61 protein-coding genes and 2 tRNA genes (2 of these 63 cut by a window edge) are annotated in these 54,559 nt (G+C 69.2%); 43 read left to right on the top strand and 20 right to left on the bottom strand.

Features of this window, described 5'->3' with window-relative positions; genetic code table 11:
• The 4 genes from ACLF6J_RS07165 to ACLF6J_RS07150 all read left to right on the top strand — a co-directional run.
• Nucleotides 1-1,163: the 3' portion of a M23 family metallopeptidase gene (locus tag ACLF6J_RS07165; protein ID WP_134353079.1), read on the top strand. It extends 121 nt beyond the left edge of the window; only the last 1,163 of its 1,284 coding nucleotides appear in the window; the start codon falls outside the window, past its left edge; its stop codon occupies nt 1,161-1,163.
• 68 nt (nt 1,164-1,231) lie between these two features.
• Nucleotides 1,232-1,303, top strand: a tRNA-Thr gene (locus ACLF6J_RS07160).
• 34 nt (nt 1,304-1,337) lie between these two features.
• Nucleotides 1,338-1,411: transfer RNA gene (locus ACLF6J_RS07155), tRNA-Met, on the top strand.
• Between the two features lie 150 nt (nt 1,412-1,561).
• Entirely contained in the window at nt 1,562-1,897 is a 336-nt protein-coding gene (locus ACLF6J_RS07150) for an L-rhamnose mutarotase (RefSeq protein WP_131491807.1), read from the top strand.
• A gap of 20 nt (nt 1,898-1,917) precedes the next feature.
• Here the strand turns inward: ACLF6J_RS07150 and ACLF6J_RS07145 are convergent, their stop codons facing one another.
• Entirely contained in the window at nt 1,918-2,226 is a 309-nt protein-coding gene (locus tag ACLF6J_RS07145; protein ID WP_047520811.1) for a hypothetical protein, read from the bottom strand.
• A 189-nt stretch (nt 2,227-2,415) separates the two neighbouring features.
• On the opposite strand from ACLF6J_RS07145, the gene ACLF6J_RS07140 reads away from it, so the two are divergent.
• The 9 genes from ACLF6J_RS07140 to ACLF6J_RS07100 all read left to right on the top strand — a co-directional run bounded on the left by ACLF6J_RS07140 (nt 2,416) and on the right by ACLF6J_RS07100 (nt 6,479).
• Nucleotides 2,416-2,859 (top strand): Asp23/Gls24 family envelope stress response protein, encoded by a 444-nt coding sequence (locus tag ACLF6J_RS07140; protein ID WP_047520882.1) that lies wholly within the window; start codon nt 2,416-2,418, stop codon nt 2,857-2,859.
• Complete coding sequence (locus ACLF6J_RS07135) at nt 2,856-3,047, top strand: DUF2273 domain-containing protein (RefSeq protein ID WP_047520813.1); 192 nt, start codon at nt 2,856-2,858, stop codon at nt 3,045-3,047. The genes ACLF6J_RS07140 and ACLF6J_RS07135 overlap by 4 nt, the downstream gene beginning before the upstream one ends.
• The gene (locus tag ACLF6J_RS07130) at nt 3,044-3,385 is read left to right on the top strand and encodes a hypothetical protein (protein ID WP_134353080.1); all 342 of its coding nucleotides are present in this window, start codon (nt 3,044-3,046) and stop codon (nt 3,383-3,385) included. Before ACLF6J_RS07135 ends, ACLF6J_RS07130 begins: the two co-directional genes overlap by 4 nt.
• The gene (locus ACLF6J_RS07125) at nt 3,382-3,948 is read left to right on the top strand and encodes a hypothetical protein (protein WP_131491810.1); all 567 of its coding nucleotides are present in this window, start codon (nt 3,382-3,384) and stop codon (nt 3,946-3,948) included. The genes ACLF6J_RS07130 and ACLF6J_RS07125 overlap by 4 nt, the downstream gene beginning before the upstream one ends.
• Nucleotides 3,945-4,562 carry a hypothetical protein gene (locus tag ACLF6J_RS07120; RefSeq protein WP_134353081.1) on the top strand — a complete coding sequence of 206 codons (618 nt, stop codon included), beginning with the start codon at nt 3,945-3,947 and terminating at the stop codon, nt 4,560-4,562. The genes ACLF6J_RS07125 and ACLF6J_RS07120 overlap by 4 nt, the downstream gene beginning before the upstream one ends.
• 89 nt (nt 4,563-4,651) lie before the next feature.
• Nucleotides 4,652-4,825 (top strand): CsbD family protein, encoded by a 174-nt coding sequence (locus ACLF6J_RS07115; RefSeq protein WP_047520821.1) that lies wholly within the window; start codon nt 4,652-4,654, stop codon nt 4,823-4,825.
• Nucleotides 4,826-4,948: 123 nt separating this feature from the next.
• Nucleotides 4,949-5,515 carry an RNA polymerase sigma factor gene (locus ACLF6J_RS07110; protein WP_047520823.1) on the top strand — a complete coding sequence of 189 codons (567 nt, stop codon included), beginning with the start codon at nt 4,949-4,951 and terminating at the stop codon, nt 5,513-5,515.
• Nucleotides 5,512-6,132 (top strand): Asp23/Gls24 family envelope stress response protein, encoded by a 621-nt coding sequence (locus tag ACLF6J_RS07105; protein ID WP_134353082.1) that lies wholly within the window; start codon nt 5,512-5,514, stop codon nt 6,130-6,132. The genes ACLF6J_RS07110 and ACLF6J_RS07105 overlap by 4 nt, the downstream gene beginning before the upstream one ends.
• Complete coding sequence (locus ACLF6J_RS07100) at nt 6,114-6,479, top strand: hypothetical protein (RefSeq protein ID WP_421076844.1); 366 nt, start codon at nt 6,114-6,116, stop codon at nt 6,477-6,479. The genes ACLF6J_RS07105 and ACLF6J_RS07100 overlap by 19 nt, the downstream gene beginning before the upstream one ends.
• A gap of 61 nt (nt 6,480-6,540) precedes the next feature.
• Here ACLF6J_RS07100 and ACLF6J_RS07095 read toward each other — a convergent pair whose 3' ends face one another.
• Nucleotides 6,541-7,386: an SDR family oxidoreductase gene (locus ACLF6J_RS07095; RefSeq protein WP_134353083.1), complete on the bottom strand. Its 846-nt coding sequence runs from the start codon at nt 7,384-7,386 to the stop codon at nt 6,541-6,543.
• 93 nt (nt 7,387-7,479) lie between these two features.
• On the opposite strand from ACLF6J_RS07095, the gene ACLF6J_RS07090 reads away from it, so the two are divergent.
• The 9 genes from ACLF6J_RS07090 to glmM all read left to right on the top strand — a co-directional run bounded on the left by ACLF6J_RS07090 (nt 7,480) and on the right by glmM (nt 14,991).
• Nucleotides 7,480-7,845, top strand: coding sequence for a winged helix-turn-helix transcriptional regulator (locus ACLF6J_RS07090; RefSeq protein ID WP_131491815.1), 366 nt, complete (start codon nt 7,480-7,482; stop codon nt 7,843-7,845).
• Nucleotides 7,846-7,944: 99 nt separating this feature from the next.
• Nucleotides 7,945-9,486 (top strand): APC family permease, encoded by a 1,542-nt coding sequence (locus tag ACLF6J_RS07085; protein WP_134353084.1) that lies wholly within the window; start codon nt 7,945-7,947, stop codon nt 9,484-9,486.
• A 2-nt stretch (nt 9,487-9,488) separates the two neighbouring features.
• Nucleotides 9,489-9,956 carry a ribonuclease E activity regulator RraA gene (gene rraA / locus ACLF6J_RS07080; protein ID WP_134353085.1) on the top strand — a complete coding sequence of 156 codons (468 nt, stop codon included), beginning with the start codon at nt 9,489-9,491 and terminating at the stop codon, nt 9,954-9,956.
• A gap of 43 nt (nt 9,957-9,999) precedes the next feature.
• Nucleotides 10,000-10,848 carry a tRNA pseudouridine(38-40) synthase TruA gene (gene truA / locus ACLF6J_RS07075; RefSeq protein WP_134353086.1) on the top strand — a complete coding sequence of 283 codons (849 nt, stop codon included), beginning with the start codon at nt 10,000-10,002 and terminating at the stop codon, nt 10,846-10,848.
• A gap of 1 nt (nt 10,849) precedes the next feature.
• A complete protein-coding gene (locus ACLF6J_RS07070; RefSeq protein ID WP_134353087.1) occupies nt 10,850-11,773 on the top strand; it encodes a hypothetical protein in 924 nt (307 codons plus the stop codon).
• Between the two features lie 12 nt (nt 11,774-11,785).
• On the top strand, nt 11,786-12,454 hold the full coding sequence (locus ACLF6J_RS07065) for an endonuclease/exonuclease/phosphatase family protein (protein WP_047520836.1): 669 nt from the start codon (nt 11,786-11,788) through the stop codon (nt 12,452-12,454).
• Nucleotides 12,455-12,658: 204 nt separating this feature from the next.
• Nucleotides 12,659-13,105, top strand: a complete 447-nt coding sequence (gene rplM, locus ACLF6J_RS07060) for a 50S ribosomal protein L13 (RefSeq protein WP_047520838.1) — start codon at nt 12,659-12,661, stop codon at nt 13,103-13,105.
• Nucleotides 13,106-13,132: 27 nt separating this feature from the next.
• Nucleotides 13,133-13,618, top strand: coding sequence for a 30S ribosomal protein S9 (gene rpsI, locus ACLF6J_RS07055; RefSeq protein WP_017828210.1), 486 nt, complete (start codon nt 13,133-13,135; stop codon nt 13,616-13,618).
• Between the two features lie 14 nt (nt 13,619-13,632).
• Complete coding sequence (gene glmM / locus ACLF6J_RS07050; protein ID WP_047520846.1) at nt 13,633-14,991, top strand: phosphoglucosamine mutase; 1,359 nt, start codon at nt 13,633-13,635, stop codon at nt 14,989-14,991.
• Nucleotides 14,992-15,069: 78 nt separating this feature from the next.
• Here glmM and ACLF6J_RS07045 read toward each other — a convergent pair whose 3' ends face one another.
• Together ACLF6J_RS07045 and ACLF6J_RS07040 are read right to left on the bottom strand one after the other, a co-directional pair.
• On the bottom strand, nt 15,070-16,521 hold the full coding sequence (locus ACLF6J_RS07045) for a hypothetical protein (protein ID WP_134353088.1): 1,452 nt from the start codon (nt 16,519-16,521) through the stop codon (nt 15,070-15,072).
• Nucleotides 16,518-17,303 (bottom strand): glycosyltransferase family 2 protein, encoded by a 786-nt coding sequence (locus ACLF6J_RS07040; RefSeq protein ID WP_134353089.1) that lies wholly within the window; start codon nt 17,301-17,303, stop codon nt 16,518-16,520. Before ACLF6J_RS07040 ends, ACLF6J_RS07045 begins: the two co-directional genes overlap by 4 nt.
• A 54-nt stretch (nt 17,304-17,357) precedes the next feature.
• Between ACLF6J_RS07040 and ACLF6J_RS07035 the strand changes: the two genes are divergently transcribed.
• The 6 genes from ACLF6J_RS07035 (at nt 17,358) to ACLF6J_RS07010 (ending at nt 23,286) form a co-directional block, all read left to right on the top strand.
• Nucleotides 17,358-17,801, top strand: a complete 444-nt coding sequence (locus ACLF6J_RS07035) for a GtrA family protein (RefSeq protein WP_052193329.1) — start codon at nt 17,358-17,360, stop codon at nt 17,799-17,801.
• A gap of 141 nt (nt 17,802-17,942) precedes the next feature.
• Nucleotides 17,943-19,772, top strand: coding sequence for a polysaccharide biosynthesis protein (locus tag ACLF6J_RS07030; RefSeq protein ID WP_134353090.1), 1,830 nt, complete (start codon nt 17,943-17,945; stop codon nt 19,770-19,772).
• Nucleotides 19,769-20,899 carry a DegT/DnrJ/EryC1/StrS family aminotransferase gene (locus ACLF6J_RS07025; protein ID WP_134353091.1) on the top strand — a complete coding sequence of 377 codons (1,131 nt, stop codon included), beginning with the start codon at nt 19,769-19,771 and terminating at the stop codon, nt 20,897-20,899. The genes ACLF6J_RS07030 and ACLF6J_RS07025 overlap by 4 nt, the downstream gene beginning before the upstream one ends.
• Nucleotides 20,896-21,516 (top strand): sugar transferase, encoded by a 621-nt coding sequence (locus ACLF6J_RS07020; RefSeq protein ID WP_081996918.1) that lies wholly within the window; start codon nt 20,896-20,898, stop codon nt 21,514-21,516. Before ACLF6J_RS07025 ends, ACLF6J_RS07020 begins: the two co-directional genes overlap by 4 nt.
• Entirely contained in the window at nt 21,509-22,153 is a 645-nt protein-coding gene (locus ACLF6J_RS07015) for a NeuD/PglB/VioB family sugar acetyltransferase (protein ID WP_166804700.1), read from the top strand. The genes ACLF6J_RS07020 and ACLF6J_RS07015 overlap by 8 nt, the downstream gene beginning before the upstream one ends.
• On the top strand, nt 22,150-23,286 hold the full coding sequence (locus tag ACLF6J_RS07010) for a glycosyltransferase family 4 protein (protein ID WP_166804701.1): 1,137 nt from the start codon (nt 22,150-22,152) through the stop codon (nt 23,284-23,286). The genes ACLF6J_RS07015 and ACLF6J_RS07010 overlap by 4 nt, the downstream gene beginning before the upstream one ends.
• On the opposite strand, the gene ACLF6J_RS07005 is transcribed toward ACLF6J_RS07010, so the two are convergent.
• Nucleotides 23,268-24,392 carry a hypothetical protein gene (locus tag ACLF6J_RS07005; protein WP_134353094.1) on the bottom strand — a complete coding sequence of 375 codons (1,125 nt, stop codon included), beginning with the start codon at nt 24,390-24,392 and terminating at the stop codon, nt 23,268-23,270. The genes ACLF6J_RS07010 and ACLF6J_RS07005 overlap by 19 nt on opposite strands.
• 55 nt (nt 24,393-24,447) lie before the next feature.
• Here ACLF6J_RS07005 and ACLF6J_RS07000 point away from each other — a divergent pair, with 55 nt between their 5' ends.
• A complete protein-coding gene (locus tag ACLF6J_RS07000; protein WP_166804702.1) occupies nt 24,448-25,707 on the top strand; it encodes a lipopolysaccharide biosynthesis protein in 1,260 nt (419 codons plus the stop codon).
• Here the strand turns inward: ACLF6J_RS07000 and ACLF6J_RS06995 are convergent.
• Both ACLF6J_RS06995 and ACLF6J_RS06990 read right to left on the bottom strand, forming a co-directional pair.
• A complete protein-coding gene (locus tag ACLF6J_RS06995; RefSeq protein ID WP_134353096.1) occupies nt 25,655-26,923 on the bottom strand; it encodes a glycosyltransferase in 1,269 nt (422 codons plus the stop codon). The genes ACLF6J_RS07000 and ACLF6J_RS06995 overlap by 53 nt on opposite strands.
• Entirely contained in the window at nt 26,920-28,296 is a 1,377-nt protein-coding gene (locus tag ACLF6J_RS06990) for an O-antigen ligase family protein (protein WP_134353097.1), read from the bottom strand. Before ACLF6J_RS06990 ends, ACLF6J_RS06995 begins: the two co-directional genes overlap by 4 nt.
• Before the next feature lie 131 nt (nt 28,297-28,427).
• On the opposite strand from ACLF6J_RS06990, the gene ACLF6J_RS06985 reads away from it, so the two are divergent.
• From ACLF6J_RS06985 to ACLF6J_RS06970, 4 genes are read left to right on the top strand one after another with little or no spacing between them, the layout of a single operon-like run.
• The gene (locus ACLF6J_RS06985) at nt 28,428-29,234 is read left to right on the top strand and encodes a glycosyltransferase (RefSeq protein ID WP_134353098.1); all 807 of its coding nucleotides are present in this window, start codon (nt 28,428-28,430) and stop codon (nt 29,232-29,234) included.
• Nucleotides 29,235-29,264: 30 nt separating this feature from the next.
• Nucleotides 29,265-31,058, top strand: a complete 1,794-nt coding sequence (locus ACLF6J_RS06980; protein ID WP_134353099.1) for a DUF4012 domain-containing protein — start codon at nt 29,265-29,267, stop codon at nt 31,056-31,058.
• A 47-nt stretch (nt 31,059-31,105) separates the two neighbouring features.
• Entirely contained in the window at nt 31,106-31,405 is a 300-nt protein-coding gene (locus ACLF6J_RS06975) for a PqqD family protein (protein ID WP_244093672.1), read from the top strand.
• A 25-nt stretch (nt 31,406-31,430) separates the two neighbouring features.
• Entirely contained in the window at nt 31,431-32,366 is a 936-nt protein-coding gene (locus ACLF6J_RS06970) for a nucleotidyltransferase family protein (protein WP_134353101.1), read from the top strand.
• Here ACLF6J_RS06970 and lepB read toward each other — a convergent pair.
• Nucleotides 32,363-33,046, bottom strand: a complete 684-nt coding sequence (gene lepB, locus ACLF6J_RS06965; protein ID WP_134353102.1) for a signal peptidase I — start codon at nt 33,044-33,046, stop codon at nt 32,363-32,365. The two genes, ACLF6J_RS06970 and lepB, sit on opposite strands and share 4 nt — an antisense overlap.
• Before the next feature lie 47 nt (nt 33,047-33,093).
• On the opposite strand from lepB, the gene ACLF6J_RS06960 reads away from it, so the two are divergent.
• On the top strand, nt 33,094-34,176 hold the full coding sequence (locus ACLF6J_RS06960; RefSeq protein ID WP_134353103.1) for a heparan-alpha-glucosaminide N-acetyltransferase domain-containing protein: 1,083 nt from the start codon (nt 33,094-33,096) through the stop codon (nt 34,174-34,176).
• Between the two features lie 68 nt (nt 34,177-34,244).
• On the opposite strand, the gene ACLF6J_RS06955 is transcribed toward ACLF6J_RS06960, so the two are convergent.
• Together ACLF6J_RS06955 and ACLF6J_RS06950 are read right to left on the bottom strand one after the other, a co-directional pair.
• Complete coding sequence (locus ACLF6J_RS06955) at nt 34,245-34,793, bottom strand: hypothetical protein (protein WP_134353104.1); 549 nt, start codon at nt 34,791-34,793, stop codon at nt 34,245-34,247.
• Between the two features lie 196 nt (nt 34,794-34,989).
• The gene (locus ACLF6J_RS06950; protein WP_134353105.1) at nt 34,990-35,886 is read right to left on the bottom strand and encodes a helix-turn-helix domain-containing protein; all 897 of its coding nucleotides are present in this window, start codon (nt 35,884-35,886) and stop codon (nt 34,990-34,992) included.
• A gap of 373 nt (nt 35,887-36,259) precedes the next feature.
• On the opposite strand from ACLF6J_RS06950, the gene ACLF6J_RS06945 reads away from it, so the two are divergent.
• On the top strand, nt 36,260-37,360 hold the full coding sequence (locus tag ACLF6J_RS06945; RefSeq protein ID WP_134353106.1) for a hypothetical protein: 1,101 nt from the start codon (nt 36,260-36,262) through the stop codon (nt 37,358-37,360).
• Between the two features lie 24 nt (nt 37,361-37,384).
• Here the strand turns inward: ACLF6J_RS06945 and ACLF6J_RS06940 are convergent, their stop codons facing one another.
• The 4 genes from ACLF6J_RS06940 to ACLF6J_RS06925 form a co-directional block, all read right to left on the bottom strand.
• The gene (locus ACLF6J_RS06940; protein WP_134353107.1) at nt 37,385-38,845 is read right to left on the bottom strand and encodes a polysaccharide biosynthesis tyrosine autokinase; all 1,461 of its coding nucleotides are present in this window, start codon (nt 38,843-38,845) and stop codon (nt 37,385-37,387) included.
• Nucleotides 38,846-38,937: 92 nt separating this feature from the next.
• On the bottom strand, nt 38,938-39,669 hold the full coding sequence (locus tag ACLF6J_RS06935) for a low molecular weight phosphatase family protein (RefSeq protein WP_244093599.1): 732 nt from the start codon (nt 39,667-39,669) through the stop codon (nt 38,938-38,940).
• The gene (locus ACLF6J_RS06930) at nt 39,666-40,139 is read right to left on the bottom strand and encodes a VanZ family protein (RefSeq protein WP_134353108.1); all 474 of its coding nucleotides are present in this window, start codon (nt 40,137-40,139) and stop codon (nt 39,666-39,668) included. The genes ACLF6J_RS06935 and ACLF6J_RS06930 overlap by 4 nt, the downstream gene beginning before the upstream one ends.
• Before the next feature lie 4 nt (nt 40,140-40,143).
• Entirely contained in the window at nt 40,144-41,118 is a 975-nt protein-coding gene (locus ACLF6J_RS06925) for a Ppx/GppA phosphatase family protein (RefSeq protein WP_134353109.1), read from the bottom strand.
• Nucleotides 41,119-41,146: 28 nt separating this feature from the next.
• Here ACLF6J_RS06925 and coaA point away from each other — a divergent pair, with 28 nt between their 5' ends.
• The 8 genes from coaA to ACLF6J_RS06885 all read left to right on the top strand — a co-directional run bounded on the left by coaA (nt 41,147) and on the right by ACLF6J_RS06885 (nt 49,815).
• On the top strand, nt 41,147-42,100 hold the full coding sequence (gene coaA, locus ACLF6J_RS06920; protein ID WP_134353110.1) for a type I pantothenate kinase: 954 nt from the start codon (nt 41,147-41,149) through the stop codon (nt 42,098-42,100).
• A 63-nt stretch (nt 42,101-42,163) separates the two neighbouring features.
• Complete coding sequence (gene glmS, locus ACLF6J_RS06915) at nt 42,164-44,011, top strand: glutamine--fructose-6-phosphate transaminase (isomerizing) (RefSeq protein WP_047524759.1); 1,848 nt, start codon at nt 42,164-42,166, stop codon at nt 44,009-44,011.
• A gap of 94 nt (nt 44,012-44,105) precedes the next feature.
• Complete coding sequence (locus ACLF6J_RS06910) at nt 44,106-44,465, top strand: holo-ACP synthase (RefSeq protein ID WP_047524761.1); 360 nt, start codon at nt 44,106-44,108, stop codon at nt 44,463-44,465.
• Nucleotides 44,462-45,568 (top strand): alanine racemase, encoded by a 1,107-nt coding sequence (gene alr, locus ACLF6J_RS06905; RefSeq protein ID WP_134353111.1) that lies wholly within the window; start codon nt 44,462-44,464, stop codon nt 45,566-45,568. The genes ACLF6J_RS06910 and alr overlap by 4 nt, the downstream gene beginning before the upstream one ends.
• A complete protein-coding gene (tsaE, locus tag ACLF6J_RS06900) occupies nt 45,565-46,062 on the top strand; it encodes a tRNA (adenosine(37)-N6)-threonylcarbamoyltransferase complex ATPase subunit type 1 TsaE (protein ID WP_244093600.1) in 498 nt (165 codons plus the stop codon). The genes alr and tsaE overlap by 4 nt, the downstream gene beginning before the upstream one ends.
• Nucleotides 46,059-46,859 carry a response regulator transcription factor gene (locus tag ACLF6J_RS06895; protein WP_134353112.1) on the top strand — a complete coding sequence of 267 codons (801 nt, stop codon included), beginning with the start codon at nt 46,059-46,061 and terminating at the stop codon, nt 46,857-46,859. Before tsaE ends, ACLF6J_RS06895 begins: the two co-directional genes overlap by 4 nt.
• Before the next feature lie 206 nt (nt 46,860-47,065).
• The gene (locus ACLF6J_RS06890) at nt 47,066-48,664 is read left to right on the top strand and encodes a sensor histidine kinase (RefSeq protein WP_134353113.1); all 1,599 of its coding nucleotides are present in this window, start codon (nt 47,066-47,068) and stop codon (nt 48,662-48,664) included.
• Nucleotides 48,661-49,815, top strand: coding sequence for a hypothetical protein (locus ACLF6J_RS06885; RefSeq protein WP_134353114.1), 1,155 nt, complete (start codon nt 48,661-48,663; stop codon nt 49,813-49,815). The genes ACLF6J_RS06890 and ACLF6J_RS06885 overlap by 4 nt, the downstream gene beginning before the upstream one ends.
• Here the strand turns inward: ACLF6J_RS06885 and csrA are convergent.
• The 6 genes in view from csrA to fliP are tightly spaced (at most 4 nt apart) and all read right to left on the bottom strand, a layout consistent with a single transcriptional unit that may run on beyond the window.
• Nucleotides 49,812-50,063 carry a carbon storage regulator CsrA gene (csrA, locus tag ACLF6J_RS06880; protein WP_047524777.1) on the bottom strand — a complete coding sequence of 84 codons (252 nt, stop codon included), beginning with the start codon at nt 50,061-50,063 and terminating at the stop codon, nt 49,812-49,814. The genes ACLF6J_RS06885 and csrA overlap by 4 nt on opposite strands.
• A 4-nt stretch (nt 50,064-50,067) precedes the next feature.
• Nucleotides 50,068-52,134: a flagellar biosynthesis protein FlhA gene (locus tag ACLF6J_RS06875; RefSeq protein WP_134353115.1), complete on the bottom strand. Its 2,067-nt coding sequence runs from the start codon at nt 52,132-52,134 to the stop codon at nt 50,068-50,070.
• Nucleotides 52,131-53,222, bottom strand: a complete 1,092-nt coding sequence (locus tag ACLF6J_RS06870; protein WP_134353116.1) for an EscU/YscU/HrcU family type III secretion system export apparatus switch protein — start codon at nt 53,220-53,222, stop codon at nt 52,131-52,133. Before ACLF6J_RS06870 ends, ACLF6J_RS06875 begins: the two co-directional genes overlap by 4 nt.
• The gene (locus tag ACLF6J_RS06865) at nt 53,219-53,980 is read right to left on the bottom strand and encodes a flagellar biosynthetic protein FliR (RefSeq protein ID WP_134353117.1); all 762 of its coding nucleotides are present in this window, start codon (nt 53,978-53,980) and stop codon (nt 53,219-53,221) included. The genes ACLF6J_RS06870 and ACLF6J_RS06865 overlap by 4 nt, the downstream gene beginning before the upstream one ends.
• 4 nt (nt 53,981-53,984) lie before the next feature.
• Nucleotides 53,985-54,257, bottom strand: a complete 273-nt coding sequence (gene fliQ, locus ACLF6J_RS06860) for a flagellar biosynthesis protein FliQ (protein WP_047524786.1) — start codon at nt 54,255-54,257, stop codon at nt 53,985-53,987.
• Nucleotides 54,254-54,559, bottom strand: the 3' end of a protein-coding gene (fliP, locus tag ACLF6J_RS06855) for a flagellar type III secretion system pore protein FliP (protein ID WP_134353118.1). 510 nt of this gene lie beyond the right edge of the window; 306 of the gene's 816 nt are visible here — the last part of the coding sequence; the start codon falls outside the window, past its right edge — the gene reads right to left on this strand; the stop codon is at nt 54,254-54,256. The genes fliQ and fliP overlap by 4 nt, the downstream gene beginning before the upstream one ends.

Raw genomic sequence — 54,559 nt, 5'->3', positions numbered from 1 at the left:
CTGCCGTTGCCCTCGCCGCCGTCGCTCCTCTCTCTCGTCGCGCTGCTCGCCAGCGCCAGGCAGCCGGCGCGGACGCCGCCGAGGTTCCGGCCGAGCCGTTCATCGCCACGACTCCCGCGCCGATCATCGCCGACGTCCCGGCATCACCGGTCGTCATCGACACCGCAGCCGACTCCGTCGATGCCGCAGACCCTGACACGGTCGCGCCTTCCGTCGAATCGCCGTCACCGGCGGAACCCGTCGCGGCAGCTGCGCCCGAAGATGATGTCGACGAGTTCGAGCGCGCATCCCGCGCCTTCCGCACGGGCTCGGTTCCTGTTGTTCCGGCGTCCGTCCGGACGTCGGCCACGCACACGCCCGCGTCCGCGCCCGCGGAGGCGGTCGAGTCCTCCGAGTCCGCGCACGTCGCGCCGCGCCGTCCACGCAGCATCCGCAAGCTTGTGACCGTGGGGGCGACCGTCGGTGTGATGAGTCTCGCCGGACTCCTCGCCGTGTCCATGACGCTTCCCGCTGAGGCTGTGGCGGCGGTGCAGGGCCGCACTGCGATGTCAGCGACCTCGCTGGTCTCGTCCGCAGGTTCCGACGCGAAGGATTCTGCCGCCGCAGAGATCCAGGCATTCGTCGCACCGGGCGCAGTCGAGAACGAGTCTCTCGCTCGTTCGGATGACTTCAGCACGGTTTCGCTGGTCGAGGTCGCCGCCGAGCAGGGCATCAACTACTCGGGTGAGATCTTCACGAACGACCCCGATGCCGCCATCCAGTGGCCGTTCCTCGTCGGGGTCGGCATGAGCTACGGATACGGCATGCGCAGCGGGCGTCTGCACGAGGGCATCGACTTCGTCCCCGGTGACGGTGCGCCCATCCAGGCGATCGCCGACGGCACCGTCCGCATCGCGACGGAGCAGGGCGGCGCCTTCGGTGTCACGGTCTACATCGACCACGTCATCGACGGCCAGGTCATCACCAGCCACTATTCGCACATGCAGTACGGGTCTCTGCAGGTCAAGGCGGGCGACACCGTGAAGGTCGGCGACATCGTCGGTAAGACCGGCAACACCGGCCGCTCGTACGGTGCCCATCTGCACTTCGAACTCATCGTCAACGGATCGACCATCGATCCGATGCCGTGGCTCAAGGCGAACGCTGGTCGAACCTCGTATTGACCCGCCTCGATTTCATGGGGACGCCACAGTGATGGTATTCTCGTACGGTTGCCCCGCGAGGGCAGCACGCCCCGATAGCTCAGTGGCAGAGCACTTCCATGGTAAGGAAGGGGTCGTCAGTTCAATCCTGACTCGGGGCTCGCAGCATTCTTCTCACACGGATGGATGCCGTGCGGCAGGGTAGCTCAGTTGGTGAGAGCGCACGACTCATAATCGTGAGGTCGCGGGTTCAAGCCCCGCTCCTGCTACAGATTCAAACCCCCGGATTTCCGGGGGTTTTGTCGTATCCGGCCGCCGAGCAGTCCGGGCCGACGAGAAACACAGACATCCGACCTTTCCCTTGACAGGGTCTCGGCGCGCCGACATCATGTCCTGTGGACGTCGTCACGAGGAGAAGCATGCGCATCGCCCTGCATTCAGTGATCGCCGAGGGGGCGATCGAGGATTATCGGTCCCATCACGCCCGGATCCCGGATTCTCTGCGCGACCTGTTCGACGTCGCGGGCATCCACGACTGGACCATCTGGCGCTCGGGGCGCAACCTCTTCCACCTCGTCGAGTGCGACGACTTCGAGGCGACGATGCGCATCGTCGAGGCCTCCCCGGCGAACGATTCCTGGCAGGCCGACATCGGGCGCTTCGTCGAGGGGTTCCACGGTCCGGACGGTGAAGAGGGGTTCACGCCCATCGAACAGGTCTGGGCACTCGCGGCGCAGCGCGCCACCGGCAGCTGAGCACACCGGGCGGTCGCGTGTCAGCGGAAGGGGTTCCGACCGGGATCCGATCGCCGTGGCGGCGGGTGATGCGGGATCTGGATCGGACGCGTCGCACGTGAGGCGTCCTGGAACCGTCGCACCGCGTGCAGGACCTCTTCCGCGGACGAGTAGCGCAACGCGAGCGGGAGGTCGCGCCGCCAGAGCACCTCGACCTCGGTCGGGGCATCTTCGAAGATCGTGCAGACGACGCGGCGGTGGTCGTCCGTCGGGTAGTGCAGATCGTGGATCGCCCAGTCGGTCGCCGTGACCTGCACCAGGCTGAACCTTCGGTCCGGATCGTGCTCCATCATTCTCCTAGCTGTCCCCACGGTGAAGCTTGCGCGATCGGCGCCCGGAGGGGGAGCCCCTTGACAGATGCCCGAGACCTCTTCGGATCATTTTGTGACGTTTCTCGGTCGGCATCCGTCTTAGAGGTGTCGCTGACCTGCGGCCCGCACTCCTCAACGGAGGCGGAGACATGGATGAAGGAGCTCAAGATGGCGAACGTGACTGGTGGCGCCCAGCCCAAGGCTCAGGTCGTCGCACCGCAGTCGGGGACTGCTGCGGGCAAGACGACGATCGAGGACGCGGTGGTGGCGAAGATCGCCGGCATCGCCGCACGCGAAGTGGCGGGCGTGTATGCACTCGGCGGGGGAGCCGCCCGAATGGTCGGTGCGATCCGTGACGCCCTCAACACGACCGATCTCTCTCAGGGGATCAGCGTCGAGGTCGGCGAGACGCAGGTCGCGGTCGACGTGACGATCGTCGCGGAGTACCCGGTCTCGCTCCAGAAGGTCGCGGACGAGGTTCGCGCGGCCATCCACCGCGCGATGGTGGAGCTGGTCGGCATGGAGGTCGCCGAGGTCAACGTGACCGTGAACGACGTGCACATCCCCTCCGATGACGAGGACGAAGGCACGCAGGAGGCGCGAGTCCAGTGAATGCATCGGTGATCGGCGCGGCGGCCGCCGCAGTGCTGGCGCTCACCTGGGTGGCCCTGGGGTTTTGGGCGTTCCTGCTCGTGGCGTTGGCGATGCTGCTCGGAGCGGTCGCCGGCCGCATCATCGACGGCCGGCTCGACGTCCGCGCACTCGCCGAGGTCTTCCGGGGCCGGCGCTCCTCGTCATGACCGACGAGGAGGCGGCTCCGGCGCCGGAGGACGTCGTCGTGGGGACGACGACCATCACGGCCCGTGCGCTGCAACGACTCGCCGTCGGCATCGTGCACGACGTCGCTCGGGTGTCGACCCGTGACGTCGGGGTGCAGCTGGCCGACCGGCGAGGTGCCGTGCGGATCTCGGTCACCGTCCCGGTGGCCCCGGAGCACGGACTGAACCTGGTCGACAGCGGCGAAGAGCTTCGGCGGGACCTGATCGAGAAGATGCAGACGCTGGCCGGTCGTGAGGTCAGCACCGTGGACATCCGATACTCGGGCGTCCGCCGCAGCACGGAGAAGAGGGTGAGATGACGAACGAACAGGCGATATACCGGCGCGTGCTCCGTCGGGAGACGCACGCGCCCCGCACCATCCCGGCTGCGGTGGTCGCATCGATCGGCGTCGTCTCGGGCCTCGCTCTCCTCGCGGGAGGAGTGTGGTGGGTCGTCGACGCGGGCTTCCGTGACAGGGTCGCTCGAGAGTTCGATGCGCTCGCCGCAGGAGCAACGGCACAGGCTGTGCCCTTCGGGGTGGGCGTACTCGTCGTGCTTCTCGCTCTCGTGCTCCTTGCGCTCGCGGTCCTGCCGGGACGTCGCCACCGTCGTGCGCGAACGACCGAGCGCACCGCTCTGCTCGTGGACGACGGGGTGATCGCTGACTCGGTCGCCGAGGCCGTGGCCCGACGCGTGGGCGTCGATCGTGGACGCGTGGCCGTGACCGTCGGCAGGCGTGACGTCGCAGTCAGGATCACCCCCACCAGTGGCGTCCCCGTCGATCGGTTCGGAGCCGAGACGGCTGTGAAGGACGTGCTCTCGGGGATCGGATTCGTCGCGGCTGCTCGCGTCAGCGTGGATGCGCAGGGAGTGATCGCATGAACGCCACGAACCGCCTGATGAATCGACTGCTTCTCTTCGTCACCGGCGCGATCCTGCTGGCGGCGGGCGGTCTCGCCCTCGCTGCGGGGGTGCTCGCCGGCGGGGACGCGCCCCCGTGGCTTCGGCGCCCGGCGTCTGTGGTGTCGGCCGCGGTGGAGACCGCCGCGACGTGGACGTGGCAGATCCCGGGCGTCGGTCCGGTATCCACTGTCGTGCTGCTCATAGCGGCAGCGGCCGTGCTCCTCGTCATCGCCCTCATCGCTTTCCTCGCCACGCGGAGACGCGGCAGGGCGAAGGCCGTGCTCGAGGTCGATGGCGCAGGCGGACGGACGACGGTCGATCGGAACGTGGCCGAGGAAGTGCTGACGGACCCGCTGATCCGCCGACCCGACGTGCTCTCCGCCCGCGCGGCTGCATACCGCGTCGGAAGGAAGCATGCCGTCGCCTTGGCGATCACCGTGCGACCCGGTGCTCCCCTCGGTGCGATCGTCGCCGCGACGGAGAAGGCCGTTCGAGAGTGGGACCACCTCCTGGGCGCCCGCATCCCGATCCTGGTGCATCTGTCGGATCGCCGGTGGCGCGATGCGTTCCGGTCGCCCACGAGGGTGCAGTAGGCGGTGTGACCGCCGCAAGAGACCAACACGCGGAGACCCCGCGTGATTATCCGACCTCGAACCCGGGGTCGCTGAGGAAAGGAGACGCCATGGGCGCAGAAGACAAGATCAAGGCCGCTGCGGAGAAGATCGCCGGAAAGGCGAAGGAGACCGTCGGCAAGGTGATCGACGACGACAAGCTCGTCGCCGAGGGCAAGGCCGAGCAGGCCAAGGGCGGTGTCCGTGACGCGGCAGAGGACGTCAAGGACGCGTTCAAGAAGTGACGGGTACGGGGAGAGGCTCGTGCGAGCCTCTCCCCGATCTCGCGCGGATAGGCGGGAAATGATCCGATCTGATCGGGCGTCCGTTCCGAATTGCCTAGAGGGGCGGATCGAGGGGTGGGGTGGATGGAAGACGAACGCTTTCGCAGGGCGCTCGAGCACGCGGACGACGCCATCGTCGCCGGTCGTGCGATGGATGGGGACGTCGAGGCGTTCGCGGTCCTCGTGCGTCGGTACTCGCCGATGATGCGCGCATACACGCAGCGGATGCTGAACGCCTCAGCCGATGTGGACGACATCGTGCAGGAGACGTTCGTGACCGCCTGGCAGCGATTCGGCGAGCTCGACGATCCGGCGAAGGTGAAGAGCTGGCTGATGAGGATCGTGAGCAGGAAGGCGGTCGACCGCATTCGCGCGACTCGGCCCGCTGTCGACATCGATTCGATCGACAGGCCGGCACCGCTGCACGCGTCACCGTCCGCAGTGGTCGAGGTGCGAGCGGGGGTCGCGGCGCTCGGGGCAGCTCTTCGAGAACTGCCCGACGCGCAGCGGGAGTGCTGGATCCTGCGGGAGATCGGCGGCTACTCGTACGAGGAGATCTCAGAAGAGCTCGGAATTCCGGTCTCGACGTCAAGGGGGCTGCTCGCTCGAGCCCGCAGATTCATGATCGTACGGATGGAGGAGTGGCGATGACCGACGACAAAGAGACGCCGAAGGCCCGCCGGCTCAGCCTGGCGCCGACCGATCTCGACGGGCACACACTCGACGAGCTCACCGACTACCTGGAGGCAGGAAGGCAGCCCGCCGATCGCTCGATCGACGAGTCGCCTGGCTGTCAGCTGGCGCTCGACGCGCTGGAGCGCCTGCACGGACTCGGCGCTGAACTGATCGCGGCGGAGACCGCGGCTGAGCCGGAAGTCGACGAGAGCTGGGTGGACCGCATCCTCAGCGGCATCGCGATCGACGCCCGTGCCGGCCGTCGCATTCCCTTCGCTTCCATCGACCCGGACGTGGACCTCGGGATCACCGAGGGCGCCGTGCGTGGCCTCATCCGCGCCGCGGAGAAGGTGGTGCCTGGACTGCTCGTCGGACGGTGCCGACTCGACGGCGACGTCACGACCGCGAACGCCCCGATCCGTGTCGAGATCGACGCGAGCGCGATGCACGGGCAGTCGATACCGGTGGTCGCCGAGCGGCTGAGGACCGAGGTCGACCGCAGCCTCCGCGCACACACCGAGCTCAACATCGTCGCGATCGACATCGCGATCCGAGACATCCGGGAGGTGTCGTCATGGACCGACGAGCGATGATGACGCCCGAAGCCTGCGCAGAGCTGGCCGCGTCGATCGAGGAGACGATACGGACGACACCGGGTGTCCGGAACGTCTATCGGTCAGGGTCCCTGATCTCCAACCTGTTGCGCGTGGGGGCCGCGGCCCTGGGCGTGCGCAAGGACGACGAACCGATCGTGGCGGTCGCCCCGGCCGGCGACGGCGTCGCCGTCGAGGCGTCGATCGGTGTGGATGAGGACGCCCCTGCGGGCGAGACCCTGCGCGCCGTCCATGCCGCCGTCGCCGCGCTCCTCGCTACGCGCGGTGTGGGACACGACAGCATCACACTCACCGTGGTGCACGTCCAGTCCCGCGTGACGACGTAGCGGCGGATGAGGCAACTGAGTGCCGCTCCCGGCGGGGAGCGGCACTCGGTTGCGGTGCGGCTCAGGCGACCGCGCGCAGGCCCTCGACGAGCGGAGTGGTCGGACGGCCGATCAGGCGGGCGAGCGTGCCGTCGGTGTCGGCGAGCGCGCCACCCTTGATCCCGGCGTCGAGCGCGGCGACGAAGCCGGCCGTGCCTTCGTCGAGCCCGGCGTCGCGGAGTGCCGCGACCTGTTCATCCGAGGAGACCGGGACGAAGGTCACCGGGCGCCCGGTGACCTCGGAGAAGGCCGCAGCGAGATCGGAGTACGTCCAGGCGACGTCGCCGCCCAGCTCGTAGACCTCTCCGATGTGACCGTCTTCGAGTGCGACGACGGCGGCGGCCTCCGCGAAGTCCCTGCGGCTGGCCGACGCGACTCGTCCGTCTCCGGTGCCTGCGGTGAGCAGCCCGGTCTCGGCGGCACGTGCGAGGTCGGCGGCGTAGTTCTCGGTGTACCAGTTGTTGCGGAGGATGACCGCGGGCAGTCCCGCGGCGGCGATGAGCTCTTCCGTCGCCTTGTGCTCCGGTGCCAGGACGAGGTCGCTCGAGGTCGCCTTCGGAGCGCTGGTGTAGACGAACTTGGTGACACCGGCGGCCTTCGCCGCGTCGATGACCGTCCGATGCTGGGGAACGCGCTGGCCGACCTCGGATCCGGAGACCAGGATGACCGTGTCGACGCCGTCGACGGCTGCGGCCACGGAGGCGGCGTCGGTGTAGTCGAGGTGAACACTGCGCACGCGTGGATCGGCGATCTTCGTCGTGTCGCGCGCGCCCGCGACGATCGACTGCGGGTCCGCGCCGCGCTCGAGGAGGCTGTCGATGATGAGGCGGCCGAGGTTGCCGGTCGCGCCGGTGACGAGGATGGTCATGGGGGTCCTTTCGTAGGTGACACACTCGACAACCCCGGGGTGGTGATTCGGCATTCCAATCTGCGGGTACCCACTTTGAAGTAAGGTACCCACATGACGGTAAGTTTCGCGCAGATCAAGGAATCGACACCCTTCGCCTTCGATCAGAACTGCGGCACACGTGTCGTCCTCGATCACATCATGAGCAAGTGGGGCGTCCTGGTCCTGTCATGCCTGTCCGATGGCACACACCGCTGGGGTGCGCTGCGTCGTGAGGTCGACGGCATCAGCGAGAAGATGCTCGCCTCGACGCTGCGCACCCTCGCCGATGACGGACTCGTGCACCGGGAGTCGCTGCCGACCGTGCCGCCCCACGTCGAATACAGCCTGACACCGCTCGGTCGCGACCTGATGGAGCGGATGCTCCCGCTGATGGAGTGGGTCGCCGACCACGCCGACGGCATGCTCGGACGAGACTGAACTTGCGGATTCCGTCGTGGGAGGCGGTCTCTTGCTTCGAATTCTGACGGTTTCAGAAACCCGTTGACGCGATAACCGCGGTGGCCTTACTGTTCTAACATGGCAGCAACGACGCCGATTCACCTGGAACGACCCGATGGCAAGGGTCTCGCTGCGGGAACACTGGGATTGTGGGGATCCACCGTCATCGGTCTCGCCTCCACCGCCCCCGTCTACTCGCTCGTCGCGACGCTCGGATTCGTCGTGCTCGCGGTGGGGGCTCAGGCTCCGATCGCCTTCATCATCGCGTTCGTCCCGATGCTCCTGATCGCTTTCGCCTACCGTGAGCTCAACAACGCCGTTCCCGACTGCGGCACCACCTTCACCTGGGGCACCAAGGCCTTCGGGCCGTGGGTCGGCTGGATGGGCGGCTGGGGCGTCGCGGTCGCCGGCATGGTCGTGCTCGCGAACCTGGCCCAGATCGCCTCGGTCTACTTCTGGTCGCTGATCGGACAGGACCTGGAGAACAACGACTGGCGCGTCGTCGTCGTCGCCGTCGCTTTCATCGCCGCCATGACGTGGGTGAGCTGGCGCGGTGTCGAGATCGGCGAGCGCATCCAGAACATCCTGCTCGGCATCCAGTACCTGGCGCTGGCCATCTTCGTCGTCACGGCGCTGTGGCAGTTCTTCGCCGGGACGGCCCCGAACCCGACCCCGTTCGACTGGGAGTGGCTGAACCCGTTCGCCTTCACCGACTGGTCTGGCTTCACGGAGGCGATCCTCCTCGCGCTCTTCATCTACTGGGGCTGGGACACCTGCCTCGCGCTGAACGAGGAGACGAAGGACCCGAAGCGCATTCCCGGTCGCGCCGCACTGCTCACCACCGTCATCCTCCTCTTCACGTACGTTGCGGTCACGATCGCGGCGATGATGTACGCCGGCCTGGGGGAGGACGGCACGGGACTCGGCAACGAGGCGAACGCCGACGATTTCTTCCTCGCGATCAAGGACGGCCTCCTCGGACCGTTCGGTTGGGTCCTGGTCGTGTCGGTGATCATCTCGGCGATCTCGTCGACGCAGACCACGATCCTGCCGACCGCCCGCGGCACGCTCGCGATGGGGGTCTACCGCGCGCTTCCCGCCAAGTTCAAGGAGGTGCACCCGACGTACAAGACGCCGTCGTTCTCGACGATCGTCATGGGCGTGGTCGCCTCCGTGTACTACATCGGCATGACCTTGATCAGTGACAACATCCTGCAGGACTCGATTCTGTCGCTCGGTCTCGCGATCGCCTTCTACTACGCCATCACCGGTTTCGCGAGCGTCTGGTACTTCCGCAAGGACCTGACCGCCTCGGCGCGTGACTTCTTCTTCAAGGGGCTGTTCCCCCTGCTCGGCGGGCTCATGCTGACCTGGGCGTTCGTGCAGTCCGCGATCGACATGTGGGACGTGGACTACGGCTACACCGTGCTGTTCGGCATCGGCGGCACCTTCGTGATCGGCGTCGGCTCCCTCGCCTTCGGCCTGGTGCTGATGTTCGTCTGGTACCTGTTCCCCCGGTCCAAGCGCTTCTTCCGCGGCGAGAGTCTGAACCGCGACACCGAGGTGATGGTGCCCGATGAGCCCGCTGTGACGATCCGATCGATCGACGGCGGCATCTGAGGATGACGGTCGCCACCGCCGACCTCTACGACGAACTCGAAGAGGGTATCCAGTCGCTCTCGCTCCAGTTCCGCGCGTTCGGGCTCAGAACGGCGTTCGACGGGCCGATCCGCACCGTGCGCTGCTTCGAGGACAACGCGCTCGTCAAGAAGGTGCTGGCGACGCCGGGGCGAGGCGCGGTGCTCGTGGTCGACGGCGGAGGCTCTTTGGAGACGGCGCTGATGGGGGACCTGATCGCCGCGTCGGCAGTGTCGAACGGGTGGGCGGGGGTCGTGATCAATGGTGCGATCCGCGACCGCGTCGCGATCGACGCCCTCGATCTCGGGGTCAAGGCGCTGGGGACGAATCCGCGCAAGAGCGCGAAGCTCGGCACCGGCGAGAGCGATGTCCCGCTCGTGATCGGGGGCGTGGTCTTCCGACCCGGGGCGCATCTGTACAGCGACGAAGATGGGATCCTGGTCGAACGCTGAGCGGCGCCCATCGGCGCCGGGGCGCTTGTCCTAGGCTTGCTGCGTGCGCATCCGGCTCGACATCGCCTACGACGGCACCCACTTCCGCGGGTGGGCGAAGCAGCCGACGCTCCGCACCGTGCAGGGGACTCTGGAAGCCGCCCTGGCCCGGATCGTCGGCTCCGACGTGCAGTTCGTCGTCGCGGGACGCACCGACGCCGGAGTGCACGCGAGCGGTCAGGTGGCCCATGTCGACCTCGACGAGAAGCAGTGGTCGCGCATCGAGTCCCGACAGGGCCGTGCGCCGCTGGAGCCCGCCGAGACCATCGCCGGTCGCATGCGGGGCGTGCTCGGTGCGTACTCGGATGTGACGGTCACCCGCACCTCGATCGCCCCGGAAGGTTTCGACGCGCGCTTCTCGGCGGTCTGGCGCCGGTACCGCTACCGTCTCGGCGATGCCCGGACCGGGTTCGACCCGCTGCGTCGGCACGACACGACGACCGTCCGCGGTCGGCTCGACGAACAGGCCATGGACGCTGCGGCGCGCACCCTCATCGGCCTGCACGACTTCGCGGCGTACTGCAAGCCTCGCGAGGAGGCGACGACCATCCGCACGCTGCTCGACTACCGCTGGGCCCGCGACGCCGAGGGTGTGCTCGTCGCCGAGGTCAAGGCCGATGCGTTCTGCCACAGCATGGTGCGCGCGCTCGTGGGGGCGTGTGCCGCCGTGGGGGAGGGGCGGCTCGGTGTCGATGATCTCGTCGTGCTGCGCGATGCGCTCACCCGGACCAGTGAGTTCAAGGTGCTGGCCGCGCGCGGCCTGATCCTCACCGAGGTCGGCTACCCCGCCGATGACCTGCTCGCCGCGCGCGCGACCCAGACCCGCGCTCGTCGTGACGGGGCGAGCGGCTGAGATGTCGACGCCGACCGAGGGCCGGCCGAACGCGTTCGCGGCGGCTCTGCGGGCGGCGATCTCCGAGCGCGGCATCACCCTGTCCCGCCTGCGCCGGCAACTCGCGGACGACGGCAACACCGTGTCCATGGCCACCCTGAGCTACTGGCGGTCAGGCGACCGCCAGCCGGAGGGCCCTCAGTCGCTCGCGATCGTCGAGGGTATCGAGGACCGGCTCCGACTGCGTCGGGGTCATCTCCGTTCCCTCCTCGGTCCGTCCGCTCGGCTCGGTGTGGTCCCGCCTCCTCGACTGCCGTTCGATGAGGAGCGCGAGAACCGGGAGACGGCCGAGACTCTCGCCGCGTTGCGCTCGGCACCGCAGGAGGGGCTGCGGGATCTCTCGACGCACCTCACGGTGCGGGTGGGGGCGGACGGTGCCGTCGCGAGCATCGTGATGCGCTCGCTCGTCCAAGCGACCCAGGGGGTCATCAGTGAGCTCCCGCTCGTCGACGTCGCCCCGGAGGAGACGGATGTGCTGTCCGTGATCTCGGATGTCGTCGGCGGGCGCGTGGATCGGGAGCATCTGCACCCCGGGCGACTCGTCTCGGGAGTCGTCATCGCCCTCGACGACCCGATCACGGTCGGCGACACGACGCTCTTCCAATTCACGGAGACGTTCCCGCCCGGCTACCCGGCACGGCAATCAGCGTGGCATGCGCTGTCCCGGCCGGCCAGGGAGACACTCATCTGGGTGAGGTTCCACCCCGATGCGCCACCGAGCTGGTGCGAGGAGTACGCCGAGACGGAGGACGACTACGTGAGCACCATGCGTTCCGTGCGCAGCGGTTCCGTGCACGCCTCCCGGCACGGATTCGGTCCGGGGATCCTCGGCATCCGCTGGGGGTACGACCGCGATCCGGAGCCGGGGCACAGCAGGGGCGAGTAGCGTGGGACGGTCATGAAGGTCATCTCGTACAACCTCCAGAAGCATCGGGCCGCGGGCGAACTCGCGGCGCTGGTCCGCGAGCACGACCCCGACATCCTCTGCCTCCAGGAGTGCGATGTCCCCGAGCTTCCCGCGCGGATCGGCGATCTCGAACTCGCCGACGCCACACAGGGCAACCGCCTCGGCCTCGCCCTGTTCTATCGGTCGAGTTCGTACCACCTGCAGTCCATCCGCACGCTCGGGCTGAAGAAGTCGCTGCATGACCGGATCGCCAAGCCCGCCCACGAACGCGTGCTCGGTGCGCGACTGCGCGACATCGACGACGGCCGGGACTTCATCGTGGCCTCCTTCCACGCGGCACCGCTGACCGCGTTGAACTCGTTGCGTCGTCACCAGATCCGTGCCGCGCTCACCGAGCTCGCGGCGCTCGGTGAAGGGCTGCCCCAGCTGATGGTCGGCGACTACAACTACCCGATCTTCAAGGAGAACCTCGGACAGGCCGTCCGCAACCACGGCTATGCCCTGTCGCTGAGTGACGACCACACCTACACGCGCTATCGGGTGTTCCGCGGGCACTACGACTTCGCGACGTCGGCCGGGTTCGAGATCGAACGCATCACGACCCTGCCCCAGGGCGCGAGCGATCATCGGCCGATCCTCGTGACGGTCAAGCCCGACTGAGCAGTGCGGTTTGGGCATACCGCACCAGGTGGCGTATGATTTCCCTTTGGTGCCTTTACCCGCGTGCGGGAGAGGGCATCGTCCGAACGTGAGCCCTCCACTGGCGTGTTCCCCTCTCTCCCCGCTCGATGAGCCGGAGAGGACGAACCACCCCGGAGTGGGATTCACGAACTTCTCCGTTCGACACAAGAAAGCAGCACTATCGTGACGCGCACTTACACTCCCAAGGCTGGCGAAGTCCAGCGCGATTGGGTCGTCATCGACGCCACCGACGTCGTTCTCGGCCGCCTCGCCTCGCACGCCGCCACTCTCCTCCGTGGCAAGCACAAGCCGACCTTCGCCAACCACATCGACTCGGGTGACTTCGTCATCATCGTGAACGCGGAGAAGGTCGCGCTCACCGGTCAGAAGCTCCAGAAGAAGCTGGCTTACCGTCACTCCGGCTACCCGGGTGGTCTGAAGTCGGTCACCTACGCCGAGCTCCTCGAGAAGAACCCGGTCCGTGCCGTGGAGAAGGCCATCCGTGGCATGCTCCCGAAGAACAGCATCGGCCGCCAGCAGCTGTCCAAGCTCAAGGTGTACGTCGGTGCAGAGCACCCGCACGCCGCGCAGCAGCCGACGCCGTACACCCTCGACCAGGTCGCCCAGTAAGCGCCGTAAAGACTTAAGGACATACTCGTGGCTGACATCCAGGACACCACCGAAACCCCCCAGAACTTCTCGACGTCGACTCCGGAGACCGACGTGGTCGAGGCGGCTCCCCGCCCCGTCCTCAGCGTCCCCGGTGCCGCTGTCGGCCGTCGCAAGCAGGCCATCGCCCGCGTGCGCATCGTCCCCGGCTCGGGCACGATCACGGTCAACGGCCGCACGATCGAGGACTACTTCCCGAACAAGCTGCACCAGCAGCTGATCAATGACCCGTTCACGGTGCTGAACCTCGCCGGCGCATACGACGTCATCGCTCGTATCTCCGGTGGTGGCCCCTCGGGTCAGGCCGGCGCACTCCGCCTCGGCATCGCCCGTTCGCTGAACGGCATCGACGAGGAGAACAACCGTCCGACCCTGAAGAAGGCCGGCTTCCTCTCCCGTGACGCTCGCGTCAAGGAGCGCAAGAAGGCTGGACTCAAGAAGGCCCGCAAGGCGCCTCAGTACTCGAAGCGTTAAGGTCCACTGCTCCGATGCCGATCTTTGGCACGGACGGCGTGCGAGGACTCGCCAATGGCATCCTCACCGCCGACCTGGCGCTCACCCTGGCCCAGGCGACTGCTGTCGTCCTGGGCCAGGGCCGTACTGCGGAGGCTCGCAAGGCCGAGGGCAAGCGACTCACCGCAGTTGTCGCCCGGGACCCCCGGGTCTCCGGACACTTTCTGACCGCGGCCGTCTCCGCAGGTCTCGCCTCCTCGGGCGTCGATGTGCTCGAAGCAGGGGTCATCCCCACGCCGGCGCTCGCGTTCCTGGTGGCCGACCGTGATGCCGACTTCGGCGTCATGATCTCGGCGTCGCACAACGCGGCCCCCGACAACGGCATCAAGATCTTCGCCAGAGGCGGACGCAAGCTCCCCGACGTGGTCGAGCAGCGCATCGAAGAGGCCATGCACGGGGAGATGCTGCGTCCCACCGGTGCCGGCGTCGGTCGGATCGACCGGTTCTCCGATGCTGAGGACCGCTACGTCGTGCACCTTCTCGGCTCACTGCCGAACCGTCTGAACGGCATCCACGTCGTGCTCGACTGCGCCCACGGCGCGGCCTCCGGTGTGTCGCCGGAGACGTTCCGCGATGCGGGTGCCGAAGTCACCGTCATCGGAGCGGACCCTGACGGCTGGAACATCAACGACGGGGTCGGTTCGACCCACCTCGACAACCTCGCCGAGGCCGTCGTGCGTCTGGGAGCCGACATCGGCATCGCCCACGACGGCGACGCCGACCGATGCCTGGCCGTCGACGCCGAAGGCAAGGTCATCGACGGAGACCAGATCATGGCGATCCTCGCGGTGTCGATGAAGGAGCGCGGCCACCTCACCGACGACACCCTCGTCGCGACCGTGATGAGCAACCTCGGACTCCACGTCGCGATGCGCGAGCACGGGATCACGATCCGGCAGACCGCTGTCGGCGACCGGTACGTGCTCGAGGACATGAACGAGGGCGGGTACGCCCTCGGTGGCGAGCAGTCGGGCCATGTCATCATGAGCGAGTATGCGACCACGGGGGACGGCATCCTCACGGGTCTTCACCTCGTCGCGGAGATGGCGCGGCAGAAGAAGACGATCGCCGAGCTCGCCTCGGTGATGACCGTCTACCCGCAGGTGCTCATCAACGTGCGCGACGTCGACAAGGACCGCGTCTCCGAAGACGAGGTCGTGCAGCAGGCCGTGCGCGACATCGAGACCGAGCTGGGAGACACCGGCCGCGTGCTGCTGCGCAAGTCCGGCACCGAGCCGCTCGTCCGCGTCATGGTGGAGGCGGCCGACGCCGAGTCGGTGCACGCCTACGCAGGACGCCTCGCGGAGGTCGTCCAGGAGCGTCTCGCGCTCTGAGGCCCGTTATCCTTCGGAACCGGTCGGTCGCTGATACAGCGCCCGACCGGTTCTTCGTTCACCGTGAAGACCCCTTCTCTAGGGGGCCGCGCAGATCCGGTAGAGGTCGCTGTCGACGAGCGTCTCGGTCGTGCACGTGAGACTTGTGAGCCGGGGAACGCCTGCCATCGCCGGTGCATCGAAGAGGCCGACATGCGCGCCGGTGAGCACGATGGGTGGGACGGCTGCGCCCCACGGATCCGCGGCGAGCCACTCGACGTCGTTGTCGGTGACCCAGGCGGTCAGCGGAACGACGGCGGCTCGCTGACGCTCCAGGGTGAGCGCCCGAGGCGCGAACGACGACGCGACGTGCACGGCAGCGCCTCCGGCGACGACGGCGGCCAGGAGCGACGCGGCGACGACACCGATGATGCGCAGGACGCCGCGTCGGGGGAGTCGCGCGACAGACCAGACGGCGACGGCAGCGAGGATCGGGAAGAACGCATAGACGGCGGGGGCGGGGTGCCGCACCCACAGCGGCAGCCGCGACGCCGTCGCCCACCAGCCGATGAAGGCGAGTGCGCCGACGAGCGCCGCGAGGGCGTACGCGATCACCAGGCGCTCGGTCTCCGTCGCGGTGCGCCACCGCCGCACGATGCCGACCACGGCGAGGGCGACGGCCAGGAGGGCACCGAGCACGGCGAGTGCCGGAGGCAGGGACCAGGAGCCGGCGAGGGTGTCGAGCTTCTGCAGCACCGTGGTCGCCGCGTCGTCCTGGCCGCCGCTCCGGATGAAGTAGGCGAGGTCGCGCAGGTGCTTCACGTAACCCGAGAAGCCGAGCGAGACCAGGGCCGCCAGTTCGACGAGCAGTGTCGGTACGGCGACCAGCAGCAGCGGCAGCCACGATCGCCGCAGCGTCTCGCGAACCCGTGCCCACCCTGCGCCGTCCGAGAGCACCCACAGGGCGACGGCGAAGGCCGGGAGGACGAGGATCGCGATGAGCTTCGTCTGGATCGCCAGCCCGATGAAGAGACCGGCCAGCCACGCCCGGCGGGGGAGCACGAGGAGCGCCCAGACGATCAGGGCCGCCGCGGGGATCTCGCCGAGGAGGTCGGCCGGCCCCTGGATCGGGGAGATTCCGGCGTCGGCGGTGAAGGCGAGGGGCACGGCCACGGCGAGCAGCGCGGCCCAGCGACCGCCGATGCGTCGCCCGAGCACCGCGAGACCCAGGAGCAGCGCGATCCAGAAGCCCAGCGGGACGAGCCGGGAGGCCAGCACCGGATCGATCCCGGTCGCGAGGAGTGCAGCGACCGGGAGGAGCACGACCGGTCCCGTGGAGATGCGCGGGTCGAACGGAGTCATGGTCGAGCCGGAGAGCGCGCCGTCACTGGCGTATCCGAGCCCGTCGAGCAGATTGCGGGGGACGGTGAGGTTGAAGGCCTCATCCTCCCAGAACGGCCACACCACGAGACTGTGCCAGGCGACGATGACGTGCCCGATCAGCAAGGCGGCCGCGGCCACCCAGAACACGATCGTGCGTGCGCGGGTCATCGCGCGACGGTCTCCGGTCGGTGGATGCTGCGCAGCGGAGCGGACGGCCGCAGGGAGAGTTCCCACGCTTCGACGAGGGCGGTGCGGACGAAAAGGCGCAGGCGCTTCGGGGGGAGGGCGACGGTGCTCCCGCGTCCCCACATCGTGCCGGTGGCGGAAGCGCCGCGGCGGGGGATGCTGTCGACTCGAAGGTAGCGCACCGTGAACCCCGCGCGGGCCTCGGCCAGAGAGAAGTGCACGTGCGGCACCGATGCATCCGCTGGGGTGGCCTCGACCAGGGCCCGCAGGGCTGGCGTGCGGTACGCCCGCAGCGGGGTGTTCACATCCGGGATCCGGCGCCCGGCGGCCAGCGCGATCAGAAGACCGACGGCTCCCGTGAGCACCTTGCGGTACCAGGGGTCCGTGCGCCCGTCGCGGACGCCGTGGACGACATCGGCGTTCTCGGCGTCGAGCGCGGCGAGCAGCCGGGGGAAATCGCGGCCGTGGAACTGCCCGTCGCCGTCCACGTGCACGAGCACATCGGGCTCCACTGCAAGCCCGGCGCGATAGGCCGCGAGTGCGGTCGGACCGTGCCCGCGGTTGAGGGGCTGCACCTCGACCGCGACGTCCTCGACGTCGTCGAACACGGTGGCGGTCCCATCGGTCGAGCGGTCGTCCGCGATATGGAACGTCACGCGGTCGACCACCGGAGACACGGAGTCGCGGATCTCGTCGATGAAGTCGCGGATGCCTTCGGCCTCGTTGTAGGCGGGCATGACGACGGCGAGGTGGCGGAGGGTCACGGGGTCCTTGGGGTGGCGGGTTGCGCGGGGATCAGGAAGTAGCCTAGTTGAGCTATGGATCTTCCCACCCGACTGCGTCGGCTCGCCGGCGTCGGCAGCCGGTTCCTGGTCGTGGGCGCGCTGAGCACTCTCATCGAGGTGGGGGTCTTCAACCTTCTCGTGTTCGTGTGGGGCTGGGATGTCGTCGCCGCGAAGATCGTGGCTTCACTGGTCGCGCTCGTCAACGCCTACATCGGCAACCGGGAGTGGACCTTCCGGCACCGTGATCGGCGGGGGAGGACCGCGGAGGTCGTGTTGTTCCTCGCCACGAACGCCGTCTGCACCGCCCTGGGCGCTGTTCTCGTCTGGGTGGGGGTCGAAGGCGTGGAGGCGATTCTCGGACGAGAGCCGGGCGCTGTCGCGGTCAACCTCGTGAACCTGACGAGCATCGTGATCGTGGTTCTGCTGCGCTTCGTGCTTTATCACGGCATCGTCTTCCGGGCGTCCCCGAAGCCGTGACGATCACTCCGTGACCGCGGCGCCGGCGCGCGCGCGACGGCGATGACGTCGTCGATATGCCAGGATGAGGACGATCACTCGGGCGGAGGCGGGGAGGCCGACGTCCGAGAGACCTATTTCAGGGAGGGCTGACACAGGGGGATGTCGGAGAAGACGATCGCACTCGCGCCACGGCGCCGACGTGCACTGGCCGCGACGGTCGACGCAGGAGCCTGGATCGTGGGCATCCTCGCCGCCGTCGTGCTGCGATTCGAGTTCGAGCCGACGCTGGCGGGATGGGCATCCACGGTCGTCCTCGCGTTGACGGCGGCGGCGATCCAGGTGGGCATCGGGTTCTCCCTGCGTTTCTACCTCGGGCGCTTCACCTACGGGTCGTTCGAGGAGGTGCGCAATCTCGCCGCCGCGGTGAGCGTGCTGGCGCTGGTGCTCGCGGTGGCGGTCATCATCCTGGGGCCCTTCATCGGTGTCCCCCGGGGGACCGTCCTGCTCGCCTTCCCCTTCGTGCTCCTGCTGATGTTCGGCGTGCGTTATGCGGCCCGCCTGTTCATCGAACGGTCGCGCAAGCCGGACGACGCCGCGGATCCTGCGGTCGTCATCGGTGCCGGCCACGTCGCGGACACACTTCTGCACAACGTCACCACCGACCCGTCCTCGCCCATCCGGCCGGTCGGGATCCTCGACGACGATCCGGGCAAACGGCACCTCCGGCTACGGGGCGTCCCGGTGCTCGGCCGCACCGATCAGATCGAGGAGATCGCGGCGCGCACGGGAGCGAAGGTCCTCGTCATCGCGATCGGACGCGCGGATGCGGCGCTGCTGCGGCGACTGACGGACGATGCGGAGGCGGCGGGCCTCAGAGTCGTCGTGACACCGACGCTGAGCAGCATGGTGAGCGGCGAGGAATCGCCCGGGGACGTGCGCGACATCAGCATCGAGGACCTGATCGGGCGCCATCCCGTCGACACGAATGTCGAGTTGATCGCCGGGTACATCACAGGGCGCCGCGTTCTGGTCACCGGCGCCGGCGGATCGATCGGCTCGGAGCTGTGCCGCCAACTCGCCAAGTACGGGCCGAGCGAGCTGATGATGCTCGACCGCGACGAGACCGGCCTGCAGATGGCCCAGCTCGGAACGGCGGGCCACGGCCTGCTCGACACCAGAGACGTGGTGCTCGCCGACATCCGCGACAGCGCGGCCCTCTTCGAGATCTTCCGCGACCGCCAGCCCGAGGTGATCTTCCACGCCGCCGCGCTCAAGCATCTGCCCATGCTCGAGCAGTATCCGGACGAAGCCTGGAAGACCAACGTCATCGGCACGCTCAACGTGCTCGACGCCGCACGCGAGGCGGGAGTGAGCACCTTCATCAACATCTCGACCGACAAGGCGGCGAACCCGACCAGCGTGCTCGGGCACTCCAAGCGCGTGGCCGAGAAGCTCACCGCGTGGGCCGGCGAGCAGACCGGGATGCGGTACCTCTCGGTGCGGTTCGGCAATGTGATCGGCAGCCGTGGCTCGATGCTGCCCACATTCCGGTCCTTGATCGATGCCGGAGGCCCCGTCACGGTCACCCACCCGGACGTCACGCGCTACTTCATGACGATCCCTGAGGCCTGTCAACTCGTGATCCAAGCGGGTGGCATCGGACGGCCCGGCGAGGTCCTCATCCTCGACATGGGGGAACCGGTCCGGATCCTCGATGTCGCCAAGCGGATGATCGCGATGTCGGGAAAGGCGATCGAGATCGTGTTCACCGGCCTCCGCCGCGGCGAGAAGCTGCATGAGGAGCTCGTGGGCGTGCGCGAGGATCTCGAGCGCCCCTTCCACGAGAAGGTCGCCCATACGCGTGCGGATGCGGTCGCTCCCGATGACCTCGACAAGGAGGGCTGGCTGAGTCGTATGTCCGCGCAGCCGCGCGACGACGACAGGGTGACCGTGCATCCCGGGAGCCTGGGGAAGGTCCTCGACACATGAGCGATCGCATCCACATGTCGTCGCCCGACGTCGGCGAGGCGGAGGAAGAAGCGGTCCTCGCGGCGCTGCGGTCGGGATGGATCGCCCCGCTGGGTCCCGATGTCGATGCCTTCGAGGTCGAGATGGCCGAACGCGTCGGCGTCGCGCACGGTGTCGCCCTCAGCTCGGGGACGGCGGCGCTCCACCTCGGGCTGCTCGCGCTCGGAGCGGGCCCCGGTGACGTCGTCGTGACCTCGACCATGACCTTCGCCGCGACGACCAACGCGATCGTCTACACGGGCGCGGAGCCGTACTTCATCGACGCGGACCCGGCCACCGGGAACATGGACGTCGCGCTGTTGCGCGAGGCGTTGCGGAGTCTGCACGCCGCGGGTGAACGGGTCGTCGCGATCGTTCCCGTCGACCTGTTGGGCAAGACCGTCGACTACACGGCGATCCTCGAAGCTGCCGACGAGTTCGACGTGCCGGTGCTCGCCGATGCGGCCGAGTCGCTCGGGGCCCGCCATCGGGGCCGTGCGGCGGGGAGTTTCGGTCGTGCGTCGATCGTGTCGTTCAACGGCAACAAGATCATGACCACCTCGGGCGGAGGCATGCTCCTCACCGACGACCCGGCCATCGCCGCCCACACGCGCTACCTCGCCACGCAGGCGCGCCAGCCGGTCGTCCATTACGAGCACACCGACATCGGCTACAACTACCGCATGAGCAACCTGCTCGCGGCCCTCGGACGCGCCCAGTTGCGACGACTGGACGAGATGATCGCCCGCCGCCGTGAGATGCGTGCGCTCTATGCGTCGCTTTTCGCCGAGGTGGACGGCGTCGAGGTCTTCGGAGCGGAGGGGGACGAAGACGACAACGTCTGGCTCACCTCGATCCTCATCGACCCCGCCTCGACGGGGTGGCAGCCGTCGGAGCTCTCCGCGGCACTCGCGGCCGACGACATCGAGAGCCGACCCCTGTGGAAGCCCATGCATCTCCAGCCGGTCTTCGCCGGGGCGAGAGGCGCGATCTCGGGAGCCTCGGAGTCGCTTTTCGCCCGCGGGCTGACGCTGCCGAGCGGCTCGGCCCTGACCTCCGCGCAGCGGACGCGTGTGCTGGACGCGATCCGTCGCTTCGTCGCCGCATGAGCCCTCGCCGACGGCCGTACGACCTGGTGAAGCGAGGACTCGACATCGTCGCCTCCGCGATCGCACTGGTGGTGCTGTCGCCCGTGATCCTCGTGATCGCGATCCTCGTCGTGCTCCGGCTGGGGAGTCCGGTCCTCTTCGCCCAGCCGCGCCCCGGCCGCGACGGGAGGGTCTTCACGCTGTACAAGTTCCGCTCGATGCGCGCGGTCGATGCGCGCAGCGGACGGGTCAGCGACGCCGACCGGCTCACCCCGTTCGGCGTCCGGCTGCGCGCGACGAGCCTGGACGAGCTTCCGAGCCTGTGGAACGTCCTGCGCGGCGACATGAGCGTGGTCGGTCCGCGCCCGCTCCTGGTGGAGTACCTCGACCGGTACACCCCCGAGCAGGCCAGAAGGCACGAGGTGCGTCCGGGCATCACGGGCCTCGCCCAGGTCAACGGTCGCAACACGATCTCCTGGGACGATAAGTTCGCACTGGACGTCCGCTACGTCGACCGGCGCAGCCTGGGCCTGGATCTGCGGATCGTGATCGCGACGATCGGATCGGTGGTCAGGCGGGACGGGATCTCCGCGGAAGGACACGCGACGATGTCGAGGTTCGGTGAAGACGGTGGCTGACGACATCGTCGTGATCGGCGCAGGAGGATTCGGGCGCGAGACGCTCGACGTGATCGAGGCCGTCAACGCCGACGCGGGCGCACCTCGCTGGCGAGTCCTCGGGGTGGTGGACGACGCCCCCGCCGCGACACACCTCGAACGACTCGCCGCGCGCGGCTACCGCCACCTCGGCGGTGTCGACGCCGCAGAGCGCGTGCTGTCGACGGCCTTCGTCGTCGTCGCGATCGGAGCCCCCGCCGTGCGCGCCCGCGTCGCCGCGCACCTCGAGGCGACGGGCGCGACATCCGCGACCCTGGTGCACCCTCGGGCCGTCCTGGGCTCGGAGGTGACGGTGGGCGTCGGATCCGTCGTGTGCGCGGGCGTGCAGGTCTCCACGAACGTCCGTCTCGGCCGGCGGGTGCATCTCAATCCCGGGGCGATCGTCGGGCATGACACCGTGCTCGAGGACGACGTCTCGGTCAATCCCGGTGCCGTCCTTTCCGGGGAGGTGCGGGTGTCCGAGCGCACGCTCGTCGGCGCCGGTGCGGTCGTGCTTCAGGGGCTTCGCGTCGGCGCGGACGCGGTGATCGGGGCGGCGGCATGCGTCACCCGCGACGTGTCCGACGGTGTGGTCGTCAAAGGTGTGCCCGCTCGATGACAGCTCAGCGCCTGTGCGTGATGGTCACGAGCTCGTTGACCGCGACCACCTTCCTCCGGGGGTACCTCCGGTTCCTGCGGGAGGCAGGGTGGGAAGTGACGCTCGTGTGCAGCGACGGCCCCGGTGCGGTCGAGCTGGCGCACGAGGCCGGTGTCGCGTTCGAGCCGCTCGAGATGACGCGCGAACCCTCACCGCTGGCAGACCTTCGCGCCCTGCGGCAGGTGTGGCGTCTGCTCCGGCGGTTGCGTCCAGACGTGCTCGTGTACGCGACGCCGAAGGCCGCGCTCCTCGGAGCGCTCGGCGGCCGCGCCGCGGGGGTACCGCGCCGGGTCTACGAGGTGTGGGGGCTGCGGATGGAGACGGCGTCCGGTCTGGGGCGTCGGGTCTTCGCAGCGCTCGAATCGCTCACGATGCGCCTCTCCACCGAGGTGATCGCCAACAGCCGAAGTCTGGCCGACCGGGTGGGCGAACTGGGACTGAACGGTGCACGCGAGGTCACCGTCCTCGGAGCGGGGTCGTCGCACGGCGTCGACGCCGTGCACTTCTCGCCCCGAGCCGATGTCCCCGCGCTCGATCGGGACGTCGCCGAGTGGGTGGGGAGTGCGCCGGGACCGGTGGTCGGCTTCGTGGGTCGCCTGCACCCGGACAAGGGGATCGACACACTGCTCGCCGCGTTGCGGATCTGTGCGGACAGGGGCCTGGCGGCTCCGCTGCTCCTCGTGGGCGGGGACGAGGGAGCGGCTCCGGACGCGCTCGCCGCCGCCGCCGACACGCGTATCCCGGTGCACACCACCGGCTTCGCCGCCGACGTGCGCCCACTTCTGAGGGCGCTGGATGTGCTCGTGCTGCCGAGCCGACGCGAGGGGTTCCCGAACGTGGTGCTCGAAGCGGCGGCGATGGAGGTCCCGGCGATCGTCTCGGATGCGACCGGCTGCGTGGATGCGGTGATCGATGACGTCACCGGGATGATCACCCCGGTCGGGGATGCGGGCGCGCTCGCCGACGCGTTGATCACGCTGCTGCAGGACGGCGAGCGGCGGAGGAAGCTCGGTGCGGCCGCACGGGATCGCGCGGTCGCGGAGTTCGCCCCCGAGACCGTGTGGGCACAGCACTCTCAGCGGTGGGCGGGCTGAGTCCTCTCACCGTCGGCGAGGACCTCGTGCACCAGGGCCGCGTATCGCTCCGCCTTGGTCCGGACATCGACCAGCTGCCGTACCGTGTCCGGGATGCGCGCGCCGACCGCACCGCGCACGAACTCCCGTACCGTCGGAGCGACCTCCGTGGCGGTCCACGCACCACGGGCGACCGTCGTCAGCGTCGCCGAGTCGATCCCCTCCAGGTCCTCGTCGCGGGAGAAGAGCAGCGTGGGGATGCCGAGCGAGACGCTCTCGCGCACCTTGAGCGCCGATGCCACCTCGATCCCCTTGCGGTCGAGCGCGAGGCCGCCCAGGGCGACGTCGAACCCGGCGACGGCTGCGCGGTAGCTCGCGGTGTCTTCGGCGATGATGATCTCGACCCTGCTGTCGCGCACTGCCTCGGCGATCACCGGCGCCGGAGCCACGAGTCGGAACGTGAACTCCGGGAGGGCGTCGGCGAGGGCGGCCAAACGGTCGAGGCCCTGCCAGGGGGCGGCGTAGCCCACGGAGTACCCGACGACCGGGCGATCGTTCTGCGGCACGGGGAGGGCGTGGGCCGGAAGCACGATGCCGTTCGGGATCACGGCTCGCGGGCCGGTGATCTCCGCGAAGACGGGCAGGCTGACGAGCGCTCTGGTGACGAACATCGCTCCTCGCACCGCGTGGAGGAGACGAGAGCGGTACAGCCGGTTGCTCACGGCGGCATAGGCGCGCACGAGGCGGCCGGAGGGGAGCTCGCGGGTGTCGTCGGAGTGGATCTCGAGGATCATCGGGAGTCTGCGGGCGATGCGCACCAGTGTGCGTGAGGCGAACCCGTAGCGCACGACAACGGCGGCGGGGTGCTCCTTCTCAAGGTGCGTGCGCAGCCGGCGGGCGTCGAGGAACGCCCGCAGCAGCCGGGGTCCCCGCGAGGGCAGCGCCTCGACAGCGGAGGGGAACTCGCCGGGGAGGCCGCGGTCGAGGCAGACGGCGACGGCATCGAGACCCGAATCCCGGAACGCGGTCAGCTGGGCGGCGGTGCGCTCCAGGATCTGCCGGTGCGATCGGAGGTCGAGCAGGTAGACGAGGACGACCCGGGGAGGTGTCGCCGCGGGTTCCGTCACCTTCACAGCGTAGCGGCGCACGTCCGGAACGACCGGATACACCACAATGGAGGGCGTGAGCGCACAGACTCGGTCGGGCACGGTCCGCAGTATCGGAACGCTGCTCACGGGCAGTGTCCTCGCCCAGCTGATCGGACTCGCCACGATGCCGGTGATCAGCCGGATCTTCACACCGGAGGCGTTCGGCATCCTCGCGTTGTTCCTCTCGGTGAGCTCGCTGGTCGGACTGATCGTCGCGCTGCGGTACGAGTTCGCGATCGTGCTCCCCGAGGGCGACGACGACGCGGTGCATCTGAAGCGGGCCTCGACGCGGATCGCGTTCGCCCTGTCCGCGGTGACCTTCCTCATCACCGTGGTCGTCGCCGTGATGTTGGTGCGGTCGGGAGAGACCCCCTGGTGGATCCTGCTGCTCGGTGGCAGCGTCTTCCTGGCGGGGGAGAGCGCCATCCTCTACTTCTGGTTCACACGAACCCGGCGCTACCGCGTGCAGAGCGTGTCGCGGGTGGTGCAGGCGGTCGTCGCCGCCGGTGTGCAGATCGCCCTCGGGGTGACCGTTCTGCCGGGGGCGGAAGGGCTCATCGTCGGTTTCCTCGCCGGACAGGTCGCGGGCGTCGCCATCCTCCTCGTGTTCGACGATTCACGGCGCCGGAACGTCCCGGCCGACCGCGCGCGCACGCTGAGCCTGCTGCACCGCTACCGGAAGCTGCCCCTGCTCAACGCGCCGAACGCGCTCATCGACGCGGTACGCCTCAACGGCATCAACCTGATCATCGGAGCCGGTTCCGTCTCGGCACTGGGACAGTTCTCGATGGCCTGGAAACTCACGCAGTCGCCGATGGCACTCATCGCGGGTGCCGTGTCGCAGGTGTACTACCAGCGGATGGCGAGCGCCCTGCCCGGTGAACTCCGTCGTGTCGTCGTCTCGGTCACGCGCAACGCCCTGCTGATCGGCGCGGTCCCGTTCGCCGCGCTCGCGCTCCTCGCCCCCGCGATCGTCCCGTGGTTCCTGGGCCCGCAGTGGCAGGAGGCGGGCGCGATCGTGCAGGCGCTGACGCCGTGGCTGTATCTCAACGTCGCCACCGCTCCCTTGTCGAACCTGTTCATCGTGACGGGGCGACAGGGGACCATGCTCGTGTTCGGGATCGTGTACATGCTGGTGCCGCTGACCATCCTCTGGTTCCTCGGCGCCGACCTGGTCACCGCGGTGTGGTGGATGAGCGGCGCGATGAGTGTGCTGCTCCTGGTGCTCATCGCACTGTCGTTCAGCGTGGCGACGCGTTTCGACGCGAAGCGCTCCGAGGCGCCGCCGGCGTGAGAGCGCCGATCGCGGTCGCGGTCTCCTCGGCGTTGCGCTCCGCATCGAACCGTTCCGCCCACACCCGGTGGGGATCGAAGTCCTGCGGATCGGCGAGCACCTGTTCGACGGCATCGGCGACGTCGGAGGCCGTCGCGTCCGGCGGAACCAGGATGCCGGAGCCGCGCTCCCGTCCGACGATCTCGCCCGTGGCACCGACATCGGTCGCCACGGCGGGGATGCCGCACGCCGCTGCTTCCATGATGCTCACCGGGACCCCCTCGATGGTGCTCAGGTTCAGGAACACATCGGGGGCGGCGTCGCGATGGTGGTCGAGGATCCGCTGGACCGGTACCCGCCCCGCGAGCACGACCTCGAGGTCGGGGAGCTCACCCTGCAGGTCGATGGCGCGTGCGCGCAGCGCCGCCGACCCCGGACCGTCGCCGAAGTGGGTCCAGGACACCCGCCGGCCCCGCCGTGCGAGTTCGGCCACGGAGTCGAGGATCAGCTCGGCGCGCTTCAGGGGGATGACGGAGGAAGCGCTCACGACCCGCACCGTCGACCGCGTGCGGGGCCGGGCGGGAGGCGCTGAAGGGCCGGGGACACCCAGCCGTCGCACTTCGATGCGCGCGGGGTCCATCAGGCCGCGATAGTGCTCGCGTGCATACCCGCGGGCCGCTTCCGAGATCGTCAGCAGCAGATCCGCCTCGGCGAGCACGGCCGGTCGCAGCGGGCGGTAGCCCTCACTCGTATCGTCGAGGTCGTAGCGGTGCACCCGCACGGCGACCGTGTCCTCCGCCGTCGTGAACCAGGGGAGGGCGTACGCGATGTCGACGCCCCAGAAGGAGTACACGGTGAGCGGTTCCGACGGGTGTGTGCGTGCACCGAGTTCGTCGAGTCGTCGGGCGATCGCCATCCCCGTGAGCATCGCACGCACGTCGGCCCTGGCCCGGAACCGGCCCGCCCCGATCGCCTGTCGGGTGACCGTGACCAGGCGACCCAGGCGGCGCAGGCTGAGGGCGCCGCGCAGCGCGCGACCGGGAGTGATGCGCCCGATGCTCCCCAGGTAGGCGGTGTCGGCGGGGAGCGTCGTCGGCGGGGCGCCGTCGCCCCAGAAGCTCACGATCCGCACCTCGTCGAAGTGCGCGGCGAGGGCGTCGATCTCATTGCGCACGAACGCCGTGTCGCCCCAGGCATGGGGGAACTGGTGGGTGAGCAGCAGGAGCGTCCGCGTCACGCGCGCGCCCCGTCGGCGTCTGCCGGAAGCGACCCTGTGGCATCCCGTTCCGTCGGCGATGTGGTGCTCAGATACGCACCGATCGCGACGAACACGGCCAGAGCCGCCCAGGTGTGCAGGATCTCGAGGTACGAGCTGTTCATCAGCAGGATCAGCGGCAGCATCAACACTCCGCAGACGAGGGCGAACGACATCGCGCGCTCCGGCGTCCCCGCCTCGCTGCGACGGAGATGACGGGACCCGACGACGAAGAGCGAGAGCGTCAGCACGACGGCGAGCACGAGCATCAGGATGCCGTACTGGGAGAGGAGCTCGATCACGCCGTTGTGCGGGTTGATGATGCGGAACGTCTGACGCACCGCGGGGGTCCCCTGCGCGTGGATCTCGAACCCACCGGGTCCGGCCCCGAAGAGCGGGTCGACGGCCAGGGTGTCCAGACCGTTCAGCGCGAGGTTCCAGCGCGCGTAGAGCGAGGCGTCGACAGGGATGGTGAGCCCGAGGACCGGGATGGAGTACTGGATGTCGCCCCAGTAGCCGCTGACCACGCGATTCGCGAACACCGAGACCGTGAGGACGGCGCCGAATCCGAGCAGCGCGACCACCACCCGGGTGACGAACCTCCGCCAGCGCAGCACCAGCCACACCGCGATGAAGACGAGCATCGCCGCGTAGCCGAATCGGCTGTTCGTCACCACCATGAGCGGGACGGAGCCGACGAGGGCGAGCACGTAGGCCGATCGCAGCCCCTTCGAGCGGGCGAGTGCGTGTCCGACGATCAGGATGGGAAGGGACAGCGCGAGGAACGCCGCATAGTTGTTCGGGTTGAAGAACACCGAGACGATGCCGACGTCGGAGGCGAGCGGATTCACATCCAGATAGCTCACACCGAGGCGGAAGCCGGTGAAGAACTCCAGCACGGCGAGCGCTCCCGTCACGGCGAACGTGAGGAGCCACCCGTTCATCAGGAGCCGGAGCACTCCGCGGGTGAGGCGGATCATGCACAATCCGAGCACGGCCAGCAGCCCGGAGAGCACGGACACGGCCTCGTTGTGGGCCCACGCGGCCCCGAACCGGGTCAGGAGGGTGAGGAGGCTGACGAGCAGCAGGGGGACGGCGAACAACCAGGCAGCGGTGCGCACCGGTCCGACCGGCATCCCCGGGCGGACGTGCATGACCCCGACGACGAACAGCATCGCCCCGACGAGCGGGAACGGGGAGACCGGCCCGACGATCGGCAGCACCGGGTTCATCGCGGCGACGAGCGGAAGGAGGAAGACGAGGATGCGTGGCAGCAGCCCCAGGCGCGGTTCCGCACGCCTGCGGGTGTGTGGCGGGATCGTCGCCGCACGCGGCACGTTGACGGCCGTCGCCATCTCCACCCCCTGCACCGATCGGACCGCCGGTGACCGTGGTCGAGGCGGGTCGTGCGCGTGGATGCGCTACGCGTCGTTCACGATACCAATCCCGCGGGGTGTGCCCCGTCGCGCCCAGGTAGTCTCGCACTGTGCCGCACGAGTCCGAATCCCCTCTCATCACGGTTCTCATGGCCGAATACAACACGGACCCGGACCTCTTGCGGGGCGCGATCGCATCGATCCTGACGCAGACGGAGACGCGGTTCGAGCTCCTCATCGTGGACGACGGCGGCCGGAACGACGTCCCGGCGATCGCCGCCGAGTTCGCGGACGAACGGATCCGTGTCGTCGGCTATGGGGAGAACCGGGGATTCGTCGCCGCGCTCAATGCCGGCTGGCCGCAGGCACGGGGTCGTTTCATCGCACGGATGGACACCGATGACACGGTGGAGCCGACCTACCTCGAGACCATCCACTCCTTCCTCGCCGAGCACCCCGAGTACGCGGTGGTGTCGGGGCAGGCCGTGGAGTTCTCCACGGACGGACCCGCACTGGTGCACGGGCGACCGGGGGAGGTCACACGGCGTTCGCTCATGCGCGGGGGCGCGCCCATCCACGCGGCGTCGATGATGCGCACGGAGGCGCTCGTCGCGGTCGGCGGGTACCCCGAGTACCGCCGTGCGGAAGACCTGGCCCTGTGGTGCGAGATGCTGCTCGCCGGTGAGCGCATGTACATCGTCCCGGAGGTCGTCTACCACTACCGGGTCGAGGCGGCGGACTTCGCGAAGCGCCGGCTCCGCAACCGGGGGGACGAGATCCGCGTCCGGTTGCACTACTACCCGAGGCTCGGCGCCCGTCCGGCCGAGTACCTGCGTATCGTCAAGTCCGTCGTGAGCGGGGTGCTGCCGACCCCGATGGTGCGATGGTTGCGCGCGCGCATGCACACACGGGCATGATCTGCGGGAACGGTCACCTAGGATTTCAGCGTGAGTGAACTGCGCGACCGGTCTGTTCGTGTGCGGGCCGAGGGGCGTCGGGCACGGCGGCGGCGAATCATCTGGACCATCGTCCTCGTGATCCTCGTCGTCCTCGCTGCGCTCGCCCTGCTCGCGGGGAAGCTCGCATCCAGCGCCCTCTCCACCAGGGACCACGTCGCAGCGGCGATGGACCGTGTGGCGCCGCTGACCGCTGCCGTCACAGCCGGTGACGCGGCAGCCGCGGACGCCGAGCTCTCCGCCATGGAAGCCCGACTCGGCGCCGCACAGGACGAGGTCGACGACTGGACCTGGTCGATGGTCGACTGGGTGCCGAGCGTGGGCCCGAACGTCGACGCGATCCGCGTGGCCACGTCGACCGGGCGCTCGCTCATCGCCGACCTCGCACGCCCTGCGATGCCTCTCGTGCTCAGCGGCCTCCGCCCGTCGGACGGCGCCTTCGACGTCGAGGCGATCCGCGAGCTCACCGCGCTCGTCGAGACCGCCGGTCCGGTCGTCGAGCAGCATTCCCGTGATCTTGCCGACATCGATCGTGCGGCGCTGCTGGGCCCCGTGCAGGACGGAATCGCCGGGCTGGATTCGATGATGGCGACGGTGACACCGGTCCTCGAGGACGGCGGGCAGCTTCTCGGCCTCCTCCCGGCCGCGCTCGGAGCAGACGGCCCCAGAGACTATCTGCTGATGTTCCAGGGAAACTCGGAGGCCCGCAGCCTCGGCGGCAACCCGGCGGTGTTCCTGCAGCTGCACGTCGAAGGCGGCAAGATCACGATCGCCGGCTTCGCGAACAGCTCGGACTTCCACAGCGACCGACCGAAGCCGATCATCGATCTCGACCCGGAAGCGGTCGCGATCTTCGGCGACAAGATCGGGCGTTGGTCGCCGGACGTCACCATGCCGCCGGACTTCCCCTCATCCGCGGAACTCGTGCGCGCGTTCTGGGCGGAATCGGTCGGCACCCCGGTCGACGGCGTGCTGTCCGTCGATCCCGTCGCGCTCTCCTACATCCTCTCGGCGACCGGGCCGATCGAGCTCGCGACCGGTGACATGCTCAACGCCGAGAAGGCGGTGCCGCTGCTGTTGAACGAGGTGTACTTCCGTTACGAGGATCCGATGGTGCAGAACGCCTTCTTCGCCGACGCGACGGCCAGGGTGTTCGAGGCGCTGACCGCGGGCCAGGGCAACCCCGTGGCCCTGATCGGCGCGCTGCAGCGGGCGGGAGACGAAGGGCGGCTGCTCTATGTCCCCGTGAGCGAGGAGGAAGCAGCAGTGATCGACGGGACGCGCATGTCGGGCTCGATGCCGGACGACAACGTCGACGAAACCGTGATCGGCGTCTACGCGAACGACAACACCGGGTCGAAGAAGAGCTACTACCTCGACATGGCGATCGACGCGTCGTGCGACGCAGGGGAGACGGGCTCCGTCTACCGGGGGTCGGTCGAGCTGACTTCGACGCTCAGCCTCGAGACCGCCGCCACCCTGCCCTACTACATCACCGGCCCCTACTTCGAGCCGCCGCTCATCAGCACCTACGTCGTGCTCTACGGGCCCGTCGGCGGGACTCTGGACTCGGTCGACCTCGACGGTGTCCCGGCGACGATCCTGAGCCAGGGCACCCACCTCGGCCGTCCGGCGGTGAAGGTCGAGGTGCTCAACGACACCCTGAGCACGCACGTGGTCGACTTCTCCTTCTCGTCGACGGATCCGGAGTCCGGTCCGCTGAGCCTCTGGCACACGCCGATGACGCGGGACACCCCCGTCGAGCTGACCGACTCCTGCCGCTGACACGGGCCGGACGGAAGACCGTGATCGATAGGGTGGGGACCGTGACGATGGATCCTCCTGTGCGCGGACGAGAACCGCGGTGGAGGGTCGACGAACACGTCGCGTGGACCGAATCCGAGGGCCGGGTCGTGGTCCTCCCGCTCACCGCACCGGATTCCCCGCCGATAGCTCTGGCCGGGTCGGCCGGTGTCATCTGGTCGCTGCTGGTCGAACACGGCCCCGTGGGCGAGGACGACCTCGTCACGATGATCTCCGAAGAGTTCGAGCTCGACGCAGAGCAGGTGCAGCCCGATGTCGTGTCGCTGCTGACCGAACTCCGCTCTCGGCGGGCGGCGTCGTGCGACTGACTATCCTCGTCCGAGGGGGTGACCGGTGACCGAAGTGGCTCTGCGCGCGGCGGAGGCGACCGCTCTCGCCCACGCGATGACGGCGCACATCGCTCGTGAGGCCGGCATCCGTCTGCTGTCGATCAAGGGCCCCGTGGCCGACCACTACGGGCTGCGGGCACCGCGCGTCCCTGCCGACTCCGACGTCTGGGTGGAGCCGTCGCGGTTCTCGGAGATGTGCGAGCGGCTCGAGGCGCGGGGCTGGCACCTCCGTGTCGGCCGTGAGACCCCCGCGCTCCTGCCACAGCACTCCCGCACGTTCATCCACGACTCCTGGCCCTGCGACATCGATCTACACTGGATGTTCCCCGGGTTCTTCGCCGATGCCTCCGTGGCGTTCGACGCGGTCTGGGAGACGCGTTCGTCGATCGAGGTGGCGCACACCGCGGTGGCCGTGCCGTCCCTCGCCGGATCCGCCGTGATCGGGATGCTGCATGCGCTGCGCAACACGCAGGATGCCCGGCACCGACAGGAGCGCGACCTCCTCACCACGATGCTCATCGAGCGGTTCTCCGCGTCGGACCGGGCGGAGTTCTCGCGGATCGCCCGGCGCGGCGGAGCGGTCTGGGTACTCCGCGACGTGATCACCCAAGCGGGGCTCGGCGAGGTCGTCTCCGATGCCAGCGAGAACGAGAAGCGCCGGTGGACGCTCTTCCAGGCGTACGTGGAAGACGGTTCGGCCGTCAGCTGGTGGGTGCAGCTGCGCGGAGCCCCGCTGTCGCAGCGGGCGCGGCTCCTGGCCCGGGCGCTCTGGGTGCCGCGCGCGGACGTGCCGCGCAACGACCCGAGCGTGCTCCCGACGCGCGCCGAGGCCTGGCGCTACCAGCGATTGCGGTGGGCGCGGGGCGGGCGAGCGCTCCTGCGGTACTTCCGGCGCGAGCGGGAACGCGAGCGGGTCGACGCGGCGGCTTCGCGGCCCTAGAGGACGTTCCAGCGGGACAGCGGCCAGAGCACGACCGTCGCCTTCCCGACGACGGACGCCCGGTCCACCCATCGCCAGCACTCTGGGCCGGCGGTCGCGTCACCCCGGCAGCGGTACGCGGAGTCCGCGGAGTTCCCGCGGTTGTCGCCGAGCACGAGGTATGCGGACTCGGGGACGGTGACCTCGGCGAAGCAACGCGTCGACATCGGTGTCGTCCCGCAGTCGAGCTCCCCGGGGGAGAACGGCAGATCGTCGACCACGTAGGGCTCGTCGAGCGGCTGCCCGTCGACGAGGACCGCACCGTCGGCGTCGCAGCACTCGACCGTCTGACCCGCTTCGGCGATCACGCGTTTGACGAGGACCTCGGGGCGGATACCCGTCGTCTCGCCGATCCAGTGCAGGGACTCCGAGAACCAGCCCCGTGCGGAGGGGGCATCGGCGTCCCAGCCCTCCCCGGGGCGGAACACGATGATGTCCCCGGCCGCGGGGTCGGCCGCGACGTAGGCGAGACGGTTGACGAGGATGCGGTCGCCCGGCTCGAGCGTGGGCGACATCGACCCCGACGAGGGCTGTCCGACGAAGGCCACGATGACCAGGGCGAGCGCGAGCGCGAGCGCGACGTGGAACCACACGCTGCTCCGCAGGCGGCGCCGGCGACGGGGGGCTTCAACGGTCGTCATCGCTCTCCAGCTCGCGTGGTCGGGGGCTGACCCAATACTGTCAGGGAATGGTTCCACACGCCGGGGGAGACGCCGCGACCGCAGCCGCCACGTCGGGATCGGCGGGCGCCGGCCCGAAACGCCTCATCGTTCCGGACGTGCTTCGCGGGATCGCGATCATCGCGATGCTCGTCGCGCACGCCGCGCCGTTCGTTCCCCACCTGCCGTGGGCGGTGCTGTTCGCCCAGGCCACGCTGAACGCCTTGGCCTCGCCGCTGTTCGCCCTGGTCATGGGGATGTCGGCCGAGCTCCTGCGTCGGCGCGAGGCGAGGGCCGCGACGACGTTGCTCCAGCAGGGCGTGCGCGGCCTGTTCCTGATCCTCCTCGGCGTCTGGATGGCGACGTGGGGCTCGTGGGTCGATGTGATCCTCGGGTACCTGGGTGTGCTCCTCATCATCGGCGCTCCGCTCCTGCTCGCCCGGACCCCTGTGCTCGTCGGGATCACCGCCGTGCTCCTGGTGATCAGTCAGCCGGTCGCCGATGCCGCGCGGAACGTGGAGGGGATCGACACGGCGCCGATCCGCGACCTGATGACGTGGACCGTCCTCGGGCAGAACTACCGCGTGATCACGCTGCTCCCGATGTTCCTGATCGGAGCCCTGCTGGTCAGGCACGGTCTTCGACGCGGACCTCTGCTCTGGGTCCTCGCGGCGGTGGCGCCCCTCGCGTATCTGGCGTGGCCTGTCGCGGAACGGCTGGGCGTGACCGGGGTGCGCACGGGCGACTACCTCGACACCCTGCGGGATCTCGCTCTCACGTTCGTGACCGTCGTCGTGGTGGTCCTCGCGGCGACCGTCCGTGGCGACGGTGCTCGGCGTTTCTGGACACGACTGTTCGTGCCGCTGATCGCCTGCGGTCAGATCGCGCTGTCGCTGTATCTCCTCCACGTCGGGCTCATCGCCCTGTGGAGCGGAGATCACGGGCGGCCCGTCGACAACTTCTGGCCGGGCTGGCTGGTGATCGTGCCCGGGATGATCCTGGCCGGATGGCTCTGGTGGAGGTTCATCGGCACCGGCCCGGTCGAATGGGTCATGGGGTGGCTCACCGGTCGCCGTAAGCCGCTCCTCCGGGCGCGCGACCGGTCGGCCTGACCCGCAAGCCGCCGGACGCACGAAAGGGCGCCACGACCGGCGTGGCGCCCTTCCTCGCGGCGTGCGGCTCAGAGGAGCGTGATGCCGACGTTCTGCGCGGTCGTGTTGTTGCCGGTCACCGTGTCACCCGACACGGTGACGGTCATGGTCTGCTGCGGGCCGCCCAGGAGCGTGGTGAGGAGGCTGAGGTCGAGCAGCGTGTCGAGCGTCGTGCCGAGGTTGATGACGATGTTGCCGCCCGACGGGATCGACGGGAGCGTCAGCGTGTAGTTTCCGTCGGCGCCCGCGACGGTCACGCCGGCGACCGGACCGATGTTCAGCGTGAGCAGCGACGGCGTGTACTGGATCACGGCTGTGGCCCCGGCCGTGGAGGCGTCCGGGCCGTTGTTCGTGATCGTCAGGGTGTTGACCGTGTTGACGGTCGCGACCGGGATGCTGAGCGCGGTGAGGTTCAGTGCGATGGGGCCGCTGAGCGCCGGGACGAGGTCGTTGTCCGCGACGGAGGCGGCGGCGAGCGGCGTGGCGACGGCGGCCGCGATGACGGGTACCGACCATGCCGCGCCCTTGACGAGCGTGCGGCGCGAGACGCCCTTGTTCTTCTGGATTTCCTCGGTCACGTGAGTGCCCTCCCTGTTCGATGCAGATGCGGTTTCCCGCGGTGTCGTGACGAGGCGACACGATCGTCTGCATCCCCCAGGAGCCCCGTCGTGGACCTCAAGCTAGGGCGGTGGAGAGCGGAGCGAAGGGGGTTTCGGCGAACTTCGCGCACCGTGCGCGCAACCTGCGCGACGTGTGCTTTTCGACTGCGCGCAGCTATGCCCGGCGCGTGGCTCGAAGCGCCCGAGGAGTCGCCTGGTACGCCTCGTCGAGCGCTCGCCGCATGCTCATCGGCGAGTGGAATCCGGCGCGCTGCGCGATCTGATCGATGCTCAGGACGTCGTAGCGGCTGTCCACCAGCAAGGAGTGCGCGAGACGGGCGCGCTGCCGGCGGATCTCGGCCGCGACGCTGTTCCCGGACTCCGAGAACACGAGCTGGAGCTGCCGGAGTGACGACTGCACCTCGTGCGCGACCTGGGCCGGATTGAGCGCAGGATCACCGCACTGCTGAGCGATCACCGCGATCGCCCTCTCGCGCAGCACGGCATGCGGCGAACCTTGGCCGCTGACACCGCCGATCCGATCCAGCAGCACGGCGCCGCTCATCTCCATCACGAGTTGCTCGATGGCGTACTGCTCGATCGCGGATGCCTTGTCGTCCGTGTCCAGGAGGCAGTCGATGAACTGCTGCATCGACGTGTCCAGCAGCCGGCGTTCGGTGTACACGGTGGCGTCGGGAGGCAGCGAAGGCACGAAGGACGCGACCGCCGACCGGGGCACGAGTGCCGCGACGAAGCGCCAGGCGCCCGCCCAGCGCAGGCGGCGAGTGATGCCCTGTGCGGCGACGACCAGACCGCCTGCCGTCTCCACCCAGGGTTCGCCGTCGAGTCGCGACCAGAGCGCGTGTGCCTGGACGAAAGCGAAGACCGCGTGGTCGGGGTACGCGGACACGGTGTCGACGTGGAGCTCGGAGGTCCCGCCGTTCGTGCTGAGCAGGATGATCTCGCCGGAGGTGCGCTCCCGGGAACGAAGGCCCGGCCGGTCTCCGATCCGCCGCACCCCGTGCGCAGCGAGCGCCCGATCGTCGATGACCTGAGCGGAAGAGCGTGTCACGAGACGTCCCTCCTCGGGGTGTCAGCGTGTGGCAGCAGTGACTCTGTGATGGTGGTGTTCCTGCGCCGCCGACCACCTCGTCGTGCGACGGATTCCTTTCCAGCGCGTCGATACAGTGGTGAATTGAATACAGGTTCAATCATCATCGGCCTCCTGTCAACACGGACTGCGAATTCGTGTGGCGAGACGACACGAAGCTCGTCTGCATCCCCCAGAGCCTCACCTTGCGAGCCACCGTAGAGGCCTCGCCGCAGCTTGTACGGTGATTGGAGCAAAAGCGCGCACTGCGCGTTATTCCTGCGCGTTCTGTGCTTTTTCGAGACCGGATGTGCCGAGACGACTCACGGGCGAGATCGTGGATAGGCTGGCGGTCATGCCCGATCGCTTCCTCGTCACTGCGGTCGGCGCCGTCGTCGAGATCGACGTCTCCCGACGCTCCGCGGACTTCCGTGCCGTGGCCTTCGACGCCTGGGCCGACGCGCGGTATGACGGGGCAGACGCCCCCGACGCCCCCGATGCCACCGCGGTCGTCCCTGCGGGCACCGGCGATGCCGAAGCGCTGTCCGCGCTCTCGACCGAGGTGACGATGAAAGCCCTGGCGCACCGGCGGCACGATCACGTCTGGATGCTGCACGCCGCCGGGCTCGCTGCGCGTGACGGTCGGGTCGTCGTGCTCAGCGCAGCATCGGGGACCGGAAAGACGACGGCTGCCCGCCATCTGGCACGGCGCTATGCGTACGTCAGTGACGAGACCATCGGCATCGACGATGCCGGCCGTGTCGTCCCCTACCGGAAGCCGCTGTCGATCATCGAGCGTCGCGACGCTCCCAAGGCTCAGATCGCGCTCTCGAGCACGGACCGGGGCCGGGCGCTGCCCGACGACCTCCGCGTGGCGAAGATCGTCGTCATCGATCGCTCGGACGACGGACCCGAAGAGCCCGAGGTGGACCCGCTCGACATCTCGGAAGCACTGGCTCTGTTGGGGCCGCAGACCAGCTATCTCGCCGACGGCCCGGCGCCGCTCCGACGGATCGCCGCGCTGCTCGCGGCGACCGGTGGTGCCGTGCGCGTGCGCTACCGCGAGGTCGACCGCATCGATGCGGTCATCGACGACCTCATGCGCACTCCATCGCGGCCCGTCGATGCTGTCACCGAGGAAACGACATCGCCGGTCATCGGCACCCCGGAGCCCGGCGGTCTCGTGCGTGCGGAGACCGTCGACGCGCTCGCCCTGGACGGTCGGACGGTGCTGCTGCGACGAACGCCGACCGGGGGACAGGTCCACGTGCTCGACGGCATCGGACCGGACATCTGGGCGGCTGCGGACGGACGCCCGCTCGAAGGCATCGTGCGGGCCGTCGTGGCTGCGCACGGGGAGCCCGCAGGCGAGGACGCGCACACGATCGTGGAGCGCGCGGTGCGACGACTGCTCGCCGACGGGGTGCTCAGAGCGGTCGACGCACCCCGGCTCTGAGGGTGGATCCGTTCCGGGGCCGGATCAGTCCCCGGACCCCCGGCGGCGCACACCGGGTTCGGGGGTCGCGACGGCCTCCGCCATGGTGTCGTCGTCGCGACCGTAGCGCTCGTACGCGCCGTAGTACTCGCGGCCGTAGTACGCGGACTCCGCTCCCTTGCGCGGCACCTTGTTCAGCACCACGCCCAGCACCCGGCCCGTGGTGCGGGTGATGTTGGCGATCGCGCGCTGCAGCATGTCGAAGGTGGTCTTGCCGGACGACACGACGATGAGCACACCATCGGCGCCGGCCGCCAGCACCGCCGCATCCGTCACCGGGAGCACCGGCGGAGAGTCGAGGATGACGATCGCGGTCTTGCTGATCTCGGCGAGGAAGTCGCGCATGCGGTGGGAGCCGAGCAGCTCGCTGGGGTTCGGGGGTACCCGCCCGGCTCCGACGACCGCGAGCGGCATGTCGCGGCTCGGTCGGTGGGCGACGTCCTGCAGCTCCGCGCGTCCCGCGAGGATGTCGGTGAGGCCGAGGTCGGGGGACATCCCGAAGATGTCGGCGATGACGGGCCGGCGGAGGTCGCAGTCGATGAGGATGGCCCACTCACCGGCGGCGGCCAGGCTCGAGGCGAGGTTGACGGCGACCGTCGACTTGCCGTCTCCGGGCACCGAGCTGGTGACCACGATCACCCGCGGGGGGTTGTCGACGTCGATGAACTGCAGATTCGTGCGCAGCTCGCGCATCGACTCGATCGTGTGGTGCGAGACCCCGTGCTGGGCGTCCAGGGAGAAATCGATCACCTGACGTTCGTCCGACATCGTCTTCTCGAGCGGAAGCGTTCCGATCACCGACACCCCGGTCTCGCGTTCGATGTCGCGCGGGTGCCGCACGCGGCGATCGACCGTGTGCCGGATGAAGGCGTAGATGAGGCCGGCGGCGAGGCCGACGAACGCGCCGATGATCACGGTCAGCCGGGTGTTCGGGGACGACGGAGCGGTGGGCAGGCGCGCCGAGTCGCCCACGATGAGCGTGACCGCCGCCGGTGTGGACGCCGTCCCGCCCTCGAGCGTCTCGATCTCCGCAGCCATGCCGCGCATCCAGGCCTCGGCGAGAGCTTGCGCCTCCTCCGGAGTCGGGCCGGTCGCGGTGACCATCAGTGCCGTGGTGTCGAGCGGGTTGGTGACCGAGACCCGGTCCACGAGCTCTTCCGGCGACTCTTCCAGCGAGAGCTCATCGATCGCGTGCTCCGCGACGGCCCGCCAGGAACCCAGGTTGAGGTAGGACTTCACCCTGCTCTGGGCGAGCTGGTTGCCCACGAGCGCTGCGCCGCTGGTGCCGTCGCCGCCGACCGACGTGACGATTCCGGTCGTGTCGGCGGAGTACACCTTCGGTTGCAGGGCACTCCAGCCGAAGGCCGCTCCGGCTCCGACGACGGTCGCGATCAGGATCACGATCCAGTGGGCGCGCAGAATCCGGATGTAGTCGCTCAGTTCCAACTCTTGATCCCCTCACACATCCCGTGGGGAAGGCGGGATGCACATATGAGAAAGAGCATACGGGGCCGCACGGTCCTGTGCGGAGGGCACGCTCAGTCGATCGCGATGCGCACGAGCCGTTCGACCTCGTCGATCCCGGGCAGGAGCTGCGCGCTCGACCGCGCGTAGGTCTCGGCGGAGCGGCGATAGGGGTCGATCACATCGTCGTCCTCCGTGCCCGCCGTCAGGGGTCCGCGCTCCGCGGACAGCAGGCCGAGCACCGCGGCGAAGCGGGCGCGGGGTGTCTCGCCGGCGGACTCCGCGGCCGCCCGGGCCTGCTCCGGGTCCACGATCCTGCTCCATCGGGCGAGCTCCCGCGCGGTGAAGGTGCGACGCACGCGGCTGGGCATCATCCGCACGGCGTGGGCGGAATGCTCCCTGGCCATGGTGAGCACCAGGTCGGCGTCGCGCAGCAGCGGCTCCCGGAGATACCGGGCGCGGTGAGCTGCGGCGTCCTCCGCGCGCGCCCCGGCTTCCACCGCGAGGGCCTGCGCGGGTTCGGTCATCGCATGATCGACGAGGGCGTGCGTTCCGGCGCTGTGCACGCGCACTCCCAGAGGCTCGAGGCGGGCGCGCAGCAGCACTTCGGCCAACGGGGACCGGCAGATGTTTCCCGTGCACACCGTGAGGATCGTGAGCGGTCCCTCCTGGTCGCCCTCGCCGCCGAGCGAGCCGCCGAGGAAAGGGGCGGCACCGAAGGGGAGGGGAGCTGCGGCGGACTGCTGCCGGCGCCAGCTCCGGCGACTCATCGCGGTGGGCGGGTTCTCCTCGCCTCGCCCGCTCACGACGCCGCCCTCGCATCCGCGCCGCGACGAGCGCTCGCGCCCAGGCGCACGAGGAGAACGGCGAGCACGCCGCCGAGCAGCGTGCCCGCGGTGTTCGCGATCACGTCGCTGAGCGTGGGGAAGCGGGAGGGCATGAAGCCCTGCACCGACTCGATCACCGCACTCATCAGTGCGCCGATGACGACGACCTGCCAGAGTCGCAGACGCGGCAGCGCGAAGGCGAGCAGCAGACCCACGGGCACGAACAGTGCGACGTTCGCGAGCACCTCCAGCACCACGGCACTCGGGCGGTACGGGGCGATGCCCGCGTCGGCGACCCACCGGGCCATGATGCCGACCAGACCGGTGACCTTCTCGGAGACCGTCGCCGGCAGCCAGACGGTGAACCCCACGAAGAGGAGGTAGCCGACGAGCGCCACCCGTGCGATCAGCACTCCGCCGGGGACGGGGGCGAGGCGGGGGGAAGGCATGCCGTCATGGTAGCCGCGGCGGCTCCTCGACGTTCTCCGCGTCGATCGGGGTCCCGTTCAGATGCTCGATGTAGCGGAGCAGCACTCCCTCGCGCAGCGCCCACGGCGACACTTCGAGCTCCTCCAGTTCGAGCGCGGTCATCGCCACGTGCAGCGACACGGCTGCGGCCACGATCTGGAAGGTCCGGTCGGGGGTGATCCCCGGCAGTTCCTGTCTGGCCGACGCGGGAAGGCGCGCGAGCCGGGGAATCCACGAGCCGAGCGACGCCCGCGGCAGCAGCATGCGTTCGCTCCCCGACCATCCCGGCGCCGGATAGCCGACCAGGCGGGCGAGCGAGCGGATCGCCTTCGAGGAACCCACCACGTGATCGGGACGGGGGAGGGCGACGAATCGGGGCAGCACGGTCGCGATGGTCGCCTCCGCGTGCGCGCGCAGTCTCTCGACGTCCGCCTCGCCGGGCGGGTCGTTCGGGAGGTACTGCACCGTCATGCGCCCGGCTCCGAGGGGCACGGACGCGGCGGCGTCGGGCATCTCCTCCGCTCCGGCCGCGATCTCCAGAGAGCCGCCGCCGATGTCGAGCAGCAGCAGCTGTCCGGCCGACCAGCCGAACCAGCGCCGCACGGCGAGGAAGGTCAGCTCCGCCTCGGTCTCGCCGTCGAGCACCTGCAGGGGTTGCCCCAGAGCGGCCTCGATGCGGGCGATGACCGCCGCGCCGTTGCGGGCGTCACGCACCGCGCTGGTCGCGGTGGCCAGGAGGGCGTCGACGCGCTCGGCCTCGGCGACGCGGCGGGCCTGAGCGACCGCGGTCTCGAGCGCCTGCACGCCCTCCTCCGAGATCGCGCCGTCGGGTGTGAGGTAGCGCATGAGGCGCAGCACCGTCCTGTCGCTCGTCGTCGCGAGCGGACGTCCACCGGGGCGGACGTCCGCCGCCAGCATGTGAACGGTGTTTGATCCGATGTCGAGGACTCCCAGGCGCACGGAAAGAGACTACTCGCGCCCGGATACGATGTACTGCGTGACCACCGTCGACCCCACGCTGCCGCTGTCGCCCTATCGGGAGATCGGGCGCGCGGAGTGGGCGCGTCTCGCCGCCGGGCTCGATCAGCCGCTCACCGAGACCGAGGTCGTCGAACTCCGCGGTATCGGGGATCGACTGTCCCTCACCGAGGTGCGCGAGGTGTACCTGCCGCTGAGTCGTCTGCTCAGCCTGTACGCGACGGCGACGAAGCGTCTGGGCGCCGCCACCTCGTCGTTCCTGCAGGAGGACGACACGACGACGCCCTTCGTCGTCGGCGTCGCGGGCTCGGTCGCGGTCGGCAAGTCGACGATCGCCCGTCTGCTGCGCGAGCTGATGAGCCGCTGGCCCGGCACCCCGCGAGTGGAGCTGGTCACCACCGACGGCTTCCTCTACCCGAACGCCGAACTCGAACGCCGCGGCATCATGGACCGCAAGGGCTTCCCGGAGTCGTACGACCGGCGTGCGCTGATCGAGTTCCTGACCGAGGTGAAGAGCGGCGCCACCGAAGTGCGCGCGCCCTTCTACTCCCACATGCGCTACGACATCGTCCCCGACGCGAACGTCGTGGTGCGTCGCCCCGACGTCGTCATCGTCGAGGGGCTGAACGTGCTGCAGCCGCCGCCCGCCCCGAACGACGTCGCGGTGAGCGACCTGTTCGATTTCTCGATCTTCGTCGATGCCGAGACCTCGCACATCGAGAAGTGGTACGTCGATCGCTTCCTCGCCCTGCGGCAGGCGGCGTTCAGCAACCCCTCGTCCTATTTCAACGTGTTCGCGCATCTCACCGACGAGGAGGCGATCACGACCGCCCTCGGGTATTGGAACGAGATCAACATGCCCAACCTCGTCGAGAACGTGATGCCCACGCGTCACCGCGCGCGACTCGTGTTGCGCAAGGGCGCCGACCACGACGTCGAGAGCGTGCTGCTGCGCAAGCTCTGAGGAGTACGCCGACCGAAATATTGTTCGGACGACTCGCAAAAATCCCGGCTTACTCTTGTTCGCATGTGTGGAATCGTCGGATACGTGGGCCCGCGCCCCAGCCAGGACATCCTTCTTGCCGGCCTCGCTCGCCTCGAGTACCGCGGCTATGACTCCGCGGGCGTCGCCGTGATCGACGGTGACGGGTCCCTCGGCATGCGGAAGAAGGCGGGCAAGCTCGCGAAGCTGCGCGACTCGCTGGCCGATGCGCCGCTCCCCGACGGGTCGACCGGTATCGGTCACACGCGCTGGGCGACGCACGGCGGACCGACCGACGTCAACGCCCACCCGCACCTGGCGGACGACGACAGGCTCGCCGTCATCCACAACGGCATCATCGAGAACTTCTCGGCCCTGCGTGAAGAGCTGCTCGCCGACGGTGTGGTGTTCCGCAGCGAGACCGACACCGAGGTCGCAGCCGCTCTGCTCGGGCGTGAGTACGCCGGCAACGGCGGAGACCTGCAGCTCGCCTTCCGCAACGTCGTGAACCGCCTCGAGGGGGCGTTCACGCTTCTCGCGATGCACCAGGACCACCCGGGCCTCGTGGTCGGCGCCCGCCGCAACTCGCCGCTCGTGATCGGTCTCGGCGAGGGCGAGAACTTCCTCGGCTCCGACGTGGCCGCCTTCATCGAGCACACGCGCAAGGCCTTGGCGATCGGCCAGGACCAGATCGTCTCGATCACCCCTGACTCCATCAGCGTCATCGACTTCGCCGGCACCCCGGTCGAGCCCGAGCCCTTCGACGTCTCGTGGGACGCCGCCGCCGCCGAGAAGGGCGGATGGTCGAGCTTCATGGCCAAGGAGGTCTCCGAGCAGCCCGAGGCCGTGGCGAACACGATCCGCGGCCGCATCCAGGACGGCCAGGTCGTCATCCCCGAGCTCGACGGCCTCGACGACCTCTTCACCGGGATCAACCGCGTCATCATCACCGCGTGCGGCACGGCTTCGTATGCGGCCCTCGTCGGCAAGTATGCGATCGAGCAGTGGGCGCGCGTCGCGGTCGACGTCGAGCTCGCGCACGAGTTCCGCTACCGCGATCCGGTGATCGGCGCCGACACCCTCGTCGTGTCGATCAGTCAGTCGGGCGAGACCATGGACACACTGATGGCCGTGAAGTACGCCCGGGAGCGAGGCGCCCGCACGCTCTCGATCTGCAACACCCAGGGTGCGACCATCCCGCGCGAGTCGGACGCCGTCGTCTACACCCACGCCGGCCCCGAGGTCGCGGTCGCCTCGACCAAGGCGTTCTCGGCGCAGATCACCGCCCTGCTGCTGCTCGGACTGCACATGGGGCGCGTGCGCGGCACCGTGGCCGACGCCTCAACCGACGTCGCGGAACTCACCGAGCTGCCCGCGAAGATCGCCGAGGTCCTCGAGAGCGAGCAGGAGCACGTCACCCAGCTCGCCGGATGGATGGCCGACACCCGCTCGGTGCTGTTCCTCGGTCGCCACGTCGGCTTCCCGATCGCCCTCGAAGGTGCGCTCAAGCTCAAGGAGATCTCCTACATCCACGCGGAGGGCTTCGCCGCGGGCGAGCTCAAGCACGGTCCGATCGCTCTGATCGAGCCGGGGCAGCCGGTGTTCGTGCTGGTGCCCTCCCCGCGTCACTCCGCGCTCGTGCACTCGAAGGTCGTCTCGAACATCCAGGAGATCCGTGCTCGCGGTGCCCGGGTGATCGTGGTGGCCGAAGAGGGCGATGCGGCCGTGCTGCCGTTCGCCGACGAGGTCATCCACATCCCGCTCGCCGGAGCGATGTTCGAGCCGCTGCTCTCGGTCGTGCCGCTGCAGATCTTCGCGATGGCGCTCGCGACCGCGAAGGGCCTGGACGTGGACCAGCCCCGGAACCTCGCGAAGTCCGTCACAGTCGAGTAAGACCGGCTTCGAATCACGCGGATGGCTCCGTTTCCACCGGAAACGGAGCCATTCGCGCGACATCAACCGGATGCATGCTCGATAGGCTGAACGGATGATCATCGGCACCGGCATCGACCTCGTGGACATCCCGCGGTTCGAGCGCACGATGACCCGGACCCCTCGCCTCCTGGAGCGGCTCTTCGCCCCGTCGGAGCGCCCGCTGCGTCTTCCTTCCCTGGCGGCGAGGTATGCGGCCAAAGAGGCGCTGATCAAAGCACTCGGCGGCTCGGACGGGGTGCACTGGACCGAGATCGAGATCGCCTCGGAGGCGTCGGGTCGTCCGCACTTCGTCCTCTCCGGCTCGACGGCCGCGGTCGTCGAGGAGCGCGGCATCCGCACCCTGCATCTGACCCTCACCCACGACGCGGGCCTCGCTGCCGCGTTCGTCGTCGCAGAAGGAGCGCCGCTGTGACCGTCCCGTTCCGTGAGGCGACCATCGACCTCGATGCCGTCGCCGACAACGTGCGGCACTTCCGCCGCCTCACCGGCGTCGAGGTGATCGCGGTCGTCAAGGCCGGCGCCTACGGGCACGGTGCTGCCGCGACCGCCGTCGCCGCGCTCTCCGCCGGAGCGACACGCCTCGGCGTCGCCGAGATCCCCGAGGCCCTCGAACTGCGCAGGCAGGGCGTGCACGCGCCGATCATGGCCTGGTTGCACGCGCCGGGCGAGCGGTTCGAGCACGCCGCGGCCCAAGACGTGGAGATCGGTGTCTCCTCCTTCGATCAGCTCGAAGCCGCCGCCGCCGCTGCCGCCGTCGATCGTCCGGTCGGGGTGCACCTCAAGTTCGAGACGGGGCTGTCGCGCAACGGCATCGCTCCGGCCGACTGGGGGCGGGTGCTGGCCGAGGCCGCGCGTCTGGAGCGGATCGGACGACTGCGTATCGTCGGCCTCTTCAGCCACCTCTCCAACACCTCCGCGGAGGACGACCGGGCCGCGCTGGCGAAGTTCGAGGAAGGTGTCGCCGCGGCCGCCTCTTTCGGTATCCGCCCCGAGATCCGGCACATCGCCGCCACCGCCGCAGCGATCGACCTGCCCGAGATGCGGCTCGATGCCGTGCGCATCGGCATCGGGCTCTTCGGCCTCTCGCCGTTCGACGACCGCAGCTCCGCCGAGCTCGGTCTGCGTCCGGCGATGACTCTGCGCGGAGCGATCGCCGCGGTCCGCCGGGTGCCCGCGGGCACGGGTGTCTCCTACGGCTACGCCCACCGCACGGATCGCGACACGACGCTGGTGCTCGTGCCCCTCGGATACGCCGACGGCGTGCCCCGGAACGCCTCGGGCAGGCTCCCCGTCTCGATCGGCGGACGGCGGTTCGTGAACGTCGGGAGGATCGCGATGGATCAGTTCGTCGTCGACGTCGGTGACACGCCGGTCTCGGTCGGGGACGAGGTGGTCCTGTTCGGCGATCCCACCCTCGGTGTGCCCTCGGCGGCGGACTGGGCCGCGGCCGCCGACACCATCAACTACGAGATCGTCACGCGCATCGGTCCCCGGGTGCCGCGGAGGACGTCGTGAGCGTGGACCCCGCTTTCCTCGGCAGACGGGAGATCGCGACGTCCGAGGAGATGGAGCAGCTCGGCTTCCGGATCGGTGAGCAGCTGGAGGCGGGCGACCTGCTCATCCTCACCGGACCGCTGGGCGCCGGGAAGACGACGTTCACCCGTGGTCTCGCCGAAGGGCTCGGTGTGCGCGGACCCGTGCAGAGTCCGACCTTCGTGATCGCCCGCACCCACCCCTCGCTGGTCGGGCATGCGCCGCTCGTGCACGTCGACGCGTACCGACTCGGATCGGCGGCGGAACTCGAGGACCTCGACCTCGACCTCGAGCGCTCGGTAGTGGTGATCGAGTGGGGGAGGGGGATGGCCGAGGATCTCGCGGACGCGTGGTGGGACATCGAGCTCGAACGACCGGTCGGCGTCTCCGAACTCGACTCCGGGGAACTCGACCCCTCGGATCTCGATGCGGATGCCCCACGGATCGTGACCATCGTGCGCGAGGGGACCCCATGAGTGCGGCGACGTCCCCCCTCGTCGCCGTGATCATCGACGACGACCCGGGCGTCCGCTCGCTCCTGGACGAGGTGTTCCTGGCCGCCGGCTTCGAGACCTTCCTCGCAGGTTCCGGCCCGGACGGGATCGCGGCCGTCGAGCAGCATCGCCCGGTGATCACCACCCTCGACATCAACCTGCCGGGGATCGACGGCTTCGAGGTCGCGCGACGGATCCGGCAGGTCAGCGACACCTTCATCATCATGCTCTCGGCTTTGTCGGACGAGTCCGATGTGGTCCTCGGTCTGACCTCCGGAGCGGACGAGTACCTCGTGAAGCCGTTCCGGCCCCGTGAGCTGCGTGCGCGCATCCAGGCCCTGCTGAGGCGCCCGCACCCCGCGGCCCCGCCGCCGGCCACCGAGTCACGCCCAGCGACTGCAAGCGAGCCGTCCGCCGACGGTGCGACGGTGCTGACGTGGCGGGGCCGGGTGCATCGCGACCTCAGCCTCGATCTGGACACACGGCTGGTGCTCGTCGGCCAGAAGCGCATAGATCTCACCCCCACGGAGTTCGACCTGCTCGCGGCGATCCTCGAGGCGAACATCCGGGTGTCCAGCAAAGCGGAGCTCGCGCGCGGACTGCGGGGAGCGCCACCGGGGTCGAACGATTACGTGAGCGAACCGGACAAGCGGGCGATCGAGACCCACATCGCGAATCTGCGGCGGAAGCTGGGTGACAGCTCGGCGAACCCGCGCTACATCGAGACCGTGCGCGGAGTCGGTTACCGCCTGACTCCCGCTGATGACACGGGAGGCTGAACCGGGGCGGGGCCGCGGCTCCCCAGCCGCGCCCCCGGCGCCTGCGAATCCCCACTCGCGTGGCCCCGGCGTCTGCGTTGTTCCCCAGTCGCAGTATCGGCCCCACTCAGAATGCTAGGGGTGCACGGCCGCCTGAAGAGCGGGCTCGACGGATCTTTGAGTAATCTTGCGGGAAACCTGAGCTTCGAGCGGAAAGGCGAGCGTCGATGATCCGCACCGTGTCGATCTGGCGCTGGCAACTGGTCTTCACCGGCAGTGTGGTCGCGATCGTCGTGATGGTCACGGCCTTCAAACCCGAGACTTTCGCCAACACCTTGGTCGTCGCGGGGGCCGTGCTCGTCCTCGTCACCAGCGTGCTCACGCTGGCCGTGCCGTGGCACCGTCTGCCGCGCTCCGCCGCCGCCGTCGTGCCACTCCTGGATGCGCTCGCGATCGGCTTCACCACCAATGCGCCGGGCCTCCGCCTGGGGTTCCTGTGGGTCTTCCCCATCGTCTGGCTGGCCACGTACTTCACCCTGCCGTGGGTGTTCGGCGGCATCGTCTTCATCAGCGCCACCCTCGTGCTCTTCGCCGAGCAGAGCGGCTCGCCGGCGGACATCCTGCTGCGACTCCTCACGCTCGTCATCACCCTGGGGTTCCTCGGCGTGACGGTGCGGATCGGTGCGCAGCGCTCTCGGGCGGCGCGGCGGCTTCTGCAACGTCGTTCCGAGCAGGTCAATCGTGCCGCGGTGCGAGCGGAGGCGAATCAGCGGCGGGTGATCCAGATCGTCGACGCTCTGAGCGTCGCCCTCGTCGTCGTCACGGCGGGAGGGCGCATCCTGCAGATGAACGACGCGTACCGTGCGCTCTACGGCCGCGACCGCTTCGGCGCGGAGCTCTCCACGGCCGCCGTCGAGTACGACGCCCGACGGGGCGTCGCGCTGCCCCCCTCCCGCACCTGCCTCGCCCGCGCCGCCGGCGGAGAGGAACTCGATGCCGAGCGCGTATGGCTGTTCGATGGCGCGGGACAATGGCGGGCCCTCGAGGTGAGCACGCAGCCGATGGCCAGCGCCGGCGAGGGCGAGGCGATCACGCTGGTCGTGATCGACGACGTGACCGCGCGGCTCGAGGTCGACGAGGAACGCCGGGCCTTCAACGCCATGATCTCGCACGAGTTGCGCAACCCCCTCACCGCGATCGTCGGCCACGTGGACCTGCTCCGTGAGCGCGAAGACCTGCCGGGGCGGGTGCCTGCACAGCTCGAGATCATCGCGAACGCGGGTGAGCGCATGCACGACCTGGTCACGAGCATCCTCCGGCAGACGAGTCACACCGCCCAGGATCCTTTCGAATCCGTGGATCTGCGTGAGGTCGTCGAATCGGCGGCGGCATCGTACGCTCCCGTCATCTCGAGCAACAGGCAGACGCTGCGGGTCGAAGGCGCCGAGAGCCTGGTCATCTCGGGCGACGCCTTCCGGCTGCGGCAGGTCGTCGACAACCTGCTCAGCAACGCCGCGAAGTACACCCCGGCGGGCGGACACATCGGTATCGACCTCGACACGATGGCGGGCGACCAGGCGGTGGTCACGATCATCGACGACGGATTCGGCATGGCGGCAGACGACGTCGCTCGCGTGTTCGAGCCCTACTTCCGCACCGACAGCGCCGTGCGCGCCGGCATCGGCGGCACCGGCCTCGGGATGGGCATCGTGCGGGAGATCGTCGCCGCGCATGAAGGCAGTATCGACATCGCCAGTGAGGTCGGTGTCGGCACCCGCGTGACTCTGCGCTTCCCGCAGCGTCGAGTGATGGAGGCTCAGGTATGACCCCGCTCGTTCCCGTCAACGTCGACATCACGACCAGCATGGTCGCGGTCGTCACGGTGCTCACCGCGCTGGTGATCGGTCTGGGCACCCTCGCGCGCCCGAGCAGGGCGACCGTCACGTGGGGGGCGGCCTTCGGCCTGGGGATGCTCGGCGCCTACCTCTGGCTCGCGGGGCAGCAGACGACCGAGACCAGGGCTCTGCTCGCCGCCGCCTCAGCCCTGCTGCTGTGCTTCGAGCCGTTGGTGTGGATCGGTCTGCGGATGCACTTCGGCCGCCGCGCCCGCTGGTGGCCGGTGATTGCCTTCCTCGTCATCGCGCCGACGCTGCTGGTGACGACGGCGGACAACCCGTGGTATCTGCCGTCGTTCCACCTCGTCTTCCTGGGCAGCGCCGTCTTCGGCGGGCTCGTGGCCTACGAGTTGCTCCGTGATCGCCCGGCCGCGAGGGACATCGTGCTGCCGCTGGTGCTCGCCTCCTGTGGACTGGTCGTGGTCGCGGTCGTGAGCACCGTATCCGCACTGCTGTCGGGCGGGGCGGCGGTCGGAGCGCAACTGAGCGCGCTGCGCGGCATGAACGCCGTCGGAACCGTGGTGGTGAGCACCTGCGCCGCGTTCACCCTCGTCCTGATGGTGCGGGTGGAGTCGAAGAAGAGCGATGTCGGGGATTTCGTGGAGCGTGCGCGTCGTCGGCTCCGCAAGGCCGAAGCGCAGAACGACTTCCCGTGGTCGGTGCTCGACATCCGACTCGACGACCCCGCCGATCTCCGAGAGGCATCGACGGGTTCCGCGTTCGCGGCCATCGTCGATCGGTTCCACCAGGACATCCAGGAGGCCCTGCCCGCATCGGCCGACGCCGACCGGGTCGAGGACGGTCGGGCGATCGTCGTGATCCGCGGGGGTGACGAGTCGGTGCGCCACCATCTGCGGGAGATCCTGACCCGAATCTCGGTGATCGACAGGGAGACGACGATGACCGGGATCCGGTCGTCTGCGAGCATCGGCTGGGCGACGGCTTCGGTCGTCGGATTCGACTTCGACCTGCTCGTGGCCACGGCGGAGCAGGCGGCCGGCCGAGCGCGGGCCGCGGGAGGCGACCAGTGGAAGCGGGCGGACGCCGCGGATCTGGCGCGGGTCGTGACCCCCGTCGACTAGGAGTCTCGGGACTCCCGGCCCCGGGCGAGGGCAGCGGCGATCGCGCCCTCCGCATCGGCGCCGGTCTCGGCCGCGGCCGACACGTTCTCGGCGACGACCGCCTCGATGATCTCGGTGCGCTGGATGCGGGTCTCGCGCGGGGCCTTCACACCGATGCGCACGCTGTCGCCCTTGATCTCGAGCAGCGTGATCTCGATGTCGCCGTCGATGCGCACGCTCTCACCGATCCGCCTCGTCAAAACCAGCATTCGTTCAGCCTACTGCCGCCGAGACGGCTCCGACCGCGGGCGAGGGCGCGGGGGCATCTCGGACGACGCCGACGGTCTCGATCGTGAGCGCGGCGGAGGTCGCCTCGGTGTACGAGAGCACCGGCAGCCCGTCGGTCTGTGCGGACACGAGCCGACGTACCGCCGGACGCAGCGACGGGGCACACACCAGGACCGGTTCGCCCCCCTCGCGCACCGAGGTGACCGCCTGCTTCACCGACTCCACGACGGCCTCCATCCGCTGCGGGTCGAACACGATCTGAGTGCCCTCGTCGCTCGTACGCAGGCTCTCGAGCATCGCCTGCTCGAGAAGCGGATTGATCATCACCACCCGTAGGACGCCGCCATCCGCGAACCGCGCCGCGATCGCCGGGCCGAGAGCAGCCCGTGCGGCTTCGATCAGGCCCTCCGGATCGGTGGAGACCCTCGCCCGCAGCGCGAGTGCTTCGTAGATGCGGCTGAGGTCGTTGATCGGGACCCGCTCGGCGAGGAGTCCCTGGAGCACGCGCTGCACCTCGGCGAGTGACAGCAATGCCGGGGTGAGCTCCTCGACCGCGGCGGGGGAGGCCTGTTTGAGCGCGTCCGTGAGCTGGCGCACGTCTTCCCGGCTGAGCAGCCGCGCGGCGTGGGCGTGGATCACGCTGGAGAGGTGCGTGATGATCACGCTCGCCCTGTCGACCACGGTCGCTCCGGAGAACTCGGCGCTGTGGCGCATCTCGAGGGGGATCCACTTGCCCTCGAGCCCGAACACCGGGTCGAGCGTCGCGGCGCCGGGGAGGGACTCCAGGCCCTGCCCGAGCGCGAGGACGGAGCCGGCCGGAGCGGTGCCCCTCCCGGTCTCGACCCCGGCGATGCGGATGACATAGGTGGACTGGGGCAGCTCGATGCTGTCCCGGGTGCGCACCGGCGGCGCGATGAGTCCCAGATCGAGGGCGATCCGCCGTCGCAGCGCCTTCACGCGCGCGAGGAGGTCATCGGGTCCTCCGGTGACCAGATCGACGATGTCGGGGGAGAGCAGGATCTCGAGCGGGTGCACGCGCATCTTCTCGATCAGCTCCTCCGGCTGATCCGCGGGGGCCGGCGTCGTCGTCTGCGCGGCGATGGCGTCGTCACGCTTCTGCGTCGCCTTGATGCGCTGCGCGATCAGCAGCAGAAGAGCGCCGATCGCCACGAACGGCAGCATCGGCATGTGCGGGATGAGCGACATGATGATCGCGGCGCAACCGGCGATGATGAGCGCATTGCGGGACTGGCCGAGCTGTGCGGACGCGGCGCTGCCCATCTCGGCTTCCGCCGTCGAACGGGTCACGATCATTCCGGTGGACACCGCCATCAGCAGCGCCGGGATCTGCGTGACGAGTCCGTCGCCGATGGTGAGGAGGCTGTACGTGCTCACGGCCCCGTCGATCGTCATGCCGTGCTGGACGATCCCGATCGCGATGCCGCCGACCACGTTGATGATGATGATGACGAGTCCGGCGATCGCGTCGCCCTTGACGAACTTGGAGGCACCGTCCATGGCGCCGTAGAAGTCGGCCTCGGCGGCGACCTCGGCGCGACGCTCCCGGGCTTCCGCGTCGGTGATGAGTCCCGCATTGAGGTCGGCGTCGATCGCCATCTGCTTGCCGGGCATGGCGTCGAGGGTGAACCTCGCCCCGACCTCCGCGACGCGCTCCGCGCCCTTGGTCACCACCACGAACTGGATGACGACGAGGATCAGGAAGACGACGGCGCCGATGATGAGCGAGCCGCCGACGGCGATCGCACCGAACGCCTCGATGACCTGTCCGGCGTAGGCCTCCCCGAGCACCAGACGCGTGGAGGCGACGTTGAGACCCAGCCGGAACAGCGTCGCCACGAGCAGCAGCGAGGGGAACACCGAGAAGTCGAGGGGCTTCTTCACGAACATCGACGTGAGCAGGATCACGAGCGCGAACATGATGTTCAGGATGATCAGGATGTCGAGCAGGAACGGTGGCACCGGGACGACGAGCAGCATGATGATGCCGACGACGCCGACGGGCACCATGAGCTTGAGGAAGAGCTGTCTCATACGGTCCTCCGATAGGGAAGGGAATGGATGCCGCGCGCGGCCCCGCGCCGCCGCAGGGCGTCGACGAACACGAGTACGCGGGCGACGGCGTTGTACAGGTCCTCGGGGATCTCCTGGCCCAGTTCGCACGCGGCGTGCAGGGCACGAGCGAGCGAGACCTCACGCACCATCGGGACACCGGTCCGTGTCGCTTCCTCGCGAATGCGCTCCGCGACGACGCCGCTGCCCTTCGCGACGACCTTGGGTGCGGCGCGTCCGACCTCGTATCGGAGCGCGACGGCGATGTGCGTGGGATTGACGAGGACCACGTCGGATCCCGCGACCGCGGAGATCATGCGGTTGCGGCTGATGGCCAGCTGTCGGGAACGCCGCTGCTGACGGATCAGGGGGTCGCCCTCGGAGTTCTTGTTCTCGTCGCGCACCTCGCGCTTGGTCATGCGGGTGTGCTTGCGGTTGCGTCGCATCACGACGAACATGTCGATCGCGGCCAGTACCAGTCCGACGGCGATGGCGGTCTGCAGGAGGGCGGCCGTCCCCTCGCTCGCGGTGCCGAGCAGCCGCGAGATCGAGTGTGCGCCGCTGGCGGTCAGCACAGGCATCAGGCTCGCGATCACGAACCACAGCGCGATGCCGATGGCCGCGGTCTTCAGGAGCGCCTTGGCGCCCTCCCAGAGGGCCTGCATGCCGAAGACGCGGCGGATCCCGGTGACGACGTTGAACTGCTCGAAGCGTCCGGTCAGCGGTTTCAGGTGCACCCCGCCCTGGACCACCGCGCCGATCAGCGTGACGATCGCGACCGCGGCCAGCATCACGGCGAGCGTGGGGAGCACGGAGGCGAGGCCGCGACCGAGGGCGGTGAGTGCCGCTTCCGGCGTCGGAGTGTCGACCAGCGAGGTCAGCGTGAGCAGCTGCTCGGTGCCGGCCGATGCCCCGAGGGCGATGGCAGCGGGCATGGTGACAGCCGCGGCGCCGATGCCCAGCCACGCGGTGAGATCCTGGCTGCGCGACAGCCGTCCCTTCTTGCGGGCTTCGCGCAGGTGCTTGTCGGTCGCCTTCTCACTGCGCTCGCCGCTGTCCGTGCCGCTCATTCCTGCACCCCCTGCATCATCTTGAGGGCCTGTACGGCGAGGGCGTCCACGATGCCGGGCAGGACCGCATAGACCGCTCCGGCCAGCAGGAGGGTCAGCAGGATCTTCACCGGGAAGCCCATCGCGAAGGCGTTGAGGGCCGGGGCCACACGCGTGATGAGGCCGAGCCCGACGTCGGCCAGGAAGAGCACGAGGACGAGCGGCCCGGCGATCTGCACGGCGGCCAGCACCATCTGCGAGACGCCGTCGACCAGCAGCTCCGCGGGACCGGACACCTCGAACACGCCGTCGAGTGGAACGGCGTCGAAACTGCGCGCGAGTCCCGCGAGGATCAGCTGATAGCCCCCCGATGCGAACAGCAGCGTGAGCGCGGTCAGGTGGAAGAGGCGCGTGAACTGCGCGCCGTTCACGAGCGAGTGCGGGTCGAACGCCTGAGCGAGCTGGAACCCGCCGAACACGTCGATCAGGCTGCCGGCGGCCTGGAGTGCCGAGAAGCACAGCAGCACCAGGAAGCCCAGGAGCGCACCGGTGACCAGCTGCAGCACCAGGGCGCCCAGGAAGGGTCCGGTGCCGAGGTTCTCGTATCCGGGGGAGACGGCCGTGCCGACGGCGAGCGAGAGACCGATCGCGAGCATCGCCTTCACCCGCACCGGGATCGCCCCATACGAGAAGGGCGGGGCGATCATGATGAACGCGGTGATGCGGACTGCGGCGAGCATCGTCGCCTCCAGCCACGCGAAGTCGATGGGGATGAACACCGCGTCATCCGCTCAGGAGCGAGGGGATACGGGCGAACATCTCGGTGGTGAACGCGATCATCTCCGCGATCATCCAGTTCCCGGCGATCAACAGGGCGATCCCGACCGCCACGATCTTCGGCACGAACGACAGCGTCACCTCCTGCACCTGGGTGATGGACTGCAGCAGCGAGATCGCGAAACCCACCACGAGGGCGGTGACCAGGACCGGAGCGGCGAGCTTCGCGGCGATGATCAGCCCCTGGGTGCCGATGTCGATCACGGCTTCGGGACTCATCCGACACCTCCATAGCTCTCCAGGAGGGCACGGATGATGAGCCCCCATCCGTCGACCAGGATGAACAGCAGGATCTTGAACGGCAGCGAGATCATGACGGGCGGCAGCATCATCATGCCCATCGACATGAGAGCCGCGGCGACCACGAGGTCGATCACCAGGAACGGCACGAAGATGACGAAGCCGATGATGAACGCGGCGCGCAGTTCGGAGATCATGAACGCCGGGATGAGCGTGTACATCGGCACGCTCGTCGGGTCCTCCGGGTTGGGCTGACCCGCCATCCGCGTCATGAGCGCGAG

The organism is Microbacterium sp. IO18 (genome assembly GCF_049099505.1).
Classification (GTDB): domain Bacteria; phylum Actinomycetota; class Actinomycetes; order Actinomycetales; family Microbacteriaceae; genus Microbacterium; species Microbacterium aurugineum.
The sequence above is the reverse complement of the archived record's forward strand: the minus strand, read 5'-3'. Positions and strand labels throughout refer to the sequence as shown.

Excerpts from the sequence above, each read along its gene's own strand:
- ACLF6J_RS07150 (WP_131491807.1), top strand. The coding sequence starts at position 1,562 with ATGCGCATCGCCCTGCATTCAGTGATCGCCGAGGGGGCGATCGAGGAT.
- ACLF6J_RS07145 (WP_047520811.1), bottom strand. The coding sequence starts at position 2,226 with ATGGAGCACGATCCGGACCGAAGGTTCAGCCTGGTGCAGGTCACGGCG.
- ACLF6J_RS07140 (WP_047520882.1), top strand. The coding sequence starts at position 2,416 with ATGGCGAACGTGACTGGTGGCGCCCAGCCCAAGGCTCAGGTCGTCGCA.
- ACLF6J_RS07130 (WP_134353080.1), top strand. The coding sequence starts at position 3,044 with ATGACCGACGAGGAGGCGGCTCCGGCGCCGGAGGACGTCGTCGTGGGG.
- ACLF6J_RS07125 (WP_131491810.1), top strand. The coding sequence starts at position 3,382 with ATGACGAACGAACAGGCGATATACCGGCGCGTGCTCCGTCGGGAGACG.
- ACLF6J_RS07120 (WP_134353081.1), top strand. The coding sequence starts at position 3,945 with ATGAACGCCACGAACCGCCTGATGAATCGACTGCTTCTCTTCGTCACC.
- ACLF6J_RS07115 (WP_047520821.1), top strand. The coding sequence starts at position 4,652 with ATGGGCGCAGAAGACAAGATCAAGGCCGCTGCGGAGAAGATCGCCGGA.
- ACLF6J_RS07110 (WP_047520823.1), top strand. The coding sequence starts at position 4,949 with ATGGAAGACGAACGCTTTCGCAGGGCGCTCGAGCACGCGGACGACGCC.
- ACLF6J_RS07105 (WP_134353082.1), top strand. The coding sequence starts at position 5,512 with ATGACCGACGACAAAGAGACGCCGAAGGCCCGCCGGCTCAGCCTGGCG.
- ACLF6J_RS07100 (WP_421076844.1), top strand. The coding sequence starts at position 6,114 with ATGGACCGACGAGCGATGATGACGCCCGAAGCCTGCGCAGAGCTGGCC.
- ACLF6J_RS07095 (WP_134353083.1), bottom strand. The coding sequence starts at position 7,386 with ATGACCATCCTCGTCACCGGCGCGACCGGCAACCTCGGCCGCCTCATC.
- ACLF6J_RS07090 (WP_131491815.1), top strand. The coding sequence starts at position 7,480 with ATGACGGTAAGTTTCGCGCAGATCAAGGAATCGACACCCTTCGCCTTC.
- ACLF6J_RS07085 (WP_134353084.1), top strand. The coding sequence starts at position 7,945 with ATGGCAGCAACGACGCCGATTCACCTGGAACGACCCGATGGCAAGGGT.
- rraA (WP_134353085.1), top strand. The coding sequence starts at position 9,489 with ATGACGGTCGCCACCGCCGACCTCTACGACGAACTCGAAGAGGGTATC.
- ACLF6J_RS07070 (WP_134353087.1), top strand. The coding sequence starts at position 10,850 with ATGTCGACGCCGACCGAGGGCCGGCCGAACGCGTTCGCGGCGGCTCTG.
- ACLF6J_RS07065 (WP_047520836.1), top strand. The coding sequence starts at position 11,786 with ATGAAGGTCATCTCGTACAACCTCCAGAAGCATCGGGCCGCGGGCGAA.
- glmM (WP_047520846.1), top strand. The coding sequence starts at position 13,633 with ATGCCGATCTTTGGCACGGACGGCGTGCGAGGACTCGCCAATGGCATC.
- ACLF6J_RS07045 (WP_134353088.1), bottom strand. The coding sequence starts at position 16,521 with ATGACCCGCGCACGCACGATCGTGTTCTGGGTGGCCGCGGCCGCCTTG.
- ACLF6J_RS07035 (WP_052193329.1), top strand. The coding sequence starts at position 17,358 with ATGGATCTTCCCACCCGACTGCGTCGGCTCGCCGGCGTCGGCAGCCGG.
- ACLF6J_RS07030 (WP_134353090.1), top strand. The coding sequence starts at position 17,943 with ATGTCGGAGAAGACGATCGCACTCGCGCCACGGCGCCGACGTGCACTG.
- ACLF6J_RS07025 (WP_134353091.1), top strand. The coding sequence starts at position 19,769 with ATGAGCGATCGCATCCACATGTCGTCGCCCGACGTCGGCGAGGCGGAG.
- ACLF6J_RS07020 (WP_081996918.1), top strand. The coding sequence starts at position 20,896 with ATGAGCCCTCGCCGACGGCCGTACGACCTGGTGAAGCGAGGACTCGAC.
- ACLF6J_RS07010 (WP_166804701.1), top strand. The coding sequence starts at position 22,150 with ATGACAGCTCAGCGCCTGTGCGTGATGGTCACGAGCTCGTTGACCGCG.
- ACLF6J_RS06990 (WP_134353097.1), bottom strand. The coding sequence starts at position 28,296 with ATGGCGACGGCCGTCAACGTGCCGCGTGCGGCGACGATCCCGCCACAC.
- ACLF6J_RS06975 (WP_244093672.1), top strand. The coding sequence starts at position 31,106 with ATGGATCCTCCTGTGCGCGGACGAGAACCGCGGTGGAGGGTCGACGAA.
- lepB (WP_134353102.1), bottom strand. The coding sequence starts at position 33,046 with ATGACGACCGTTGAAGCCCCCCGTCGCCGGCGCCGCCTGCGGAGCAGC.
- ACLF6J_RS06960 (WP_134353103.1), top strand. The coding sequence starts at position 33,094 with ATGGTTCCACACGCCGGGGGAGACGCCGCGACCGCAGCCGCCACGTCG.
- ACLF6J_RS06945 (WP_134353106.1), top strand. The coding sequence starts at position 36,260 with ATGCCCGATCGCTTCCTCGTCACTGCGGTCGGCGCCGTCGTCGAGATC.
- ACLF6J_RS06930 (WP_134353108.1), bottom strand. The coding sequence starts at position 40,139 with ATGCCTTCCCCCCGCCTCGCCCCCGTCCCCGGCGGAGTGCTGATCGCA.
- coaA (WP_134353110.1), top strand. The coding sequence starts at position 41,147 with ATGTACTGCGTGACCACCGTCGACCCCACGCTGCCGCTGTCGCCCTAT.
- glmS (WP_047524759.1), top strand. The coding sequence starts at position 42,164 with ATGTGTGGAATCGTCGGATACGTGGGCCCGCGCCCCAGCCAGGACATC.
- ACLF6J_RS06910 (WP_047524761.1), top strand. The coding sequence starts at position 44,106 with ATGATCATCGGCACCGGCATCGACCTCGTGGACATCCCGCGGTTCGAG.
- ACLF6J_RS06895 (WP_134353112.1), top strand. The coding sequence starts at position 46,059 with ATGAGTGCGGCGACGTCCCCCCTCGTCGCCGTGATCATCGACGACGAC.
- ACLF6J_RS06890 (WP_134353113.1), top strand. The coding sequence starts at position 47,066 with ATGATCCGCACCGTGTCGATCTGGCGCTGGCAACTGGTCTTCACCGGC.
- ACLF6J_RS06885 (WP_134353114.1), top strand. The coding sequence starts at position 48,661 with ATGACCCCGCTCGTTCCCGTCAACGTCGACATCACGACCAGCATGGTC.
- csrA (WP_047524777.1), bottom strand. The coding sequence starts at position 50,063 with ATGCTGGTTTTGACGAGGCGGATCGGTGAGAGCGTGCGCATCGACGGC.
- ACLF6J_RS06875 (WP_134353115.1), bottom strand. The coding sequence starts at position 52,134 with ATGAGACAGCTCTTCCTCAAGCTCATGGTGCCCGTCGGCGTCGTCGGC.
- ACLF6J_RS06870 (WP_134353116.1), bottom strand. The coding sequence starts at position 53,222 with ATGAGCGGCACGGACAGCGGCGAGCGCAGTGAGAAGGCGACCGACAAG.
- fliQ (WP_047524786.1), bottom strand. The coding sequence starts at position 54,257 with ATGAGTCCCGAAGCCGTGATCGACATCGGCACCCAGGGGCTGATCATC.